Consider the following 57,101-nt stretch of genomic DNA (forward strand, 5'->3'; position numbering starts at 1 on the left):
CAACGACGCCACCCCGGATTTCGACCGCCTCCGTGTGGAGACCATCCGCACCGAGGTCGGCGGCGACGTCTACGTGGACTACTCCGACCCGTGCGCGGTCGGCACCGCGCACCCCAAGCCGGAGGAGAACACCACTCGCTGCTTCCCCGTCCACTGGTCGCCCGACACCGAGTTGGAGACGCCCCCGCTGGCCTGGTTCAACAAGTACGTCGTCGAGCGCGTGGTCGAGAAGGACCGGGTGGCCCGCCAGCCCGACGTGGTCACCAGCTACACCTACGAGGGCGCCCCGGCCTGGGCCAAGGACACCGACGAGTTCACCAAGCCCGAACTGCGCACGTACGGACAGTGGCGCGGCTACGCGTCGGTGCTCACCAAGGGCGGCGTGACGGCCAACACGGGCAAGAGCGACGCGACGGTCCAGTCCCAGACCCGAACCCGCTTCTTCCGCGGCATGTCCGGCGACGCGGGACGTCCGAAGATCACGGTCCAGGACTCCACCGGCAAGGAGACGCTCGGCGAGGACCTGCCGCAGTACCAGGGCAGCGCCGCGGAGGCCATCACCTACACCCAGGCCGGCGGCAGCGTCGACAAGCGCGTCCTGACCTGGCCCTGGAGCCAGAAGACCGCCACCCGGCCCCGGGACGGCACCACCCCGCTTGAGGCGTACCGGAGCAACGTGTCCCGTACGGACACCATCCAGTCCGTCAGCGGTGGCGCCTTCCGCGTGGCCAGGTCCCTGAACACCTTCGAGGCCGCTTACGGTCTCCTCCAGTCGGCCCAGACCGAGACCCGGGCCGAGGACGGCGCCGGCGGTTCGGTCGTCGCCGACCAGAGCTGCACGGTCACGACCTACGTGCACAATGCGGCCAAGCACCTGATCGGCCTTCCCCAGCGGGTACGGGCCACCGCGGGTGACTGCGCCCAGGCGGGCACCGCCGCGACGCTCTCCGACCTGCGCACCTCGTACGACGTGCTCAACGCGTTCGGGACCGCCCCGGTGAAGGGCCTGCCCGTCCAGGTCGAGAGCAATGACGCGGCCGGTACCGGCTGGACGCCCACCGCGCGCTCCGAGTACGACGCGCTCGGCCGGAACGTCAAGGTGTACGACCCGGCCGGCAACCCGACCAGCACCGTGTTCACCCCGGCCACGGGCGTCCCGTTCAGCACGAAGACGACCAACCCCGCCGGGCACACGAACACCGTCAGGGCCGATCCGGGCCGCGGCACCGTTCTGGAGACCACGGACACCAACAGCCGCAAGACCACTCTGGCTTACGACGGCCTGGGCAGGACCACGGCCGTCTGGACGTCCTCGCAGAAGGTCACCGACCCCGCCTCGCAGACGTTCGACTACCAGATCGCGGAGCAGCAGACCCCGGTCGTCACCAGCCGGACCCTGCGGGACAACGGCACCTACGCCACCTCGGTGACCATCTACGACGGCCGCCTGCGACCGCGCCAGACCCAGGCGGACGCCCTGGGCGGTGGACGTCTGATCACCGACTCCCTCTACAACCAGAACGGCACGGTCAGCCAGACCAACAACGGCTACTACGCGGAGGGCAAGCCGGACAACAAGATCTTCGTCCCCGAGACCGTCTTCCACGTTCCGAACTCCACGAAGACGGCCTACGACGGTGTCGGCCGCCCGGTCCGTGTGACGACCCTTTACGCCGACGTGGCGCAGTACTCCAACACGAGCCGGTACGAGGGCGACTGGACGCTCACCCGTACCGGCATGTCGGCCGACGGCACCGCGCCGCTGCCGGGCAGCCGTGCGGTCAAGACCTGGACCGACGCGTCCGGCCGGCCCTCGCTGGTCCAGGACTACACGGCCACCGACCTGACGACCTGGAAGGACACTGCCTACGGCTACGACCAGCGCGGCAAGCTGACGAAGGTCACCGATCCGGCCGGGAACAAGTGGGCCTACGCCTACGACGCCCGCGGCCGGACGACTGCGGTCGACGACCCCGACACGGGAAGGTCGACCTACACGTACAACAACCTCGACCAGAAGGTCTCCGTCACCGATTCCGCCGGGCGTGCGCAGTTCACGACGTACGACGCGCTGGGCCGCACGACCGAGCTGCGCGACAACGCGGCGGACGGCCCCCTGGTGGCCTCCTGGACGTTCGACTCCCTGACCGGCGCCAAGGGACTGCCCGTGGCGTCCACCCGCTACGAGGGTGCGGTGGAGTACAAGAGCGAGGTCACCGGCTACGACGCCGAGTACCGTCCCACCGGTAGCAAGATCACCATTCCCGACGTGCCCGCCACGAAGGGGCTGGCCGGTACCTACGCCTACAGCACGACCTACACCCCGCGGGGCAAGGTCCAGTCGACGACGGTTCCCGCAACGCCGGGCGGTCTGGCAGCCGAGAAGCTGATCACGCGCTACGACGCGGACGGCATGCCCAAGACCTTCTCGGGCCTCTCCTGGTACACGGCCGACATCGTCTACAGCCCGTACGGCGAGGTACTGCGGACGGCCTCCGGCAACGCACCGAACCGGGTGTGGACCACCAATCTGTACGACCGCAACTCGGGCCGTGTCCAGCAGTCGATCAGCGACCGCCAGACCGCCAACCCGAACCGGATCTCGGCCCTCTCCTACACCTACGACACGGTCGGCAACCCGACCTCCATCACGGACACCCAGACCGGCGGCCGGGTCGACCGCCAGTGCTTCGCGTACGACGCGGTCGGGCAGCTGAGCAAGGCCTGGACGGGCAAGAGCGCGAACTGCCCCGCTCCGAGCCTGACCGAGGTCACCCCCGGCCCGGACGGTGACGGCTACTGGCAGGAATACCAGTTCGACCTGATCGGCAACCGCACCAAGCTCGTCGACCACGACCTCACCAACGCGGCCCTGGACGACGAGACCAAGTACACCTACGGCGTCAAGGTCGCGGCCAACGGCACCCAGCCGCCCACGACCATCCAGCCCCACGCGCTCTCCAAGGCCGAGAAGACCCTCAAGACGGCAAACTCGACGGTCAACTCGCTCGCGACCTACGAGTACGACGCCTCCGGCAACACCAAGAGCCGCAAGATCGACGGTGACATCCAGAACCTGACCTGGAACCGACGCAACCAGCTCACCACGGCGAGCAGCCCCGGTATCGGCGCGGTCTCGGTCAGCGGCATGGCGGGCAAGTGCCTGGACGTCCAGTCGGGTTCCACCGCCGACGGCACGCCCGTCCAGCTGCACCCGTGCAACGAGACCAAGGCGCAGCAGTGGAAGCTGAGCGGTGACACGGTACGGGCCCTGGGCAAGTGCCTGACGGCCGACGGCCTGTACGCCCGCCTCGCGACGTGTGACGGGAGCGCCAAGCAGGCGTTCACGTACCGTCCCGCCGACAAGACGCTGTACAACGCGGCGGCGAACGCCTGCGTCACCGTTCCCAACGACAACCCCGCGGACGGCAACGACCTCCACGTCTACGCCTGCGCCGCGGGCGGCGCCCCGGCCCAGCAGTGGAGCTTCGACAACACCACCACCTCCCTCTACGACGCGGCCGGCAACCGCCTGATCGAGGAAACCGGAAGCTCCCGGACCCTGTACCTCGGTGAAGCCGAGATCACCGTCGACAAGTCCGGCCGGGCCATCGACGCGGTCCGCCACTACGGCGGCCCCGGAGCCACCACCGTCCGGACCACGTACGGCAAGCCGACCGGCCACAAGCTCAACGTCCTGCTGGCCGACCACCACAACACGGCCACCGCCTCCGTCGAGCAGTCCGCCGGACAACAGGTCACCCGGCGCAAGACCGACCCGTACGGCAACACCCGGGGCGCCGTGGTGAACGGCTGGCCCGGCAGCCGGGGCTTCCTCGGCACGGGCGTCGACGACTCCTCGACCGGCCTGACCCACATCGGGGCCCGTGAGTACGACCCCGTCACGGGTCGCTTCCTGTCGGTGGACCCGCTCATCGACCTCACCGACCCGCTCCAGATGAACGGCTACACGTACGCCAACGGCAATCCCGTCACCAACTGGGACCCGACGGGCATGGCACTCGAAGAGTGCATGAGCGGCATGTACGTGTGCACCAACCGGGGTACCCAGCCCGTCAGCAAGGGCAGGCGGTACGACGAGATCGTCTCGCAGGCCCTGGCCACCCAGCGGCAGCAGTCCATCAACCGCCAATACGCCCAGCACTACGGTTCCGGTGTGGTCGGGCAGGCGCAGCAGTCCTACGACCGCGCCGTGGACATGTTCACCGAGGGTCAGAAGTACGTCCGCAACACCAGCAACACTTCCAAGGAAGAGTTGCACAAGATGCAGGTCAAGTACGACCCGACCGCTCACAGCGTCCCCAAGCAGGTCGCGTACAAGATGTGGATGTACGGGGCTTCCGTCGAGGAAGTCGAGTACTTCAGCGAGCACTATTGCGACTTCGTGACGTGCAGCACCTGGGACGAGGCGGCGGTCTCCGGCAAGGGAATCGATAGCCCCCTCTACGAACCCAATGAATCCGAACTCGTGGGGGAGGAGATAGCCAAGGGGCTCGGGTACGCCGCAGGGCGCGCGGGGATAAAGCCCGGGGGCAAGGAAAGGCCGCAGTTCTGCGCGACGAACAGCTTCGTCGCCGGAACCGAAGTCCTCATGGCCGACGGTTCCACGAAGCCGATCGAGGAACTCGAACCCGAGGACCGCATCCTCGCGACGGATCCCGAATCGGGTGAGACCGCGGCGAAATCCGTCACCGCCACCATCCTCACCGAAGACGACAAGACGTACGTACACATCTCCGTCTCCACTCCTGACGGCATGCGCGGCATCACCACCACGGGCCACCACCCGTTCTGGTCGGAATCCGATCAGGCCTGGCTCGACGCCGACCAGCTGAAGCCGGGCACCGCGCTCCGCACGGACGAGGGCGCGGCCGTCACGGTCGCCGGCACGCACGTCTACCAGGCGACCGACAAGACGTACAACCTGACCGTCGCAGACCTCCACACGTACTATGTGCTGGCAGGTGCCACGCCGGTACTCGTGCACAATGCCGGTGGCGGCGAGGATGATTACAACCAGGCGATGAACAAGGCGCTGGCATGGCTTGAGGCGCGCGGGTTCAATGCCGAAAAGCCGACGATCGGCAAGTTCGGCACGATCAAGGGCCAGCCCATCGGAATGCAGACCAATGACGGCAAGACGGGCTTCCGGATTGAGTTCGACGAGCGCAGTGGCGCCCACATCAACGTATGGAGCGGGAAAGAAAAGGGTCCGCACTATGAGTTCAAAGCGACCGAGTCGACCGTGACGAGGATCCAGAGCCGGTTTGGATGCTGATGATGACTGACAATTACTGGGCGTCCTTGTACGGGGCCCCGCCGCTCGAAGGCCTGGAGCGCTGCGATGCTTCGGTCGTCTTCGACTGGCTGGAGCTTCGGTTTCCGGTCGCGGGATCGAAAATCGACTGGTCCCGCGCGCAAGGACGGCATGCGCACTGGAGTGTTCCCGATGACGTGCAGCTTGCCGAGATGACGGCGAGGGAAATCGCTCTGCGCACTCTCCCGGGCTCGACGGTCGAGCATGTCGGAGACGGACTCTCCCCCTACGGGGTGCGTTTTTCCGAGGCCGTCTGCGCCCCGGTCGTCGCCGAACTGCTCGACATCCCCGAGCACCACTATTTCCTCGCCGCGGACAGGTCGTGGATCGTGGTCGTCACCACCGAGGGGGACCTCGACGTGGTCGATCAGCTTCCGTTCGAGAAGGAGCAGCTCGAACCTGCTGATCGCTGACCCGCCGAGCGGTCGTTCGCGCACGACGTAAAAGACGGCCCGTACACCCCGGAAGGGGCGTACGGGCCGTCTTCGTGTCGCGGGTGCCGCGGGATCAGTCCTTGATCTCGCAGATGGCCGCGCCGGACGTCAGGGAAGCCCCGACCTCCGCCGACAGGCCCACGATCGTGCCCGAGCGGTGCGCGTTCAGCGGCTGTTCCATCTTCATCGCCTCGAGGACGACGATCAGGTCGCCCTCGTTGACCTGCTGGCCCTCCTCGACCGCGACCTTGACGATCGTGCCCTGCATGGGCGAGGCCAGCGTGTCGCCGGAGGCGGCCGGGCCGGACTTCTTCGCCGCGCGGCGCTTGGGCTTCGCGCCGCCGGCCGCGGCGGTGCGGGCCAGGGTCATGCCCAGCGAGGACGGGAGGGAGACCTCCAGGCGCTTGCCGCCGACCTCGACGACCACGGTCTCGCGGCCCGGCTCGTCCTCGGTGTCGTCCACGGCGGGAACCACGAACGCCGGGATCTCGTTGACGAACTCGGTCTCGATCCAGCGGGTGTGGATCGTGAACGGGTCGGAGGTGAAGGCCGGGTCGGCGACGACCGCGCGGTGGAAGGGGATGGCCGTGGCCATGCCCTCCACGTCGAACTCGGCGAGCGCGCGTGCCGCCCGCTGCAGGGCCTGCTCGCGCGTGGCACCCGTGACGATGAGCTTGGCGAGCAGGGAGTCCCACGCGGGGCCGATGACCGAGCCGGCCTCGACGCCCGCGTCGAGGCGGACGCCCGGGCCGGTCGGGGCGGCGAACTTGGTGACGGTGCCCGGAGCCGGCAGGAAGCCGCGGCCCGGGTCCTCGCCGTTGATGCGGAACTCGAAGGAGTGGCCGCGCAGGACCGGGTCCCCGTAGCCGAGCTCCTCGCCGTCGGCGATGCGGAACATCTCGCGCACCAGGTCGATGCCCGCGACCTCTTCGGTCACCGGGTGCTCGACCTGCAGGCGGGTGTTGACCTCCAGGAAGGAGATGAGGCCGTCGGCGGAGACGAGGAACTCGACGGTTCCCGCTCCGACGTAGCCGGCTTCCTTGAGGATCGCCTTGGAGGCGGCGTACAGCTCCGCGTTCTGAGCGTCGCTCAGGAACGGTGCGGGGGCCTCCTCCACCAGCTTCTGGTGGCGGCGCTGCAGCGAGCAGTCGCGGGTGGAGACGACGACCACGTTGCCGTGGGAGTCGGCCAGGCACTGGGTTTCCACGTGCCGCGGCTTGTCGAGGTACTGCTCGACGAAGCACTCGCCGCGGCCGAAGGCGGCGACGGCCTCGCGCACGGCGGAGTCGTACAGCTCCGGAACCTCTTCGAGGTTCCGGGCGACCTTCAGGCCGCGGCCGCCGCCGCCGAAGGCGGCCTTGATCGCGATCGGCAGGCCGTGCTCCTTGGCGAAGGCGACGACCTCGTCCGACCCGGAGACCGGGTCGGCCGTGCCGGCCACGAGCGGCGCGCCGGCGCGCAGCGCGATGTGGCGGGCGGCGACCTTGTCGCCGAGGTCGCGGATGGCCTGCGGCGGCGGGCCGATCCAGATCAGGCCCGCGTCGATGACGGCCTGCGCGAAGTCGGCGTTCTCGGAGAGGAAGCCGTATCCGGGATGGATGGCGTCCGCACCGGAATCGGCTGCGGCCTGCAGGATCTTGGAGATGTCCAAGTAGCTGGCGGCCGGGGTGTCACCGCCCAACGCGAAAGCTTCGTCGGCCGCGCGGACGTGCAGAGCGTCCCGGTCCGGATCGGCGTATACGGCTACGCTCCCGATCCCGGCATCCCGGCAGGCCCGAGCAACGCGGACTGCGATTTCGCCACGGTTGGCGATGAGCACCTTGCGCACGATGGCTCCCTCCTTGAAACAAGCTGAGTTTAGGGACAGCCCACACGGCCTTTCGACCCTTCCCCAGAGGTGACCTTGCCCACACACAGTGTGATTCGAGTCTGACTGGAGTCGAGAAAACCCATGCGGCGCCCCAAGTCAGGGGGATCCCCGACTGCACAGTAACCCTGCCGCGCGTCCCTGGTCTCTGTCCGCCAGGTCAGCGGGCCCGGGTGATTCTTTGTCGAGTCCCTACGAACGGCCCATTCATTCTTTGCGTGACCGCCGTGAGGACGCCGCGCCGATGCCGCGCCGACGCCTGAGGGGCGCCGGGCGGTCGCCGGGTGGGAGCCCCACCGTAACGAAGCGGTCCCGGCCCCTTGTCGGCAGGATTACCCGTTAGTAGCCTCCAGGCGTCGAACAGGCTTGTGCTTGTGGGGGATGGGGGCGTCGTGGCTGGTGTGGGTGGCGTGGTGCTGCGGAGATCCGTGGCCGGAGCGACCGCGGTCGTACTCGTCGCCGAGGGGGCGGTGCTCGCCTTCGTCCACCTCGTCCTCGGCCGGACCACCGCGAACCAGTCGATGTCCATCGCGGGCATGGATCCGGCTGTCATGTCCAAGGCAACCTACGCAATGGGTGCCGGCATGGGCGGCTTCCTGCTGCTCTGCGCCGTCCTCCTCGCCGTCGCCGCGGTCCGCGACCGGGCCCCGGGCGCCTTCGCCCGTGTGCTCCTCATCACGGCCGCCGTCACCCACGGACTGCTCGGCGCCCTCGTCGTCGGCCTGGTCGGCTGGGCCGCCTTCGCCGTGATGATGACGATCCTGTGCCTGCTGGTGGCGAGCCTGATGCTCTACGCGGCCAAGGGCGCGGGCGGGGCCGGGAGCGCGGACGGCGTCCGGCGGGCGGACGGCGCCGACGGCGGCCCCGAGGTCCAGGACGCGCCGCCGGGCCACCCGCTGCTCGGGGACTTCGGGGATTTCAAGCCCACAAGTCCGTGATCGACACGTCCAGTTCGGCCAGCAGGGAGCGCAGCAGCGGCAGGGAGATCCCGATCACATTGCCGTGATCCCCGTCGATGCCGTCGATGAACGGCGCCGACAGCCCGTCCAGGGTGAACGCCCCCGCCACGTGCAGCGGCTCCCCGCTCGCCACATACGCCGCGACCTCCGCGTCCGTCGGCTCGCCGAAGCGGACCGTGGTCGACGCCGTGGCGGAGACCTGGCGGCCGGTCGCCGTGTCGATCACGCAGTGGCCGGTCCGCAGCACCCCAGCGCGCCCGCGCATCGACTTCCAGCGGGCCGTGGCCTCCTCGGCGTCCGCCGGCTTGCCCAGCGCCTCGCCGTCCAGCTCCAGCACGGAGTCGCAGCCGATCACCAGGGCGCCGGCCGCCTCGTCGAGGGCCGCCACGACGGCCGCCTTCGCCTCGGCCAGCGCGAGCGCCAGCTCGGCGGGGGAGTCGGCGGTCAGGGCGTCCTCGTCGAAGCCGCTGACGATCACGTGCGGGGCGAGCCCGGCCTGGCGCAGCAGGTTCAGCCGGGCGGGCGAGGCGGAGGCCAGGACGAGCGCGTGGCGGGCGTCGGGGCGGTGTTCGGCAGTCATGCCCGCCATCGTAGGGCGGCCCGGACGACGGGCCGCCGCAGCCCGGGAGGTGCACAGCGGGCTGCCGTGACCCCAGGGCGCCCCCGGGTGTGCCGCAGCCGGTCGCCGCGACCCGGTGGACCTACCCGGTCACAGCACTAGAAGCCGCCCAGGCCGAGCACGTACACCACGACGATCATGGCGAGGACGACGACCAGCGTCATCCGACGCACCATCGCCTGGGCCTCGCGCATGTCCTTCGGCGGCTCGTCCTTCGGGTCTGACCAGAGCATGCCCTGATCCTGACCCCGGGAACGGCGGTGGCGCCTGAGTACGGGTACTCAGGCGCCACCGCCGGTTTGCGTCATCTTCGCCCGCGCCGGAAGCGGTCCGCTCGGCTAGGAGGGCCAGTACGTACGCCCCCACGCGCCCGGACCGGGCCGCGGCAGCGTCCGCCGGGCCACCCGGCCCGGCGCGGACCAGGCGTCCGCCACCCGCTGCGCGCCCGGCGGCACCGATGCCAGCGCCGCCGCGCGCGCTTGGACCACCGCCAGTGCGGCGGCCAGCTCCTCGGGGGTCGGGTTCCCCTTGACGACCTTGATCATCATTGTGAGCTCCTCGTGGTGCCGGCTAGAGCGGGATGTTGCCGTGCTTCTTCGGGGGCAGGGACTCGCGCTTGGTGCGCAGCTGCCGCAGCCCCTTCACCACGTGCGCCCGCGTCTCGGACGGCATCGTCACCGCGTCGATGTAACCGCGCTCGGCGGCCGTGTACGGGTTCAGGAGCGCGTCCTCGTACTCGGTGATGAGCCGCGCCCGGGTCTCGTCGGCGGTGCCGGCCTCCTCCGCTTCGGCGATGGCCCGGCGGTGCAGGATGTTCACCGCGCCCTGCGCGCCCATGACCGCGATCTGCGCGGTCGGCCAGGCGAGGTTCAGGTCGGCGCCCAGGTGCTTGGAGCCCATGACGTCGTAGGCGCCGCCGAAGGCCTTGCGGGTGATGACGGTGATCAGGGGGACGGTCGCCTCGGCGTACGCGTAGATCAGCTTCGCGCCGCGCCGGATGATTCCGTTGTACTCCTGGTCGGTGCCCGGCAGGAAGCCCGGCACGTCGACGAACGTCAGCACCGGGATGTTGAAGGCGTCGCAGGTCCGTACGAAGCGGGCCGCCTTCTCGGAGGCGTCGATGTCCAGGCAGCCGGCGAACTGCATCGGCTGGTTGGCGACGACCCCGACCGGGTGCCCCTCGACGCGGCCGAAGCCGGTGAGGATGTTCGGCGCGAAGAGCGACTGCGTCTCCAGGAACTCCGCGTCGTCGAGCACGTGCTCGATCACGGTGTGCATGTCGTACGGCTGGTTCGCGCTGTCCGGGATCAGTACGTCGAGCTCGCGGTCGGTCTCGGAGACCTCGGTGTCGGCTTCCTCGGGGAAGGCCGGGGCCTCGGAGAGGTTGTTCGACGGGAGGTAGGACAGCAGCGACTTCACGTACTCGATGGCGTCCTTCTCGTCACCCGCCATGTGGTGCGCGACGCCGGACGTGCTGTTGTGCGTCCGCGCCCCGCCCAGTTCCTCGAAGCCGACGTCCTCGCCGGTGACGGTCTTGATGACGTCCGGGCCGGTGATGAACATGTGCGAGGTCTGGTCGACCATGACCGTGAAGTCGGTGATGGCGGGGGAGTACACGGCCCCGCCGGCGCAGGGCCCCACGACCAGGCTGATCTGCGGGATCACTCCGGAGGCGTGCACGTTGCGGCGGAAGATCTCGCCGTACATGCCCAGCGCGCTGACGCCCTCCTGGATGCGGGCACCGCCCGAGTCGTTGATGCCGACCAGCGGGCAGCCGGTCTTCAGGGCGAAGTCCATCACCTTCATGATCTTCTGGCCGTAGACCTCGCCGAGGGCTCCGCCGAACACCGTGAAGTCCTGCGAGAACAGGGCGACGGGTCGCCCGTCGACGGTGCCGTAACCGGTGACGACGCCGTCCCCGTACGGGCGAGTCTTCTCCAGCCCGAAGTTCGTCGACCGGTGCCGGGCGAACTCGTCGAGCTCGACGAAGGACCCCTCGTCCAGCAGCAGGGCCACCCGCTCACGCGCCGTCAGCTTGCCCTTGGCGTGCTGCTTCTCCACCGCCCGCCCGGACCCGGCATGGGTGGCTTCCTCGATGCGGCGCTGCAGATCCGCGATCTTCCCCGCGGTGGTGTGCATGTCGATCGGCTCTGACGGTTGTGACATCGGGGTCGCGGCTCCCTGCGTGGTGTCAACGGCCTGGCAAATTACGTGACTACTACTAGCTACTGGTGCGTAGCGTATCGGCGGGCATGGCGCTCGGCAGTGCGGCGTTTGACACACCGCATCTGGCTTGCCTGGCCCCGCCGTCCCCCTTAGGGGACCGCTCGGGGGACCGCGCCGCGGACACGGGCGCGTCCACCTTTCGCACGCACCCGTACGGTCCGCGACGGCTCCGCGGTGATCGCGTCGGTAGGGTAAAACGCGGAACCCGAACGCCCGCTCCACCGGATGCCTCCCCCCAACCCTCAAGCTGGGAAGGGCCATGTCACGCACGCACGCCCGGGTCGAAGCGCCACACGGCGACACGCCGGATCGGCACGCCTCCGGCCCGATGGCGCGCCTCCTCCCCGGCCTGAAGGCCGGGGCTTCCACACGAGGGGAATCTTGATGCCGTCAGATGCTTCCGAAGGCCGCTGGTCGAACCTGGACCGGCCGCCGCTGAACGCCGCCGCGCTGCAGCGGGCCCTCGTGACCGGGGAGGGCCTGTGGACCTCGCTGGAGGTGGTGGGGTCCACCGGGTCGACCAACAGCGACCTCGCGGCGCGGTCCGCGCAGCTGGCCGAGGGGGCCGTGCTCATCGCCGAGGAGCAGACCGCGGGGCGGGGCCGGCTGGACCGGAGCTGGATCGCCCCCGCGCGGTCCGGGCTGTTCTTCTCCGTGCTGCTCAAGCCCGAGCCGCAGGTGCCGCCGGAGCGGTGGGGGTGGCTGACCCTGCTGGCCGGGGTGGCCACCGCGACCGGGCTGTCGCGGGCCGCCGGGGTGGACACCGCCCTCAAGTGGCCCAACGACCTGCTGGTCACCGTCGAGGGGGAGGAGCGCAAGACCGGCGGGATCCTCGCCGAACGCGTCGACGAGGGGGTCGTCATCGGGATCGGCCTCAACGTGACCATGACCGACGAGGAGCTGCCGGTGGAGACCGCCGGGTCGCTGCTCCTGGCCAAGGCTTCCGTCACCGACCGGAACCCGCTGCTCAAGGCCGTGCTCCGCTCGCTGGAGCAGTGGTACGGGGACTGGCGCGCGGCCGGGGGCGACCCGGCGGCCTGTGGTCTGCAGGAGACGTACGCGGCGGGCTGCGCGACCCTCGGCAAGCACGTGCGGGCCGAGCTGCCGGGCGGGCGCACCCTCACCGGGACGGCCGAAGCGGTCGACACGGACGGACGGCTCGTCGTGCGGACCGCGGACGGGGAGCGGGAGGCCGTGGGAGCAGGGGACGTGGTCCATCTGCGGTCGGTCCGGTAGCCCGCCGGGCGGCCGGTCCCGGGTGGCGGAGCGGGGGAGTGAGCTACGGCACACCTGCCGTATGGTTTAGGCGATCCCGGTCCTTGCGGTGATCAACCGGTTGGGCAGTGCGCACGGAATGGACAGGAGGCGGCCCTTGACCGTCGACGACCCGCAGTCCAGCGCGTCCGCCACCGGAGCGGCGCCCTCCTCCGGGCCCGCCCCGACCTCCGGCGCGGGCGCGAGCCCGGCCACCCCGATCGGCCGGGACCAGCACACCCCCCACCACGAGGTCGACCACACGGCGCAGCCGACGGCCGACCCGCTCGCCATCCGCCTGGAGCAGCTGATCCTGGGCGCCGAGCGCCGGTACACCCCCTTCCAGGCGGCCCGCAGCGCCGGGGTCTCGATGGAGCTCGCCTCCCGCTTCTGGCGGGCCATGGGCTTCGCGGACATCGGCCAGGCCAAGGCGCTGACGGAGGCGGACGTACTGGCGCTGCGCCGGCTCGCCGGCCTCGTCGAGGCCGGGCTGCTGAGCGAGCCGATGGCGGTGCAGGTGGCACGGTCCACCGGGCAGACCACGGCGCGGCTCGCGGAGTGGCAGATCGACTCCTTCCTGGAGGGGCTGACGGAGCCGCCGGAGCCGGGAATGACCCGTACGGAGGTCACGTACCCGCTGGTCGAGCTGCTGCTGCCGGAGCTGGAGGAGTTCCTCGTCTACGTGTGGCGCCGCCAGCTGGCGGCCGCGACCGGGCGGGTCGTGCAGGTGGCGGACGACGAGGAGATGGTCGACCGGCGGCTCGCGGTGGGCTTCGCGGACCTGGTGGGCTTCACCCGCCTCACGCGGCGGCTGGAGGAGGAGGAGCTCGGCGAGCTGGTCGAGGCCTTCGAGACCACGGCGGCGGACCTGGTGGCGGCGCACGGCGGCCGGCTGATCAAGACGCTGGGCGACGAGGTGCTGTACTGCGCCGACGACGCGGGCACGGCGGCGGAGATCGCCCTGCGGCTGATCGAGACGATGGGCGCCGATCCGCAGATGCCGGAACTGCGGGTGGGCATCGCCTTCGGGACCGTGACGACCCGGATGGGCGACGTCTTCGGGACCACGGTGAACCTGGCCTCGCGGCTCACGTCCATAGCGCCGAAGGACGCGGTGCTGGTCGACGGCGCCATGGCCGAGGAACTCGGGCGGACGGGCGCGGCGCCGGTGTCCGAGAAGGAGGCGGAGGCGGAGGAGGGCGGCGGCCTGTACCGCTTCGCGCTCCAGCCGATGTGGCAGCGCCCGGTGCGCGGGCTCGGTCTCGTGGAGCCCTGGTCGCTGACGCGGCGGAACCCTAAGATCCCCGGGTAACGTTCGTTAACCGGGAGGGTCGCCCTGTGTCTGAGCCTGTCTCCGCATCACCCGAATCGTCCGCGTCGCACGCGTCGGACGTACCGCCCGCATCGGAATTCGTGGCCGTGCGCCGGCACGACGGCGGCGTCGCGGAGCTCGTCCTGGACCGGCCCAAGGCGATGAACGCGGTGTCCACGGAGATGGCGCGGGCGATCGGTTCCGCGTGCGCCGCGCTCGCGGCGGACGCGTCGGTACGGGTGGTCGTGCTCTCCTCGACCGCCGAGAGGGCGTTCTGCGTGGGCGCGGACCTCAAGGAGCGCAACTCCCTGTCGGACTCCGAGCTGGTCCGGCAGCGGCCGACCACCCGGGGTGCCTACGGGGGAGTGCTGGAGCTGCCGATGCCCACGATCGCGGCGGTGCACGGGTTCGCACTGGGCGGCGGCTTCGAGCTGGCCCTCGCGTGCGACGTCATCGTGGCCGACGAGACCGCGGTCGTGGGACTGCCCGAGGTGTCCGTCGGCGTGATCCCGGGAGGCGGCGGGACCCAGCTGCTGCCCCGGCGGGTGGGAGCGGCGCGGGCCGCGGAGCTGATCTTCACCGCACGGCGCGTGGACGCCGGCGAGGCGCTGACCCTCGGGCTGGTGGACTCGGTGGTCCCGGCGGGGTCGGACCGTGAGGAGGCCCTCGCCCTGGCCGCGCGGATGGCGGCGAACTCCCCGGTCGGGCTGCGGGCGGCGAAGCGGGCGCTGCGGCTCGGGCACGGCATGGACCTGACGGCCGGGCTGGAGATCGAGGACGCGGCGTGGCGTTCGGCCGCCTTCTCGGGTGACCGGGCCGAGGGCGTGGCCGCGTTCAACGAGAAGCGCAAGCCGGAGTGGCCCGGGGTGTGACGTCCCGCCCTGCCGCTCGGTGGGCGGGGGCGCCGGGCGCGCGGGGTGCGGTCCGGGGTCCGGGCCGTGCCCCTTCGTCACCAGACGTGATCGTGAGGCCGTCGAATGTCGCGTCCATTGTCACTAAATCGGACAAAACCCCTAACCTGGGGTGATGGGTGTTGACGGGCGGCTGCGAGCCGTCGTGGGCCTCGCGCAGGCCATGGCGGCCGCGTGCGCGCCGCGGGACAGTGTCCGGGCCGCCGCGCGGGGGGCGAGGCTGGCGATGGACGGGTCGTTCGCCGCCATTTCCGCGTGGGAGCGCGAGCGCGGGTGCCTGCGGGTGCTCGTGAACGAGGGGGAGCGCCGGGCCGGGGAGGAGGAGTTCCCCGAGGGCGAGTCCTACCCGGTCCATGACTTCCCGGAGATCACGGAGTTCCTGCACGAGCGCTGGGCGGGCGGCGGCGGCCCCCACGCCTGGGTGGAGAGCGCGGTCGGCGACCGGCCGGGCCGCAGGGGCGAGGCGCTGCGCGGGCGCGGGCGCGGGACGTGCGTGGTCGCGCCGATCGTGCTCAGCGGGCGGGCGTGGGGCGAGCTGTACGTGGCCAGGGACGAAGGGCTGCCGGACTTCGACGAGGACGACGCGGAGTTCGCGACCGTCCTCGCCGCGGTCATCGCGGCCGGGCTCGCGCAGAGCGACCGGCTGGAGGAGGCCCGGCGGCTCGCCTTCACCGACCCGCTGACCGGGCTGGCCAATCGGCGGGCCGTGGACATGCGGCTCGACGAGGCGCTGGAGGAGCACCGCAGGAGCACGGCGGATGCGCCGGCCGGGGGCGCGGGGACCGCGACGGTGGTCAGCCTGGTCGTCTGTGACCTGAACGGCCTCAAGAAGGTCAACGACACCCTCGGCCACGCCATGGGCGACCGGTTGCTGGAACGTTTCGGCTCCGTGCTCAGCCTCTGCGGGGCAATGCTCCCGGGATCCCTGGTCGCGCGGCTGGGCGGGGACGAGTTCTGCCTGGTCAGCGTCGGGCCGTCGGCGGACGAGGTGGTGCGGGTCACCGAGGAGGTGTGCCTGCGCGCCGCCGAACTGGAGCTGGGGGAGGGCGTCGCCTGCGGCGTCGCGTCCACCGGGGACCCGATCGGCCCGGTGAAGTCCTCGCGGCGGCTGTTCCGGCTGGCCGACGCGGCCCAGTACAAGGCGAAGGCCGCGCGCTCGTCGAAGCCGGTGGTGGCGGGGCGGGACACGGCGGTCGTCCGGCTGGCCGACGCGGCGCAGCGGGAGGCGGGGGAGCGGCGGCGGTTCCGGGGGCGGGCCTAGGCCGTCTCTTCCGGATCTTGCCGGGCCCGCGACGCACCTTCCCGGCCGCAACACTAGCCGTCGCCCGACGCGCCGTGCGGCAGCGTCCGACGGGCGGCCGGCGCAGCCGGGGAAGGGCGTCGGGGGCGTGGTGGAATCGAGGGGTGACATGAAGGGATTCAGTCCGTAGGGTGCTGAATATGGATATGCACACTGTCGTGGTGGGAACGTCCGGCACCACCGCCGAGGACGTGATCGCGGTCGCCCGCGGCAACGCCCGCGTCGAGCTCTCCGGTGAGGCGGTCGCCGCGCTGGGACGGGCTCGCGCGATCGTGGACGCGCTCGCCGCCAAGCCCGAGCCCGTCTACGGGGTGTCCACCGGGTTCGGGGCGCTCGCCTCCCGGCACATCAGCCCCGAGCTGCGCGCCCAGCTCCAGCGCAACATCGTCCGTTCGCACGCCGCCGGCATGGGCCCGCGCGTCGAGCGCGAGGTCGTGCGCGCACTGATGTTCCTGCGGCTCAAGACGGTGGCCTCCGGGCACACCGGCGTGCGTCCGTCCGTCGCGCAGACGATGGCCGACGTGCTCAACGCCGGGATCACCCCCGTCGTCCACGAGTACGGTTCGCTCGGCTGCTCCGGAGACCTCGCCCCGCTCTCGCACTGCGCGCTCGCCCTCATGGGCGAGGGGGACGCCGAAGGCCCGGACGGGACCGTGCGCCCCGCCGGGGAACTGCTCGCCGAGGCCGGCATCACCCCCGTCGAGCTCCGCGAGAAGGAGGGCCTCGCCCTCCTCAACGGCACCGACGGCATGCTCGGCATGCTGGTCATGGCCCTCGCCGACCTCGGCAAGCTGTACACCTCCGCCGACATCACCGCCGCCCTGACCCTGGAGGCGCTGCTCGGTACCGAGAAGGTCCTCCAGCCCGAGCTGCACGCCATCCGCCCGCACCCCGGCCAGGGCGCCTCCGCCGCGAACATGGCCGCCGTCCTCAAGGGTTCCGGGCTGACCGGGCACTTCCAGGAGGAGTCGGCCCCGCGCGTGCAGGACGCCTACTCCGTGCGCTGCGCCCCGCAGGTCGCCGGCGCGGGCCGCGACACCATGGCGCACGCCGCCCTGGTGGCCTCGCGCGAGCTGGCCGCCGCCGTCGACAACCCGGTGGTGCTGCCCGACGGGCGCGTGGAGTCCAACGGCAACTTCCACGGCGCCCCGGTCGCGTACGTCCTGGACTTCCTCGCCATCGCGGCCGCCGACCTCGGCTCCATCGCCGAGCGGCGCACCGACCGGCTGCTCGACAAGAACCGCAGCCACGGCCTGCCGCCCTTCCTCGCGGACGACGCCGGCGTGGACTCCGGTCTGATGATCGCCCAGTACACGCAGGCAGCCCTGGTCAGTGAGATGAAGCGGCTCGCGGTCCCCGCCTCCGCCGACTCGATCCCCTCCTCCGCCATGCAGGAGGACCACGTCTCCATGGGCTGGTCGGCCGCGCGCAAGCTCCGTACGGCCGTCGACAACCTGACCCGCATCGTGGCGATCGAGCTGTACGCCGCCACGCGCGCCATCGAGCTGCGCCACGGCCTCACCCCGGCTCCGGCCAGCCGGGCCGCCATCGCGGCGGCCCGCGCGGCGGGCGTGGAGGGTCCCGGGCCGGACCGGTTCCTCGCGCCCGACCTGGCCGCCGCGGACGCGTTCGTGCGGTCGGGTGCGCTCGTGGACGCGGTGGAGGCCGTGACGGGCCCCCTGGCCTGATCCCCCGCATGACGGGCGCGAGCCTGTGACGTGGAAGGGCCGCGGCCCGGGGGGCCACCCCGGACCGCGGCCCTTTTCCCGTACCGGGAACCCTTGCCGCGCGTACCCGCCGCTACGGCGTGCGCGATCCGCGTACCGAGAAGGCCACGAAGCCGGCGCCGAGGCCCAGGCAGAGCGTGCCGCCCAGCAGGTACGGGGTGGTGTCGATGCCGCCGCTGTCGGCGAGCTCGAGCGCGGCGCGGGCGCCCGGTACGGCCGAGGCGGCCTGGACCCGGACGCTTTCGGCAGCGGGCGCGCCGCCGGCGCTGTTCGCGTGCCCGGGGGCGGTGGCGTTGGCCGAGGGGACGAACCACAGAGCGGCGAGGAGGGTGGTCGCTCCGAGAGCGGTGACTGTCGATCGTCGTGCGGACACGGTGCGATCCCCCTTGTGGCAGCAGCGAATTGGCCGTGTCCGCAGATGGTACCTCCGCGACCCTCCGGGCTTCAGCCCGGTGGCGCGGAGTTCGCCGGGAGAGGTCGTCGAGCTCGTCTCGGGGGATATGGGCCATTTTTTGACATCGACAGCAAATGCCCCCTTTCGTCGGGCGTGTGGATGGCGGAAAGGGGCGGGTCGTGGGAAACCCGGGGAATGCACGGGATTACCCTCCGTCGTATGAACCCTTCTGAGACCTCACGATTCGTACGACTTCGAGTGGATCTGGTACTCGAAGTACCCGACGTAGACGCCCTCACCGGAGCCGCTCTCGCGCACATCAAGGCCGACGAGTTCATGCCGGACGAGGAGCGCGGTCACGCGGAGGCGGCGGTCCGGGAGGACGAATCGGAGGCTTTGGCCTACTTGGTGGACCCGACCGACCTGGTCGCGGACATCCCCGGAGTGGAGCTCGCGCAGGCTTCCTGGAGCAGCGAGCCCGTGGAATACGACCCCGAGTCCATGGAGTGGGACCTGGACGAGGAAGATGGGGACATCGACGAAGAGGCTGACAACGCCTGACGGTGGGGTTGACCACATCCCAATGGAATGTGGAAGCGACCCGGGGTGTTAACGCGTTGTCAGGACGAGGCAGGGGGGCCGTGCCCCCCTGCCCGGGGAACGGGGTTCCGGCAACGATGGAGTGGCGTGTGAGGACGGACAGCAAGCGACGGAGAAAGGCCCTGGTGGCCATATCCGCCGTGCTCGGTGGCGTACTGGTGCTCGCGGGATGCAACGACGCGGGCGACGGCGGGACGGATGCGCCGAAGGCCAACGGGGAGGCGTCGGCCAAGGCCGATGTCGACGCGGCGGCGGCCAAGGACACCTCCAAGGCGCGAATAACCATCGCCCCCAAGGACGGCGCGGCCAACGTCGGCCTGAACGACGCGGCGAACGTGACCGTCGTCGACGGCACGCTCACCCAGGTCGAGCTGAAGAGCAACGAGGGCACCGCGGTGGCGGGCAAGATCGCCGCCGACGGCAAGAGCTGGAAGCCGGACGGCGCGCTGAAGCGCTCGACCAAGTACGCGCTGTCGGCGACCGCGAAGGACGAGGCGGGCCGCGAGGCGCACGAGAACGCCTCCTTCACCACCGTCTCCCCGGAGAACAGCTTCGTCGGCTCGTTCATCCCGGACGAGGGCAAGACCGTCGGTGTGGGCATGCCGGTCTCGATCACCTTCAACAAGCCGATCAAGGACAAGAAGGCCGTCCAGGCGGGCATCACGGTCACCTCCACCAGCGGCCAGGAAGTCGTGGGCCACTGGTTCAGCGCGCAGCGCCTGGACTTCCGCCCGGAGAAGTACTGGCAGGCGAACTCCACCGTCACGCTGAAGCTGGCGCTGGACGGCGTCCAGGGCGGCCCCGGCATCCAGGGCGTCCAGAACAAGACCGTCACCTTCAAGATCGGCCGCAGCCAGGTCTCCACGGTCGACGCGAAGTCGAAGAAGATGACGGTCACCCGGGACGGCGCGGTCCTCAAGACCATCCCGATCTCGGCGGGCTCCCCGGAGAACCCGACGTACAACGGCCAGATGGTGATCTCCGAGAAGTTCAAGGAGACCCGGATGAACGGTGCCACCGTCGGCTTCACCGACGACGACGGCAAGGGCGAGTACGACATCAAGGACGTTCCGCACGCGATGCGGCTGTCGAACTCCGGCACCTTCGTCCACGGCAACTACTGGGGATCGGACTCGATCTTCGGCAGCGTCAACACCAGCCACGGCTGTGTCGGCCTGAACGACGCCAAGGGTGCGAACGACCCGAACCAGCCCGCGGCCTGGTTCTACGACAACTCCCTCATCGGGGACGTCGTCACGGTCGTCAACTCCCCGGACAAGACCATCAAGCCGGACAACGGCCTCAACGGCTGGAACATGAGCTGGGCGGACTGGAAGGCGGGCGCGGCCCTCTGACGCGCCGGTAGGACGGAACCCCGCGACGGACGGCGGGGAGCCCCCGGGAGGAAACCCGGGCGGGCTCCCCGCCGTCCGTCTTTTCCGCGTCCGCCCCCGTCCCCTCCCGGTCGCCTTCTCATCCGACTCTTACCCGCGGCTTATCCGGCGATCAGAGGTGCTGCCTAGGTTCGGCCGCATGTTCTTCACCTACCTCCGGCGCGAGTTGCGCCGCCGCAGGAAGGCGGCGCTCGTCGTCGCCTCCGGACTCGCCCTCGGTATCGCCCTCGTCATCGTCGTCACCTCGGTCTCGGCCGGGATGGCGCAGGCGCAGGGCCAGGTCCTCCAGTCGCTCTACGGCCTCGGGACGGACATGACCGTCACCAAGGCCCAGACCCCGCCGGCCGAGGGCGACACCGCCGCCCGGCCCCGGTTCCGGTTCGACGCGAAGGGCGAGGGCGAGGGCGAGACGGACGCCGGGGCCGAGCAGAGCAGCGACCTCGTCATGCCGCAGGGATTCCAGACGCTCGACGCCGCGACCGTGGCCGAGGTGTCCGGCCAGGAAGGCGTCGCCCAGGCCGTCGGCGGGCTCAGCCTCCAGGTGATGAAGGTCAACGGCCAGTTCAAACGCGGTGAGTTCAAGCGGACGGAGGGCGCCGCGAACGGCGGCGCCGCCTCCAAGCCCGGAGCCACGGGCGGCGCAGCCGGGGGTACGGGCGGCAGGGTCGAGGGCGGTGGCGCCGACTTCGACGTCAACTCCTTCTCCGTGTACGGCGCGGACGTCACACGGCCCGAACTCGGCCCGCTCACCACCTCCAAGATCACCTCCGGTCGCGGCTTCCAGGCCGGCGAGTCCGACGCGGCCGTCGCCGTCGTCGACAGCGCCTACGCCACGAAGAACAAGCTCGCCGTCGACTCCGAAGTGACCGTCAAGAACGCCAAGTTCAAGGTCATCGGCATCGCCACCGCCGACAGCGGGGACGCGGCCGCCAACGTCTACGTCCCGCTCAAGCAGGCCCAGACCCTCGCCGGGACCCCCGACAAGATCACCACCGTCTACGTCCAGGCCGAGGACTCCCAGGCGATCGGCTCGGTGAAGCAGGCCATCCAGAAGAACGTCCCCGACACCACCGTCACCACCTCGGCCGACCTGGCCGACACGGTCTCCGGTTCGCTCTCCACCGCCGCGTCCCTGGCCTCCACCGTCGGCACGTGGCTCTCGTACGCGGTCCTCCTGGCCGCCTTCCTCGTCGCCGGCCTGCTGACCTCCTCCGCCGTCTCCCGGCGGGTCCGCGAATTCGGCACGCTCAAGGCGCTCGGCTGGAAGAGCGGCCGCGTCACCCGCCAGGTCGCCGGAGAAGCCCTGGTCAACGGCCTGATCGGCGGGGTGCTCGGCATCGGCCTCGGGCTCGGCGCCGCCTACGCCATCACGGTGATCAGCCCGAAGCTGACCGCGCAGCTCGGGGCCGGGGGCGGCGCCGCCGGCGGCGGAAGTGGCGGCGGAATGATGCGCTCCGCCCGGCAGAGCGCGGGCAAGGCCTTCGACATCGCGCTCACCGCACCCGTCTCGCTCTCCACGATCGGCCTGGCCGTCGCCCTCGCCGTCGCGGGCGGACTGGTCGCGGGCGGCTTCGGCGGCTGGCGCGCCTCCCGGCTGCGGCCGGCGGACGCCCTGCGCCGCGTCGAATGACCCGGCCGCCCCGAGGGCTCCCGGCCGACGGGCCCGGCCCGCTGGTCCGGCCCGCGGGTCCGGCCGCCCGCGCGGCCGACCGTACGTACTTCTGAGCGAGCGAAGGAACGACATGTACCAACTCACGGGTGTCACCAAGCGCTACCGGCGCGGCAAGGAATCCATCGACGCGCTGGCCGGCGTGGACCTGACCATCGAGGACGGCGGCCGGCTCGTCATCCAGGGCCCCACCGGCGGCGGCAAGTCCACCCTGCTCCAGATGCTCGGCGCCCTGGACCGGCCGACGGAGGGAGCCGTCGTCCTCGACGGGCTCGACCTCGCCACCGTCTCCGAGGCCCGCCTCACCCGCATCCGGGCGCAGAGCATCGGCTTCGTCTTCCAGTCCTTCAACCTGATCCCGACCCTCACCGCGCGGGAGAACGTCGAGACGGCGCTCGTCCCGCTCGGCCTCGCAGCGCGCGACCGGCGCCGACAGGCCGCCGAGGCGCTGGACTCCGTGGGCCTCGGCGAGCGGATGGGCCACCTGCCCGGGGAGATGTCCGGCGGCCAGCAGCAGCGCGTCGCCATCGCCCGTGCGCTGGTGAAGCGGCCGAAGGTGCTGCTCGCCGACGAGCCGACCGGCAACCTCGACGAATCGATGCGCGACGAGATCATGGACCTGCTGGAAGGCCTGTGGAAGGAGCACGGCCTGACCTTCGTCATGGTCACGCACGACAGCGCGCTGGCGAAGCGGGCCCCGCGCCTCGCGACGATCCGGCGCGGCCGGGTGACGGTCACCGAAAACGCCTGAGCGTCCCGGCGCCGTCCGGTTTAGGGTCCGGAGCATGACGATCATGCCGCTCTCCGTGCCCCCGACCGACATCGAGGTCGACCACTGGTGGGCCGTCCTGGCCTCCGCCCGGACGGCCGACCTGCCGCAAGTGCCGCCGCCCTCCAGGACGGAGGTGGCCGGAGCGCTGCGGGTGCCTTCGGCGCGCGGGCGCTCGGTGTACTGGGCCGCGGAGGACGGCGTGGCCTCCCTGGTCCTGTTCACGGACGGCGTCAACGACCACACCGCGTTCCTCGACGAGCTGACGGTACGGCCGGACGCGCGGCGGCGCGGTGTCGGAACGGCCCTCTGGGAGCGGGTCCGGGACGAACTGCTCGCCGAGGGCCGGACCTCGGTCGCGACCGAGGTGGATCTGGGTGGCCCGGGTCAGGTGTTCGCCGAGTCCGTGGGCTTCGAGAACGTCCTGTCGATGGCCTGGTACGTACAGGACGTGCGGGCGGCGCGGGAGGAGTCCGCACCGCCCGCACCCGGCTACGAGCTGTTCTGCTGGCCCGGACTGGTCCCCGACGCGTGGGCGCCGGCGGTGGCCGTCGCCCACGGGGCGATGGAGGACGCGCCGATGGGTGACCTGGACCAGCAGATCCAGACCTGGACGGCGGAGCGCCTGCACGCGGCCCACCGCAAGATCCTCGACCGGGGAGGCGCGCTGACCACGGTCGCCGCCGTCACCCCGGACGGCGAGGTGGCGGCCTACACGGAACTGGTCCTCCCCGACCCGTCGGGCCCGCGCGCGCTCCAGTACGACACCGTGGTGGTCCCCGCCCACCGGGGCCACGGCCTCGGCCGCGCGGTCAAACTCCGCATGCTCGCGGAGGCGGCGGTCCGCCACCCGGATCTGCGCACCGTCGCCACCTCGGTGGCGGACGACAACACCCCGATGCTCACGGTCAACGCGGCCCTGGGCTACCGGCGCGAACGCGCGGTCGGCTACTTCCAGCTGCAGCTCAAGGACTGAGTCCGGGGACCCGGCCCCTCACTGGCCGGACGCGGGGGCGTGCGGCGCGGACGCCGGGGCGGCCGGGGCCGGCGCCGTCGCCGACCAGGAGGAGAGCAGGCGCAGGGCGTCGGCGGAGGGCGAGCCCGGCGGCGCGTGGTAGGTGACCAGGAACTGCGCCGGATCGTCCGGCAGGGCCAGGGTCTCGAAGGAGAGCAGGAGCTCACCGACCAGGGGATGGCGCAGGCGCTTGAGGCCGTGCGTCTTGTCGTCCGCCACCGTGTGGGCCGCCCACAGCCGGCGGAACTCCTCGTTCTTCACGGACAGCTCGCCGACCAGGGCCGTCAGGCGTTCGTCGTCGGGGTACCGGCCGGCGTACAGGCGCAGATTGCTCACCACCTCGCACGCCCGGCACTCCCAATCCGCGTACAGCTCGGACGTCGCCGGGTCCAGGAACACCAGCCGGACCAGATTGCGCTCCTGTACCGGGAGGGCCCCGAAATCGCCGAAGACCGCGGCCGCCAGCGGGTTCCAGCCGATGACGTCCTGGCGCCGCCCCACCAGGTACGCCGGCACGCCCTCCATGGCGTCCAGCAGCGTCCGAAGCTCCGGCCGGACCTGCTGCGGGCGCGCCGCCTGCCGCCGCCTGCGGGGCTTCGGGGCGGCCAGCCGGCTCAGGTGCGCGTGCTCCGTGCCGTCCAGGCGCAGCGCCCGCGCGATGGCGTCGAGGATCTCCGCCGACACGTTCTGCCCGTGGCCCTGCTCCAGCCGCGTGTAGTACGCCACCGAGACGCCCGCCAGCTGCGCCAGCTCCTCGCGGCGCAGGCCGGGGACCCGGCGGTGGCGGCCGTAGTCGGGCAGGCCCACGTCCTCGGGGCGCAGCCGGGCGCGCCGGGATCGCAGGAACTCGCCGAGCTCGGCTCGCTGATCAAGCTGGTCCATTACCCCAGTATCGCCTCGTGCGCGCGCGGGCCGCAGGGCTGTGCCTGACCCCGCCAAGGGTAGGTTCACCAGTCCTAGGCAGGACAGGGGGATGGGTGTCCCGGGCCCGGGCGGGCAAGCTGGCGGCCAAGGACGAGCGGCGCGACGCGGTGCGCCACCTCGCCGGACCGTGGGGCGCGATGCACGATGGCGCAGCCCAGCACGGGCTCGGCGCCGCACCGCGCAGTTCCACGGTCCTTCGACGCAGTCCCGCACAGCAGTCTTCCGAGGAGCCCCACCGTGTCCGTCACCCAGGTCGCCGCCTACGCCGCTCCCGCCCCCAAGGCGCCGCTGGAGCGCACCACCGTCCCGCGCCGCCCGGTCGGCGCGCACGACGTCCTCATCGACATCAAGTTCGCCGGCATCTGCCATTCCGACATCCACCAGGTCACGGACGGCTGGGGCGAGGGCATCTACCCGATGGTCCCGGGCCACGAGATCGCCGGCGTGGTCGCCGAAGTCGGCCCGGGCGTCACCAAGTTCGCGGTCGGCGACCGCGTGGGCGTCGGCTGCTTCGTCGACTCCTGCCGCACGTGCGAGCAGTGCCTCGCGGGCCAGGAGCAGTTCTGCGCCAAGGGCATGACCGGCACCTACAACGCCCTCGACAAGAACGGCGAGCCCACGTACGGCGGTTACTCCACGCACGTGGTCGTCGACGAGAACTACACCCTCCGCATCCCCGAGGGCCTCGCCCTCGACGTCGCCGCCCCGCTGCTGTGCGCCGGAATCACCCTCTACTCCCCGCTGAAGCACTGGCAGGCCGGCCCCGGCAAGCAGGTCGCGGTCGTCGGCCTCGGCGGCCTCGGCCACATGGGCGTCAAGATCGCCCACGCGCTCGGCGCCGAGGTCACGGTGCTCTCCCAGACCCTGCGCAAGAAGGAGGACGGGCTGAAGCTGGGCGCCGACCACTTCTACGCCACGAACGACGAGGCCACCTTCGACGAACTGGCCGGCCGCTTCGACCTGATCGTGTCCACCGTCTCCGCGCCGCTCGGCCTCGACGCCTACCTGGGGCTGCTGAAGGTCGACGGCGCACTGGTGAACGTCGGCGCCCCGGAGGAGCCGGTCTCGCTGAACCTGTTCTCCGTCATCGGCGGCCGCAAGACGCTGGCCGGATCGATGATCGGCGGGATCGCCGAGACGCAGGAGATGCTCGACTTCTGCGCGGAGCACGGCCTCGGCGCGGACATCGAGGTGATCCGGGCCGACGAGGTCAACGAGGCCTACGAGCGCGTCCAGGCGGGCGACGTCCGCTACCGCTTCGTCATCGACACCTCGACGATCTGATGACCTGACGGCCCCGGCCGTCGGGCCCCCTCCCACCGACAGCCCCCGGGCGCGCCACGAGCGCGCACCGGGGGCGTCGCACGTCTTGCGCAGGACACCCACGCGACCCGAGCCCCGGTCCTACGCCCGCGCCGGGCCAGTGTGATGATGACCGGAGATCCTGGGTTCGCGCGCCCGACCGTCGCCAGGGGGAAACGGTCGTGCGACGTCGTGAGGCGCCGCGCCCCAGTCGCATCCCCACCGCTTCTCCGCCGAAGGAACTCCGCTGGTGCGTCCTACTCGTGCGACGGTCCTGCTGACCGCAGGCCTCGTCACCCTTCTCGGCATACCGGCCACCGCGGCCGCCGCCGAGACCCCGACCGACCTTTATGTGAACAGTGCTTCGGGCTCCTGCTCCGACGCCGGAGCCGGTTCGCGGTCCGCCCCGTACTGCTCGATCTCGGCGGCGGCCAAGGTGGTCGGGCCGGGCCAGACCGTGCGGATCGCCCCGCAGACGCGCTACCCCGATGCGGTCACGATCGACCGCTCGGGAGAGCCGGGCAAGCCGATCACCTTCGCCTTCGGCGAGGAAGGGGTCGTCGGCTACCAGGCCTTCCTGGAAAAGGGCCTGACCATCAGCGGGGCCTCCCACGTGGTGGTCCGCGGACTCCAGGTCGAGGGAGGGGTGCGCATCGGCGCCTCCCACGATGTCGTGCTGGAGAAGCTCGGGGTCTCCGGCCCCCAACCCGCCGCCCTCGTGGTGGGCGGGGCGAGCACGGACGTACGCGTCATCCGCAGCACGCTCGACGCCGTCCGGATCGAGGGAGGCGCCCAGCGCACCGTCCTCAGCCGCAACGTGATCGAGGACGACCGCCGGGCGGCTGCGACGGTGCTGGACGCGCCCGGCACCGTCCTCACCAACAACACCATCCGCGGCGGATGCGGGGCGGCCGTGTCGGTCGGCGGGACCTCGACCGGCTCGGCACTGTTCAACAACGTGGTCCACACCCGGAGCACCCCCGCAACGTGCGCGGCCGCCGAGCCGCGGGTCGGCATCGCGGTGGCGAAGAGCGCGACGGCCGGCACCCGTGTCGACTACAACCTCATCGCGGGCCAGCCCGGCACCGTCGCTTCCCCCTACAACTGGGCCGGCACCAACTACCAGACGGTGGCGGCGTTCCTGGCCGCCGGCGGCCAGGGTGCGCACGACCTCCTGAGCCCGTCCCTCGACGGCATCGGCCCGTGGGACGGATCGCCCACCGTCGACTCGGGCGACCCCACGGCCCCGGGGGTGATTCCCCTGGACTGGGTCGGGGACCCGATCGCGGACGACCCGCGGGTTCCCAACACGGGCAAGGGCGGCGGGTACATCGACCGCGGTGCCGATGAGGCCCAGGACGACCTGCGCGGCGTTACCCTCTCGCTGAGCGAGAGCTGGGCGCCGGTCGGTACGCGGGTGAAGGCGACGGCCGTCGCGGACAGCCCCTGGTCGGCCGGCATCACCTACCACTTCGACTTCGGGGACGGCACGGACCCGGTCGTCACCAAGCAGCCCAGCATCGAGCACGTCTACAGCGCGCCGGGCGGTTACGCGGCTCAGGTGACGGCCGTCAACGGTGTGGGAGAGCGGGTCTGGTCCACCTACGCCCCGGCCAAGGTGACCCCGGCCGGTCCGCTGAGCGCGGCCTTCGCCGTCGATCAACCCCTGCCCACCGGGTCGGACCCGAACGCCATGGGGATCTCCCCGCTGACCGTTGTCGTCGACCCCACGGAGCTCACCGCGGCACCCTGGCCGGTGCTGAGCGCGGACGTGGAATTCGGCGACGGCAACACGGCCCGCGGCAGCGAGCTGCGTTCCTTCGAGCACACCTATGCATCTCCCGGCGACTACAAGGTGACGCTGACGCTGCAGGACTCCAAGGGTGCGAAGTCCACGGTCAGCAAGACCGTGAAGGTCGACTACGCCCCGTCCGGGTACGTCGCCACGGAGCCGTTCCGCATAAAAGACTCGCGCATCGACGGCACCCCCGTCCTGAGCGGCCGGCCGGTGGACGTGACCTTGCCGACGGCCTCGCGCATACCGGACCACCCCCTGTCGGCCAGCCTGGCTTCGGCGGTCGTCAACGTGACGGTCACCGGCGCCACGGAGGACACCCACCTCACCGTGTGGCCGGCCGGCCAGCCGCGTCCGGCGACCTCGAACGTGAACGTCCGCGCGGGCGGCACCTCGTCGAACACGGTCACGGTCCCGGCCGGTGTGCTGGGGACGGTCCAGGCGCAGTTGGGCTCCGGCAAGGCCGAGCTGATCGTGGACTTCGTCGGCTACTACCAGCCCAACATCGGGCAGCGGTTCTCCCCGCTCGCGCCGACGCGCGTCATGGACACCCGCGCCACTGGTGGTGCGCTGGGCGGCGGCCAGACCCGTACGGTCAAGGTCGCGGGCGTCAACGGCATCCCGGCGGACGCGACGGCGGTCGCCCTGAACCTGACGGGCACCGGGGCGTCGGAGCAGGCGCACGTGATCGCCTACCCGGACCCGGCGAAGCGTCCGTCGACCTCGAACCTGAACGTGGAGCCGGGCAAGGACAAGTCCAACCAGGCCATCGTCCCGGTCGGCCCCAACGGCACCATCACGCTCTACACGAACTCCGGCTCCACGCACGTGATCCTGGACGCGGTGGGCTACTACGGCAAGGACGGCAAGGCCCTCTTCACCCCGGTCGTCCCCAAGCGCCTCGCCGACACCCGCACCACCGGCAAGCTCGCACCGGGCGCGACCACGACCGTCTCCGGCCTCCCGGCGAACGCCCTCGGCGCGGTCCTGAACGTCACCGCCACGGACACCACGGCCCCCGGGTTCCTGACGGCGTACGGCTACGGCGGCACGCTCCCCGGGGCCAGCAGCCTCAACACGCTCCCCGGCGCCACCGTCCCCAACCACGTCACCACCCAGGTGGCCTCGGGCAAGGTCAGCATCTTCAACAGCTACGGCGGCGGCAACCACGTGATCACCGACCTCCTCGGCTACTTCACCCAGGGCTGACCCCGGCCCGAGAACGCCGAAGCCCCGGCTCCCGCGACGCGCGGGGGCCGGGGCTTTGCCGTCGCGGCTCAGCCGTCGGCGCGGGCCACGCCGATCGGGCAGGAGACGCCCGTGCCGCCGATGCCGCAGTAGCCGCCGGGGTTCTTGTCGAGGTACTGCTGGTGGTGTGCCTCAGCGGGCCAGAAGGGGCGCTCCGACGCCGGGAGGACGGCCGTGGTGATCTCGCCGTAGCCGGAGGAGGCCAGGACCCGCTGGTAGGCCTCGCGGGAGGCTTCGGCGGCGGCCTGGTCGGCGGGGGAGTGGGTGTAGAGAGCCGAGCGGTACTGGGTGCCGACGTCGTTGCCCTGGCGGAAGCCCTGGGTGGGGTCGTGGGACTCCCAGAACAGCTTCAGCAGGGCCTCGTAGGAGACCAGGGAGGGGTCGAAGACGACCCGGACGACCTCGGTGTGGCCGGTGCCGCCCGAGCAGACCTCCTCGTAGGTCGGATTCTCGGTGAAGCCGCCCTGGTAGCCGGCGAGGGTGGTCCACACCCCCGGGGTCTGCCAGAACTTGCGCTCGGCGCCCCAGAAACAGCCGAGGCCGAAGTCCGCGACCCGCAGGTGGGCGGGGTACGGGCCCGCGAGGGGGTTGCCGAGCACGGTGTGGACGGCGGGCAGGGCGAAGAGCGGCTCCGCGCGGCCGGTCAGGGCTTCCTCGCGGGTGGGGAGCTCGGGCGTGCGGCGGTACGAGAACATGGATTCCCTCCTTGTGGTCTACGGATAACGGGGAACGGCGGGCCGGGATTCCCCCGCCCGCCGCTCCCTGCCCGGGTCCCGCTTCCCCGGTCAGGCGTTCTGCGTCGCCTGCCGCACGCTGTAGTCGCGTGCCCGCACGTACCGCGCCTTGCTGTCCGCGGCGTAGGACCACGGCGTCGCGTCGATGTAGCCGTCGACGGCCCGGAACTGCTCGACCGCCTCGGTGTACCGGTCCTGCCAGTACAGGTTCCAGGCCAGCATGTGCCGGACGCCGGTCACCCGCCGGTCGGCCGGGTCGGCGGCCGCCACGTCGGCGAGCGCCGCGTCGGTGGCGGCGACGATCTCCGGCCGCTTGTAGTACTCGTTCGGGTCGAGCTCCGACTCGGACATCTCGTATTCGAGGTACGCGTACAGGGGGAGCACCGACAACAGCTCGCCGGGAGCGCCCGCGGCCGCCGATTCCTTCGCGAAGGCCTCGGCCTCCTCGTGCGAGCCGCGCCACTTGCGGCACCAGTACTGCAGGGCGCCGGTGTGCGCCGCCAGCACCTTCGGATCACGTGCGACGATCTGCGCCCACAGCTCGCGGTACCGCTCGTGCGAATACCCGAGGGCCATGGCGATGGGCTGTTCCAGCATGTACGGCACCGGGTCCGCGGGGTCGGCGATCCGCTGGGCCTCGTGCATGGCCTCCTGCGCGCCGGCGATCAGCTGGTGGAAGACCCGGAACTGCTCCTGCGTGGTGTGCTTCGCGCTCAGCGACCCGCGCACGTTCCACGCGACGAGCACGGAGGAGTCCGCGTGCACCAGCGCGGCCGCCGGGTCCTGCGGCCGCGCGGCGCGCCAGGCCAGGAGCCAGGCGTCGTCGGCGGCGGCCAGGTCGGACAGGTTCCGTACGCGGCGCACGCGCTCGTCCCAGTTCCGCCCGGCGGCCTCCAGCCAGGCCGCGCCGGCCTGCCAGCCGCCCGCCCGTACGGCGTCCAGCGCGGCCGTGTCGGCGGGCGCCGGCGGCGCCCCGTGCTCGGTGTCCAGCCGGTCGGCCGGTACGAAGCCCAGCGCGACGGCGGCTTCGGCGTCCGCGGCCCGGTGGGAGCCGGCCTTGGCCGTCAGCTTGCGGGCCTTGCGGATGTAGTAGACGCCGCGCAGGACTTTGAAGGCGCCGGCGGCCAGGAGGCAGCCGAGGATGATCAGGCCGATCACGGGGCAAGTACCAGCTTTCGCAGGGGTTCGGTGTCGGGAAGGTCGGCGGCGGCCTGGTCGAGGGCGCTCTCCAGCTGCTCCTCGAAGCCGTCGGCCGGGTAGCGCAGGGTGGCCGATTCGCTCCAGGACAGCTGCCAGCGGGCGGCGCCGCGCGCGGTGAGCTCGGTGGTGACCAGCTGGTTCAGGGCGCGGCGCAGCGCCGGGCGGGCGAACTCGCGGGCCGCTCGGCCGGTGGCCGATGCCGCCTCCTCGGACTTCGGGAGGCGGTCGGTGATCCGCCAGCGCACCGCCGGGTCGGCGTCGACCGCGTCCAGCAGCGAGGTCAGGCCGGAGCCCGCGCCCTCGGCGGCGGCGGCGTCGCGGATCTCCTGCGCGCCCCGGCCGGCGTAGCGGGTCATGCTCTCGTGGACCAGGTCCGCCCAGTCCAGGCGTCGCATCGCGAAGGCCTCGGGGGTGAGGACCGCCCGCTCCAGCTCGATCAGCGAGGCCTCGGAGTCGGCGAGCAGCTCCAGCGAGGGGCGCGAGGCCTGGGCGGCCCGGCCGTCGTCGGGCAGGGCCTCGATGCGGGCCACGCGTTCGGCGAGCGCGGGGTGGGAGTCGTACGGGTCGGTCGGCTCCTCGGGCAGTTCCTCGCGCAGTCCGTCCAGTTCTGCGGCGCGGGCGTCGAGGAGGTGGCGCAGGCCGCCGAAGACCTGCCCCCGGGGCGGCAGCAGCTCGGCGCCGACGCCGAGGGTGGCGTAGGAGTCCATGTAGAACTCGTGTGCCGGGGCGATGGCGTTGAGCTCGCGCAGCGCGGAGCCGGCGGAGTCGCGGCCGGCGACGCGGACGGCGGCGAGGTCGGCGGCGAGCTCCTGGCGGCGGGCGTCCACGAGCGTCGCGCGCTGGTAGAACTTCCCGTACCCGGTGTAGATCTTTGCCATCGCGCGGTACAGGGCGCCGTTGCCGGTGGTGTCGATCGCCTTGGCCTTCTTGCCGGCGGCGATCCTCTTGTCGGCCTTCTGTTCCTGCTTCGCCCGCTCCTTGGCGATCTTGGCGTCCGAGCGGGCGTGGAAGGTGTCGACGGTGCGCAGCAGTTGGACGCGGCCGCGCCGGATCAGCGGGGTGAGGCGGGTGTCGAGGTTGGCGTAGTGGCCCATCTCGTGGGCGAGGACGGCGCGCAGCCGCATCTCGTCCATGCCCGTCATCAGCGGTAGGCCGATGTAGAGGCGGCGCGTGCCCGGTCGCAGCCCGAGGAGCTTGGCGTCCTCGGTGACGCCGGCGTTGACGTCGGCGATGAGCACGATCTCGTCGGGTGCCCGGGTCCCGACCTGCGCGGCGACGTCCCGCACGGTCTGCCACAGGACGGGTTCCTGCCGCTCGGTGACGGGGACGCCGGGAAGCGGTTCGGGCGCCGGGAGGCGGAGCATGAACATGCCGCGCACGATCGGGACGGCGAGGACGACGGCCGCTATGAGCAGTTTGATCAGGCCTGGGCCGTGCAGGCCGGCCGACTCGGCGCCGACGACCACGGCGACGAGGGCGCAGAGCAGGACGACGCCGAGCAAATAGAAGCCGGCGAGCAGGACGAGGGCGCGCAAGGCGCGCAGTGAAGCGCCCATCTGGACAGATCCCCCCACGGGACGAAGCGGTGCGGTGTTGCTTACGCGAACCATAGGGGCGGAGCGCGGCGCCGTGGGGGGCGGGGTGGTCGGGGCGGGAGGCGCGGCCGTCAGTGGGGCAGGGTTGCCGGGGAGCCGCCGTTCGCCTCGTAGCCGGCGACCGCCAGGGCCCGGTAGACCGCGTACGAGGCCGCGGGGTCCGGGTCGGCCGACCAGGGGAGGGCGCCCACGTAGCCGTCGACGTGGCGGACCTGTTCCATCGCCTCGGCCCAGCGCTCGCCGCCGACGAGGAACAGCAGCAGCAGGTGGCGCACGTGCGCCAGCATCGGGTCGTCGGGCCGGGCGCTGTGGACGGCGTACAGCGCGCCCTCCACCGCCCGGGTCACGGTCGCGCTCTGGTGGAAGCTGCGGATCAGGACGACGTCGGGGACGTGCTCGTACAGCGCGAACAGGGGCAGCGCCGCCAGCAGCGAGCCCTGCGGGGCGCGGGCCGCCGCGTGGTGGGTGAAGGCGTCGGCCTTGTCCCGGGACCCGTGCCACTTCTCGCACCAGTAGTTCAGGGCGGCCAGGTGCGCGCCCATGTGCTGCGGAGCCCGGTCCATGACCTCGGCCCACAGCGCGTCGTACTCGGCCTCCGAGTAGTGCAGCATCCGGGCGACGGCCAGCTCGATGACGTACGGAACCGGGTCGCCGGGGGCCAGCAGCGCGGCCGTGCGGCAGGACTCCCGGGCCTCCTCCGCGATGATCCGCACATCGGCGTCGCTGACGCCCTCCGGGCGCCGCCACATCTGCTGCGCCAGCAGCTCGGCGTGCACCTGCGCGCCGCCGGCGTCCTTCGGCGCCTCCAGCCGCCACGCCTTCAGCCAGCGGGCGCCCGCCCCGGGCTCCCGGGAGAGTTCCAGCGCCGCCGAGCCGGCGAAGGCCTGGACGCGCTGCCAGCGCACCTCGCCCTCCTTGGGGGTGCCGGCCAGCAGCTGGGAGGCGGCCTGCCACTGCCCGGTGCGCTGCACGTTGGTGAGGGCGTCCATCAGGTCCTGGTCGGGGCCCGGGATCCGGATGTCGAGGTCCTCCTGGCGGGCGAATCCGTAGTCCGAGGGGTCGGCGGCGTCCGGGCTGCCGGGCGAGACCAGGCGCAGGCCGCCGCGCCTGCGCCGTACGTACGGTCCGACGACGGCCATGAGCAGGCCGATCGCGAGCAGGAACCACAAAATCTCCATGCCCCCAGCGAACCAGACGTACCCGAGCGAAGGCCAATAGGGGCCCCGGCGGACCCCGGGACCAGGGCCGCGCGGGGGCCGGACGGGGCATAGCATCGGGCCATGAGCGACAGCCACGAGCACCAGAGCTTCGAGACCCGTGCCATCCACGCGGGCAATACGGCGGACCCGCTGACCGGCGCGGTCGTGCCCCCGATCTACCAGGTGTCCACCTACAAGCAGGACGGCGTCGGCGGACTGCGCGGCGGCTACGAGTACAGCCGCAGCGGCAACCCGACCCGCACCGCCCTCGAGGAGAACCTCGCGGCGCTGGAGGGCGGCCGGCGCGGCCTCGCCTTCGCGTCCGGGCTCGCCGCCGAGGACTGCCTGCTGCGTACGCTGCTCTCCCCGGGCGACCACGTGGTCATCCCGAACGACGCCTACGGCGGCACCTTCCGCCTCTTCGCGAAGGTCGTCTCCCGCTGGGGCGTCGAGTGGTCGGTGGCCGACACCTCCGACGCGGACTCCGTGCGGGCCGCCCTCACCCCGAAGACCAAGGTCATCTGGGTCGAGACCCCCTCCAACCCGCTGCTCGGCATCACCGACATCGCCGTCGTCGCCGACATCGCGCGCACGGCCGGCGCCAAGCTGGTCGTCGACAACACCTTCGCGTCCCCCTACCTCCAGCAGCCCCTCGCGCTCGGCGCGGACGTGGTCGTGCACTCGCTGACCAAGTACATGGGCGGCCACTCGGACGTCGTCGGCGGCGCGCTCGTCACCGCCGACGCGGCGCTGGGCGAGGAACTGGCCTACCACCAGAACGCGATGGGCGCCGTGGCCGGGCCCTTCGACTCGTGGATCGTGCTGCGCGGCATCAAGACGCTGGCCGTCCGGATGGACCGGCACGCGGAGAACGCGACGAAGGTCGCGGAGCTCCTGACCCGGCACCCCAAGGTGCACACGGTCCTCTACCCGGGCCTGCCCGAGCACCCGGGCCACGAGATCGCCGCCAAGCAGATGCGCAACTTCGGCGGCATGATCTCCTTCCAGGTCACCGGCGGCGAGGACGCGGCCGTCGCGGTCTGCAACCGCACCAAGCTCTTCACCCTGGGCGAGTCCCTCGGCGGCGTCGAGTCCCTCATCGAGCACCCGGGCCGCATGACCCACGCCTCGGTGGCCGGTTCGGCCCTGGAGGTCCCCGGAGACCTGGTCCGCCTGTCGGTCGGCATCGAGAACGTCGACGACCTGCTGGCGGACCTGACGCAGGCGCTGGGCTAGTGCTCTGACCGGGAAGGTCTAGGTCCCGTACCGGCTCCGGGCCGCTGCCCCCGCGGGGAGCGGCCCGGCGCCGGCCGGGTTTCGCCGGGGCGCCTCACCAGTCCTGCCAGGGCGGGGAGACCTCGCTCGACGGCGTCGTCCACGCGTGGGTCAGCGAGGCCCACACCAGGAAGGCCACCACCGCCGCGCCCAGCAGGGTCCAGCCGATCTTGCGCACCACCGCGCGGCGCCGCAGCAGCTGGTCGCCGCGCGCCGCCGCGCCCGCCGCGAATCCGGTCGGCAGCGTCGGGTACGGGCCCTCCAGGAGCTGCCTGACCTGGACTTCCTTGGGGTCCGGGCGGCTCATGCGGCCTCCTGCCGCTGGGGATCGGGCCGGGCGTCGGAGCCGGAGCCGGTGACGCCGGCGTGCCGGGGGCGCAGCCCGGCCACCGCCCGGTTGCACAGCGCCCGCACCCGCTCGGGCGCAAGCCCCAGCTGCGCCGCGGTGACTTCCTCCGCGACCCCTTCGTAGATCCGCAGGACCAGCACGAGCCGTTCCAGCGGGCCCAGCGGCGCCAGGACCCCGCTGCCGCCGTGGTGGCGGCGGCCGGTCCGGGCGAAGGCGGCGCACAGTTCCTGGCGGGTGTAGTCGTACGGATCGTCCCCGCGCAGCCTGCGCCAGTTCGCGTACGTACGGGCCAGCGCCCCGCCGAGGAGCCCGCGCGCGGCGGGCGCGTCCTGCTCCGGCTCGGCCGTGAGCAGGATCGCGACGCGCAGGAGCCGCCCCGCCGCACCCGCGACGAAGGCTTCGAACTCGGCGTAGGGGCCCGGCCCTTGGTCCACAGTGCACATAGTGCGGCCTGCGGGACCGCCCCGGTCAAGAGGTCGGTCGCACCCGGATCAGGAAGCGGGTCCGGCCTCGGAGCCCGCCGACATCAGCTCGGACAGCGAGATGTTGAAACGGGTCAGCAGACCGGTGAACGACTCGCGCTCGTCCTGGCTCCAGCCCTCCGTCACCCGGGCCATCAGCTCGCGCCGCGAGGAGCGGACCTCCTCCAGCCGGGCGAGCCCGCGCGCGGAGAGCGCGAGCACCACGGCCCGGCCGTCCTCCGGGTGCGAGGTCCGCTTGACGAGGCCGCTGTCGACGAGCGGCGCGACCTGCCGGGTGACGGTGGAGGAGTCGATTCCCATGCCGCCGGCGAGCGCCTTGACGCCCATCGGGCCTTCCAGGTCGAGCCTGTTCAGCAGCAGGTACGCGGCCCGGTCCATGGAGTTGCGGGCCTGGCCGACCCCGCCCAGGCGGGTCTGCTCCGCGCGCCGGGCGAAGACCGCCACCTGGTGCTGGAGCGCGTCGAGGAGACCGGCTTCGGCGGGCGCGCCGGCCGGCGCGGGCAGGTCGGAACTGGCCGAGGTGGAGGGCATGGCCGTGAGCTCTCTTCGCATGGGGCCGACAAGGATGGGGGACAGAGTACGCGGCCGTGCGGCGGCCCGTACTCCTCGTACGAGAACTGGTACGGCCCGTACGGGAGCCCGGACGCGGGCCGTCCCGGATGGCCGGATATCGACCGTCGGGGCCCGCCTGCCGGGACTTTCGCCCTGCGCCGCGCTCCGCGGGGGCTGCGAGACTGGCCGCATGAACTACCGAGTGCCGCAGCCCGTCCCGCAGGTCATCCTCGACGACGTCAGGGGAGCCCAGAAGATGCTCTCCGGCGTCTCCCGGGTGACCGCGATGGAAGGCAGCCGGTACCTCTCCTCGCTCACCGGCTCACCGGTGCACCTCAAGTGCGAGAACCTCCAGCGCACCGGCTCCTTCAAGCTGCGCGGGGCGTACGTGCGCATCGCGGGCCTGCGCCCCGAGCAGCGCGCCGCCGGCGTCGTCGCCGCCAGCGCGGGCAACCACGCGCAGGGCGTGGCGCTCGCCTCCTCGCTCCTCGGGGTCCGCTCGACGGTGTTCATGCCGATGGGGGCGCCGCTGCCGAAGGTGGCCGCGACCCAGGAGTACGGCGCCGAGGTACGGATGCACGGGCAGGTCGTCGACGAGACGCTGGCCGCCGCCCAGGAGTACGCGGACCGCACCGGGGCGGTCTTCATCCACCCCTTCGACCACCGCGACATCATCGCGGGCCAGGGCACCGTCGGCCTGGAGATCCTGGAGCAGTGCCCGGAGGTCCGCACGATCCTGGTGGGCATCGGCGGCGGCGGGCTCGCGGCCGGGGTGGCGGTCGCGGTGAAGTCGCTGCGCCCCGACGTCCGGGTGATCGGCGTGCAGGCGGCGGGCGCGGCCGCCTATCCGCCCTCGCTCAAGGTCGGGCACCCGGTGTCGGTCGACAACCCGGTCACGATGGCGGACGGCATCAGGGTCGGGCGGCCCGGGGACATCCCCTTCAAGATCATCGGGGAATTGCTCGACGACGTCCGCACGGTGTCGGAGGACGCGCTGTCCAGTGCCCTGCTCCTCTGCCTGGAGCGGGCGAAGATGGTCGTCGAACCGGCCGGCTGCAGCCCGGTGGCCGCGCTGCTGAGCGAGCCCGAACTGTACGGCGGCGGCCCGGTGGTGGCCGTCCTGTCCGGCGGCAACGTCGACCCGCTGCTCCTCCAGCGGATCCTGCGGCACGGCATGGCGGCGGCCGGGCGCTACCTGTCGCTGCGGCTGCGCGTGACCGACCGGCCGGGGGCGCTGGCCGGTCTGCTGGCGGTGCTGTCGGTGGTGGACGCGAACGTTCTGGACGTGAGCCACGTGCGGACCGACCCGCGGCTCGGGCTCACGGAGGTGGAGGTGGAACTGCACCTGGAGACGAAGGGGCCGAAGCACTGCGCGGAGGTCGCCCGGTCGCTGCACGGCGCGGGGTACAAGGTGATGAGCTGAGCCGTCCCTCCCGGATCTCGCGGCGCGCCGCCGGGCCGCCGGGGCGGCGTGAGGTCGGCGGGCGACCCGTACGTCCGCGCGACCCGGCAAATTCCGTGGCGGCACGCGATATAGCGCGTTACGGTGGCGCCCGGACCGCGGGTCCAGACCCGCGCCCATAAGATTTCGCGTAGGAACGCACCGATTCTGGTGGCCCGATCCACACTGGGAGAATCCATATGCCAGGCGCCATCTACGCCGAAGGCCTGGTCAAGACCTTCGGCGATGTACGGGCACTGGACGGCGTGGACCTAGACGTCCCCGAAGGCACCGTCCTGGGCCTGCTCGGCCCCAACGGCGCGGGCAAGACAACGGCCGTGCGCGTGTTGACCACCCTCCTCCAGCCCGACAGCGGCAAGGCCGTCGTGGCGGGCATAGACGTCCTCAAGCACCCCAACGAAGTCCGCCGCGCGATAGGCCTCTCCGGCCAGTTCGCCGCCGTCGACGAATACCTGACCGGCCGTGAGAACCTCCAAATGGTCGGCCAGCTCTACCAGATGAGCGCCAAGGCGGCGAAGGTCCGTGCCGCCGAACTCCTGGAGCGCTTCAACCTCGGCGACGCCGCGGACCGCACGGCCAAGACGTACTCCGGCGGCATGCGCCGGCGCCTCGACCTCGCGGCGGCCCTCGTGGTCAGCCCGCCCGTGATGTTCATGGACGAGCCCACCACCGGCCTCGACCCGCGCAACCGCCAGGCACTGTGGGCGATCATCCAGGAGCTCGTCGCGGGCGGTACCACCCTGCTGCTCACCACGCAGTACCTGGAGGAGGCCGACCACCTCGCGCACGACATCTGCGTGGTCGACCACGGCAAGGTCATCGCGCGCGGCACCTCCGACGAGCTCAAGGCCCGGACGGGCGGCGAACGCGTCGAGGTCGTCGTGCACGAGCGCGCGCACATGGCCGGCGCACGCGAGGTCCTCGCCGGATTCGGCAAGGGCGAGACCGCCGTCGAGGAACACACCCGCAAGCTGACCGTCCCGGTCTCCGGCGGCGCCAAGCTGCTCGCCGAGGTCATCCGCGAGCTGGACGGACGCGGCATCGAGATCGACGACATCGGGCTGCGCCGCCCCACCCTGGACGACGTGTTCATCTCCCTGACCGGCCACGCGGCGGAGCTGGCGGCCGAGGAGAACGGCGAGGGGCCCGCCGACACCAAGGGCGGCCGCAAGGCCCGCAAGGAGGCGACGAAATGACCCTCACCCCCACGACGCCCGAGCTGGCGGCGCCCCGGCCGAGCGGCGGGATCGTCCAAGGGGTCAAGGACTCCCTGGTCATGGCCAAGCGGAACCTGATCCGCATGTCCCGCATCCCCGAGATGATCATCTTCGGCGTGATCCAGCCGGTGATGTTCGTCGTCCTGTTCAGCTACGTCTTCGGCGGTTCCATATCCGTCGGCGGCAACACCTCGCCCGCCGCCTACCGCGAGTTCCTGATGGCGGGCATCTTCGCCCAGACCGTCACCTTCGCCACGGCCGGCGCGGGCGCGGGCATCGCGGACGACATGCACAAGGGCCTCATCGACCGCTTCCGCTCCCTGCCCATGGCCCGCGGCGCGGTCCTGACCGGCCGCACCCTGGCCGACCTCGTCCAGACCACCCTCACGCTCGTCGTCCTGGCCATCGTGGCGCTGCTCGTCGGCTGGCGCACCCACACGAACATCGGCGAGGTGCTCGGCGGCTTCGCCCTGCTGCTCCTGCTCGGCTACGCCTTCTCCTGGATCGGCGCGCTGATCGGCCTGTCGGTGCGCACCCCGGAGGCGGCCACCTCCGGCGGACTCATCTGGCTCTTCCCGCTGACGTTCATCTCGATCGCCTTCGTCCCCTCCGACAACATGCCGACGTTCCTGCGGCACATCGCGGAGTGGAACCCCTTCAGCGCCACCGTCCAGGGGGCGCGCGAGCTCTTCGGCAACCTGCCGCCGGGCTACCCGACCCCCGATGCCTGGCCGATGCAGCACCCGGTCGCGGCGTCCGTCCTCTGGTCGATCCTGATCATCGTGGTCTTCCGGACCCTGGCGGTGCGCAAGTACCGCTCGGCGACGGCCTGACCGCACGATCCGCCGCGGGGCCCCAGGGGCCCCGGCCGCAGCGGAAAAGACCTCGCCCCGCCGGGCAGCTGTCCGGCGGGGCGAAATCTTTGCGGAGGGGGGTGATCAGCCGGTGAAGGGCTTGACGTCAAGGATCTTGACCGAGGCCTTCTTGCCGTTCGGCAGCTCGTACTCGGCGTCCTCGCCGATCTTCTTGCCCATCACGCCGGTGCCCAGCGGGGACTGCGGCGAGTAGGTCTCGAAGTCCGAGGAGGCGTACTCGCGCGACGCCAGCAGGAACTCCATGGTGTCGTCGACATCGCCGTCGAAGGCGATCTTGACGAGCGTGCCGGGGGCGACCTCGCCCTCGGACGCGGGCGCGGTGCCGACCTTGGCCTTCTCCAGGAGCTGCGTCAGCTGGCGGACGCGGAGCTCCATCTTGCCCTGCTCCTCCTTGGCCGCGTGGTAACCGCCGTTCTCACGCAGGTCGCCCTCCTCACGGGCGGCCGCGATCTTGACAGCGATCTCCGTGCGGGCGGGACCAGAGAGGTAGTCCAGCTCCGCCTTCAGCTGGTCGTACGCCGCCTGGGTCAGCCAGGTGACGCTTTCGCTCGTCTGGGTCACGGGGTGCTCCTCGTCGGTACAGGGACTACAAAAGCCGCCAGCGGCGGACGAAACCACGAGCCTAACAATTCAGGAAGGGAAGGGGGAGGACACGAAGTGTGTGAAGTGCGCCGGGACGCGGCGGCGGAAGCCTGAAAACGGCCTTCCGCCGGAAGGAACCACTCCGCCGTCCGGCGTGTTGCCCCTCAGTTCGCGGAGCCGGCCGCCCGGCAGCCGATCAGTTCGATCATCGTGGCCCGGCCCGTGGTCTTCAACGTGACGAGTTCGTCCACGCGCTCGCCCTCCTGCGCGAAGGTGAAGTCCGCGCGGCCCACCTCGCCGTGCCCCTCGTCCTGCGAGCTCAGCGTGCACACGCCGGTGACCGAGGCGTCCTTGCGGACCTCCAGGTGCACCTCGACCGCGTTGTCGGAGACCACCTGGAACTTGATGACCTCGGCACTGACGCTCTGCCCGGCGACGTAGTCCCAGCCGATCCACCCGACCACACCGAGCAGCCCGACGCCCAGCACCGAACCGATGATCTTGAGCTTTCGGTCGGCCCGCTCGTCCGCCGACCGGCCGTAGCGGCCCTCGGGCAGCCCTTCGCGCACCGCGCTCATCGATCGTTCCCTTCGAGACGGGTGAACACCGGAAATCCCGGGGCGACCCCCCGGAATTTTTCCACCCCCCGATTCGGTCACTATAAGAGGCGTACGCCCTGACGACTCAAAGAGGATCCTGTCTTGACCGAGCAGCTTCGACTGATGGCCGTCCATGCCCACCCCGACGACGAGTCGAGCAAGGGCGCGGCCACCATGGCCAAGTACGTGTCCGAGGGGGTGTCCGTGCTGGTGGTGACCTGCACGGGCGGTGAGCGCGGCTCCATCCTCAATCCCAAGCTCCAGGGCGACAAGTACATCGAGGAGCACATCCACGAGGTCCGCGCCAAGGAGATGGACGAGGCCCGCGAGATCCTCGGTGTCGACCAGGAGTGGCTGGGATACGTCGACTCCGGCCTGCCCGAGGGCGACCCGCTGCCGCCGCTGCCCGAGGGCTGCTTCGCCCTGGCCGACCTCGACGAGGCCGCCGGCGGGCTGGTGCGCAAGATCCGCGCCTTCCGGCCGCAGGTGATCACCACCTACGACGAGAACGGCGGCTACCCGCACCCCGACCACATCATGACCCACAAGATCTCGATGGTCGCCTTCGAAGGCGCGGCCGACACCGAGAAGTACCCGGAGGCCGACTTCGGCCCGGCGTACCAGCCGCAGAAGCTGTACTACAACCAGGGCTTCAACAAGCCGCGGACCATCGCCCTGCACGAGGCGCTCCTCTCGCGCGGCCTGGAGTCCCCCTACGGGGAGTGGCTGGAGCGGTGGAAGGAGTTCCAGCGCGCCGAGCGGACCCTGACCACGCACGTGCCCTGCGCCGAGTTCTTCGAGATCCGCGACAAGGCCCTCATCGCGCACGCCACGCAGATCGACCCGGACGGCGGCTGGTTCACCGTGCCCATGGAGATCCAGAAGGAGGTCTGGCCGACCGAGGAGTACGAGCTGGCGAAGTCGCTCGTCGACACTTCCCTCCCCGAGTCCGACCTCTTCGCGGGCATCCGGGAGAATGCGTAGCTATGAGCGCTACGCAGGCAGCACTGAACGAGCTTCTCCCGCTGGCGGGTGACACCTTCGACAAGAACAAGGTGACCCCCGGACTCCTGGGCTTCCTCGTGTTCGCGGCCCTCGCCCTGGGCGTGTGGGGCCTGATGAAGTCGATGAGCCGGCACATGGGCCGCGTCGACTTCAAGGAAGCCCCGGAGCCCACCCCGGCGGACGGTACGCGCGCCCCGTAAGGGCCGCGACCCCCTGACGCCGCTTCGTGCGACCGCCGCCCAGCCGAGGAACGGCGGGCGGCGGGCTTTCGCACGCGGCCGGGCGCCCCGAGCCGCCCCGTCCGCCGGGACAGCGGGCCGTCGGGACGGCGGGCCGTCGGGACGGCGGGACAGCGCGACGGCGTCGGCCGCTAGTGCGGGGGAAGCGGCACCGAGACGCCCATGATCTCCCGCGACTGCGGATCGGGCACCAGCGACAGCCGCCACGCCTGCCAGCCCTCCGACGGGTCGACGCCGCGCGCCAGGATCACCGCGTAGGACTCCAGGCAGTCGTCCAGGCGCCCGTCCCGCATCGGGTGCGGGGCCGCCGCCAGCCGCGACAGCTCCGTCCGCGCCTCGTCCGCGGCTCCCGGCAGTGCGTACGGCAGGAGCGTGCAGCGCAGGAAGCGCGCCCAGTCCTCCCCGCGCCGGTCCCCGTAGGAGATGAACAGCCGCACCGCCTCCTCGCACAGGCCCACCGCCTGCGCGACGCGCGCGTTGCCCGCGTCCACCACCGCCAGCTCCAGGCACGTCCAGGCCTCGCCATGGGCCAGCCCGATCCTGCGGAAATCGGCCCGGGCGTCCACCAGGAGCTGGCGGGCGAAGCCGGAGTTGCGCAGGTTCCCCGTCTGCGCCGCCCGCTGGTCGCGCGTCACCCGCCCCGAGTGGTGGCGGGCGTGCGCGAGCCCGTACACGTCCCGCATCCGCGAGAACATCGTGCGGGCCCGCTCCAGCTCCCGCACCGCCCGGTCGCGCTCCCCGGCCTCCTCCAGAGCCTGCCCGAGGTAGTACAGGGTCCAGGCCTCCCCGCGCGCGTCCTCGGCCTCCCGGTGCCGGGCCAGCGCGTCGCGCAGCCGCTCCAGCGCCGGGCCCGGATCCCCGGCGACGACCCGGGCCCGGCCCAGCTGCGTCAGCGCCCAGGCCTGGCCGCGGTCGTCGCGCGTGCGCCCGTACAGCTCCAGGGCCAGGCGCAGCTCCGCCTCCGCGCGCCCCACCTCGCCCAGGCGCAGGTAGACCTGGCCGAGCTGGAGGTGCGCCCACGCCTCGCCGTGCACGCTCTCGCTCTCGCGGTGCAGGACGAGCGACTCGCGCAGCAGCCGCAGCGCCTCCGCGAGGTTCGCGCGGTCGCGCTCGACCGCCCCCAGCGCGTGCAGGGCCCACGCGCGGTCGCCCGCCAGCTCGGCCGACGTCTGGAGCGCGAGCGCCTCCCGGATACGGGCCGCGGCCTCGGGAAGGTTGCCCTGGTGGTGCAGGGTGATGCCCAGCGAGACCAGCACCATGCCCGCGCCGGCCTCCTGGTGGGCGTCCATGTACTGGTCGACGAGCGAGGTCAAGGTCGTGCGGGCCTTGTCCAGCTCGCCGAGCTGGCGGGCCGCGATGCCCGTACGCCACTGCACCGAGCGCGCCAGGCGCCCCGGCTGCCCCTGCTGCCCGGCCTCGCCCTGCTGGCCCGCCTCCACGGCCTGCGTCAGCTCGTTGATCTCGCCGAGGCGGTACAGGTCCCCGCGCAGCAGGCAGAAGTCACACAGCGCGCCCAGCAGGTCGAGCACCGCCTGCTGGTCCACGCCCTCCGAGTGCCGCAGCGCCGCCGTGATGAAACTCGACTCCTCGTCCAGCCAGCGCAGCGCCGCGTCGAGGGAGGTGAAGCCGTGGCTCCCGAAGTGGTTGGCGCGCGTCGACATCTTCCCGTCGACCATGCGGATCACGGAGTCGGCGAGCTGCGCGTACGTCCGGATCAGCCGCTCGTGCGCCGCCGCGGCCCCGGCCCGGTCCTCGTCGCGCGTCAGCCGGTCCGCCGCGTACGAGCGCACCGCGTCGTGCATCCGGAAGCGCTCCCCGCGCACGTGGTCCAGCAGACCGGCCGCGGCCAGCTCGCGCAGCAGCCGCCCGGCCTCCACCTGGTCCGCGTCGACCAGCGCCGCCGCCGCGGCCGCGCCGAGCGAGGCCCGGCCCGCCAGCGTGAGCCGGCGCAGCAGCCGGCGCCGCTCCTCGGTCAGCGAGGCGTAGGCCAGGTCGAGCGCGGCGTCCAAGGAGTCCGCGGGATCCCCGGGCGCCGCCAAGCCCTCGGGATGCCGCGCGGTCACCAGAGGAGCCAGTACGCGCAGGGCCAGCGGCAGGCCGGCGCCGAGCGCGAGCAGCCCCCGCGAGGTCTCCTCGCGGTACGCGGCGCCGTCGTCACCCGCCGGATCCGGCTCGGCGCCGGCCGCCGCCGAACCCCCCGCCGCCCGCGGCGGCCCCACGGCCACCGCACCCGCCCGGACCAGCTCGCCGCCGTACTCCTCCGCCAGCCGGGTCACCGGCAGCTGGTACACCCAGGCCGCAAGATCGGCGGGCAGGTCCAGCGGCTCCCGCGCCGTGACCAGGACCAGGCTTTCGGAGCGCTCGGGCACGAGCGTCCGTACCTGCGCGGCGTCGACGGCGTCGTCCAGGACCACCGTCACCGGGGTGCCCTGCAGGTGCTGGTGGTAGAGCTCGCCGAGCCTGCGCACCTGCTGCTCCGCCGAGGAGCCCTCCCGGAAGAGGAGCTGCTCGCGGGGGGCGCCCAGCCGGTTCATCAGGTGCAGGAGCGCCTCGCGGGTCGGCAGCGGCGTCTCGGCCGCGCCGCCGCGCAGGTCCACCACGCAGGCGCCCTTGAACTGGTCCCGCAACGCGTGCGCGGCGCGCAGCGCCAGCGTGGTGCGGCCCACCCCGGGCTCGCCGTGCAGGACCACGACCACCGGACGGGTCTCGGTGCTCGCCCGGGCGCTGCGCACCCACTGCGCGATACTGGTCAGCTCGGCCCGCCGGCCCACGAACACCCCGTCGAGCTCGGGCAGCTGCCCGAAGGACTGCTCCAGCATGCTCCGCCGGCGGGCCTCGGCGCTGCGGTTGGTGGTACGCGGGTGGAGCAGGACGCCGCCGCCGCTCCCGTTCGCGGTGGTGTGAGCGGGGTGCGTGGCGGAGGAGGTGCGGGCGGCCGCCGCCACCTTGCGCTGCTGCTCCAAGAACGGCCGTATCCCGCGCACCTCCAGTGCCGACAGCCACGTCAGCTTCAACTGCTCGGCTCCGCCCGGGCGGCCGAGCTCCCCGGCGCGCCGGTTCGCCGCCGGCAGGTGCAGGGCGGTCACCTTGGCCACGGTCGCCGTCGCCCCGGCCACGCCCGCGACGGCCCCGGCGGCCAGGGCCGTGCCGAGCTCCACGCCGAAGGCCAGGTCCGCCCCGACGGCGGCGGCCGCGGCCACGGCGGTGACCAGCAGCGCCGTCGAGGTGTTGGCGCGCCGGAAGGCCTCGCCCAGCGACTCGTCCCCCGCCGCGGCCTCGTCCAGGGCCCGCGCGTACGCCTCGTACTCGTCGGACGCGCCGGACGCGAGCGCGTCAAGGGCGTCCTTGCCGCGTGCGAGCAGCGCCGCCTTGGCCTCGGGGCTGCCGGCGGCACCGCCCGCTCCGCGCCGGGCCTCCTCGTCCACGGCCCGTTCCAGCATCCGCTCGGCCTCACCGCGATGGCTGTCCCGCATCGGCATCCCCCTCAGAGAGCTCCGGCACCGTGCCCCAAGTGTCCTTCGGTACGGTCGTGAGCGCGAGGGAATCTGAGCTAGTTCAGAGGGAGTTGACTCCCAACCGGTCGCATAGGGTGTCCCGGTGAGCAGAAGCCGGGGGGCCGCTGGACCGTGCGCGGTGGCGGCGCTGCTGCTCGCGACGGCCGGCTGCGGTTGGGCCGAAGAGCCGCCGCCCGAACGGGGTTTCGGGCTCCGCTACGAGCAACCCGTGGCGGCCGACAGGGCCGACCACCGCTTCCTGAGCGACAGGAAACTCCCCGAGCTCGTCCTCGCCGACCTCAACGCGTACGTCGACCTCCCCCACCCGGTCGCCGTCATCGCCCGGTCCTGCCACGGCGAGGGCACCGGCTACGACCCGGCGACCCGGCGCATCGAGCTCTGCTACGACGACCTGGCCGAGGAGCGCGAGCTGTTCGCCCGCGCCGGGTCCCACGGCGACGAGGACCTCTCCGAGGCCGTCTCCGAGGTCGTCCGGGAGACGCTCTACCACGAGGCGGGCCACGCCGTCATCGACGCGCTGGACCTTCCGGACGAGGGCGATCGCGCCGAGGAGGACGCCGCCGACGGCTTCGCCCGGGCGGTGCTGCTGCTCGCGGACCCCGAGGGCGACAAGACCCTCCTGACGGCGGCCCGGGCCTACGATCTGGCGGCCGCGGCCGACCCCGAGCCCGATCCCGAGGACGAACACGCCCCGGACGCGGCCCGCGCCGAGTCCCACCGCTGCGCCGTCTACGGCCACTCCCCGGACCGCCACGAGGACCTCGCGACCCCGTCCCGCTCGGACTGCGCCACCACCTGGACCCGCACCCGCGACACATGGACCCGCCACCTGGCTCCGCTGCGACGGCACTGAGGTGCGGCAGGATGGCCCCATGCCGAACCGCCTCGCGAACGAGACCTCGCCGTACCTCCTCCAGCACGCCGACAACCCCGTCGACTGGTGGCCCTGGTCCCCGGAGGCCTTCGCTGAGGCGAGGGAGCGCGGCGTGCCTGTTCTTTTGAGTGTGGGGTACAGCAGTTGTCATTGGTGTCATGTACTCGCTAGCGAGAGCTTCGAGGACGAGCTGACGGCCGCCTACATGAACGAGCACTTCGTCAACGTCAAGGTGGACCGCGAGGAGCGCCCCGACGTCGACGCCGTCTACATGGAGGCCGTGCAGGCGGCCACCGGGCAGGGCGGCTGGCCGATGACCGTGTTCATGACCCCCGACGCCGAGCCCTTCTACTTCGGCACCTACTTCCCGCCCGAGCCCAAGCACGGCATGCCCTCCTTCATGCAGGTCCTCGAAGGCGTGCGGAGCGCGTGGGTGGGGCGGCGCGAGGAGGTCGCCGAGGTCGCGCAGCGGATCGTCCAAGACCTCGCGGGACGCAAGCTCGACTACGGCAAGGCGGGCGCGCCCGGACCCGAGGAGCTCGCGCAGGCGCTGCTCGGTCTGACGCGCGACTTCGACGCCGTGCGCGGCGGGTTCGGCGGTGCGCCGAAGTTCCCGCCGTCCATGGTGCTGGAGTTCCTGCTGCGCCACCACGCCCGGACGGGGGCCGAGGGGGCGCTGCAGATGGCTGTGGAAACGTGTGAGGCCATGGCCCGGGGCGGCATGTACGACCAGCTCGGCGGCGGGTTCGCCCGGTACTCCGTGGACCGCGAGTGGATCGTCCCGCACTTCGAGAAGATGCTCTACGACAACGCGCTGCTGTGCCGTGTCTACGCCCACCTGTGGCGGTCGACCGGGTCGGAACTCGCCCGGCGCGTGGCGCTGGAGACCGCCGACTTCATGGTCCGTGAACTGCGCACCGGCGAGGGAGGGTTCGCCTCGGCCCTCGACGCCGACAGCGAGGATCCGGCCACCGGCAAGCACGTGGAGGGGGCCTACTACGCCTGGACGCCCGCGCAGCTGCGCGAGGTGCTGGGCGAGGAGGACGGGGCGCTCGCCGCCGCCTGCTTCGGGGTGACCGAGGAGGGGACCTTCGAGCACGGCATGTCCGTACTGCAACTCCCCGCGGACGGTCCGGACATCGCCCCGGAGCGCCTCGCCGGCATCAGGGAGCGACTGCTCGCCGCCCGTGCGGCGCGGCCCGCGCCCGGACGGGACGACAAGGTCGTCGCCGCCTGGAACGGGCTGGCCGTCGCCGCCCTCGCCGAGTGCGGGGCCTTCTTCGACCGGCCCGATCTGGTCGAGCGGGCGACCGAGGCCGCCGACCTCCTCGTACGGGTCCACTTCGACGCGGCGGCCGGGCGGGCCCGCCTGGCGCGGACGAGCAAGGACGGGCACGTCGGGGCCAACGCCGGAGTGCTGGAGGACTACGGGGACGTCGCCGAGGGGTTCCTCGCGCTGGCCGCGGTCACCGGCGAAGGGGTCTGGCTGGAATTCGCCGGCTTCCTCCTCGACCTGGTCCTGGACCGGTTCACCGCCGAGGACGGCACGCTGTACGACACCGCGCACGACGCCGAGCCGCTGATCCGCCGGCCCCAGGACCCGACCGACACGGCTGCCCCCTCCGGCTGGACCGCCGCCGCGGGCGCGCTGCTCTCCTATGCCGCGCACACCGGCTCGGAGCCGCACCGCACGGCGGCGGAGCGGGCGCTCGCGGTGGTGCACGCGCTCGGTCCGCGCGTGCCGCGGTTCATCGGGCACGGGCTGGCGGTGGCCGAGGCGCTCGTCGACGGTCCGCGCGAGGTCGCCGTCGTGGGACACCCGGACGATCCGGCGACGGCGGGGCTGCACCGCACCGCCTTGCTGGGGACGGCTCCGGGGGCGGTGGTGGCGGCCGGTCTGCCGAGCGCGGCGGACGGCAGCGGCGGGGAGTTCCCGCTGCTGGTCGGCCGCGGGCTCGTGGAGGGCCTCCCGGCGGCGTACGTGTGCCGGCACTTCGTGTGCGCACGCCCCACGACGGACCCGGCCGAGCTGGCCGGGCAACTGGGCCCGGCGCGCCCCTGAACCGTCCGGGGCGGCGGCACGTCACGGGGTCGGCCGGATCGTGGCGGCCGGCGCGGCCGCGGCGGCCGCCGCGATCCGTCTCAGTGCGAGTAGGCGGCCAGCGAGATGCCGACGTAGTGCGCCACGAAGGCGGCCAGCGTCAGCGAGTGGAAGACCTCGTGGAAGCCGAAGAAACGCGGCGAGGGGTTGGGCCGCTTCATGCCGTAGATGACGCCTCCCGCGCTGTAGAGGAGGCCGCCGACGATGACGAGCACCAGGACGGCGATCCCGCCGGTCCGCATGAAATCGGGGAGGAAGAAGACCGCGGCCCAGCCCATCGCGATGTAGCAGGGTGTGTAGAGCCAGCGCGGGGCGCCGACCCAGAAGACGCGGAAGGCGATGCCGGCCGCGGCCGCGATCCAGACCGCCCACAGCAGGGTCCGTCCGCTGGAGTCCGGCAGGAGCAGCACCGTCAGCGGTGTGTAGGTGCCCGCGATGATCAGGAAGATGTTGGCGTGGTCGAGCCGCCGCAGGACGGCCTCGCCGCGCGGGCCCCACGTACCGCGGTGGTACACGGCGCTGACGCCGAAGAGGAGGCACGCCGTGAGGATGTACACCCCGCACGCCACCCGGGCCCGGGTCGAGTCGGTGAAGGCCATGAGGACGAGGCCGGCGATCACCACGGCCGGGAACATGCCGGTGTGCAGCCAGCCGCGCATGAGCGGCTTGGCCTCCGGATCTGCCGGTTCGACCACCGGAGCGGCCATGGCAGCGGCGTCAGAAGTCATGGCGACCATGCTACCTACGGTTGCGTAGGTTTCTGTTGATGCGCTTTACGGAAGATTGACCGGAGTGGCGATGCTCACGTGAGAGGCCCTCTGGACATATGCGCACATGCACCGGATGATCAGATGAGTGCGGTCGGCACCGGATGAGCGGAGCGCGAAGCGTCCGGGTCGCAGCCCCCACGGGGCACAAACCAAACAAACCCTCAACAAGGAGCAATCGTGGCGCGCGACAACGCGGCTCCCACCACTTCCGACGTCCCGACGAATCACCAGGAGCTCGTCTCCTGGGTCGGCGAGATCGCGGCTCTCACCCAGCCGGACCGCATCGTCTGGTGTGACGGCTCGGAGGCCGAGTACGAGGCCTTGTGCGAGGAGCTCGTATCCAAGGGCACCTTCAAGAAGCTGGACCCGGCCAAGCGCCCGAACTCCTACTACGCCGCCTCCGACCCCTCCGACGTCGCGCGCGTCGAGGACCGGACCTTCATCTGCTCCGAGAAGGAGGAGGACGCGGGCCCGACCAACCACTGGAAGGCCCCTTCCGAGATGAAGGAGCTCTTCGCGGGCAAGGGCGAAGAGGGCGGCATCTTCCGCGGCTCCATGAAGGGCCGCACCATGTACGTGGTCCCCTTCTGCATGGGCCCGCTCGGCTCCGAACTCTCCGCGATCGGCGTCGAGATCACCGACTCCGCCTACGTCGCCGTCGCCATGCGCACCATGACCCGCATGGGCAAGCCCGTCCTGGACGAGCTCGGCACCGACGGGTTCTTCGTCAAGGCCGTCCACACCCTCGGCGCTCCGCTCGCCGAGGGCGAGGCCGACGTGCCGTGGCCCTGCAACACCACCAAGTACATCTCGCACTTCCCCGAGACCCGCGAGATCTGGTCCTACGGATCGGGCTACGGCGGCAACGCCCTGCTCGGCAAGAAGTGCTACGCGCTGCGCATCGCCTCCGTCATGGCGCGCGACGAGGGCTGGCTCGCCGAGCACATGCTGATCCTCAAGCTCACCCCGCCGCAGGGGGAGTCCAAGTACATCGCGGCCGCGTTCCCCTCCGCCTGCGGCAAGACGAACCTCGCCATGCTGGAGCCCACGATCCCCGGCTGGACCGTCGAGACCGTCGGTGACGACATCGCCTGGATGCGCTTCGGCGAGGACGGCCGCCTCTACGCGATCAACCCCGAGGCCGGCTTCTTCGGCGTCGCCCCCGGCACCGGCGCGCACACCAACGCCAACGCCATGAAGACGATGTACGCCAACACCGTCTTCACCAACGTCGCGCTCACCCCGGACGGCTCCGACGTCTGGTGGGAGGGCATGACCGAAGAGGCGCCCGCGCACCTCATCGACTGGAAGGGCAACGCCTGGACCCCGGAGTCCGAGACCCCGGCGGCCCACCCCAACGCCCGCTTCGCCGTCCCGGCCTCGCAGTGCCCGACGATCGCCCCCGAGTGGGAGGACCCCAAGGGCGTCCCGATCTCCGCGATCCTCTTCGGCGGCCGCCGCGCCTCCGCCGTGCCGCTGGTCACCGAGTCCTTCGACTGGAACCACGGCGTCTTCATCGGCTCGAACATCGCGTCCGAGAAGACCGCCGCCGCCGAGGGCAAGGTCGGCGAGCTGCGCCGCGACCCCTTCGCCATGCTGCCGTTCTGCGGCTACAACATGGGCGACTACATGGGCCACTGGGTCGATGTGGCCAAGGGCAAGGACCAGGCCAAGCTCCCGAAGATCTACTACGTGAACTGGTTCCGCAAGAACGACGCGGGCAAGTTCGTGTGGCCCGGCTTCGGCGAGAACAGCCGCGTCCTGAAGTGGATCGTCGAGCGCCTCGACGGCTCCGCCGAGGGTGTGGAGACCCCGATCGGCATCCTGCCGACCGTCGCGTCCCTGGACACCGACGGCCTGGACCTGGCGGCCGCCGACCTGGAGTTCCTGCTCACGGTCGACAAGGAGGTCTGGCGCGACGAGGCCTCCCTGGTCCCCGCTCACCTGAACACCTACGGCGACCACACGCCGAAGGAACTGTGGGACCAGTACGACGCGCTCGTCGAGCGCCTGGGCTGATCCCAGCCCCCCAAGAACCGGCGGCCGGCTGTCCCCGGCCGTAGGAACGACGCGGGATGTCCCGACCTAGGCTTCCCTACGACCTTCCAAATAGGTCGTGTGCGTCTGCTGACGGCGGACCTCCGTTTCACGGAGGTCCGCCGTCGTGCGTTCCGCCTCCTCGCGCAGGAGCGAGAGCTGCCGCTCCAGGTGGCGTTCGGGCGACGGCCCGCCCGCCGTCAGCCGGGTCCACCAACGGGTCCGGTTGTAGGTGTCCACGCACTCCGGGACGTCCGTGCGGATCGCCCGCGTCAGCGCGTGCACCGCCTGCGGGTCGGCGGCCAGTACGCCGGCCACCCAGCCCGGCTCCAGCATCGCCGCGTACAGCTCCAGCAGCCCGGCGAGGACCCCGGCCGGCTCCGACGGCAGGTCCACTTCGCCGACGTACTCCCGCAGCCGCAGGAAGTCCTCCCGTACGAACGCCAGTTGCTCGGCGGGTTCCGGAACCACGGGCGGCGGCGGCACGTCCGGCGGGGCGATGAGCGCGCCCGCCGCGTACAGCCCGGCGATCACGACGGGCCAGTACGCGCCGGCCACCCCGGCCAGGGTCAGGCCCAGCCCGACGATGCCGCAGGCGCTGCCCGCCAGGTTCTTGCCCGACTCCAGGTAGGCGAGCGCCGCCGCGCCGAACGCCTTCCCGGCCGTCCTACTGGTAGCCACGGATCTCCTCGAAGGCGCCGTCCAGGGAACCGCCGCCGGTGGCGTCGAAGAGCCGGCCGCCGGTCAGTTCGGTGATGTGGGTGAGCTCCCCGCGGTCCGAGTCGCCGAAGAGCACCGCGAAGACGGGTGTGCGCTTCTGCGCCTGCGGCAGCCCCGCGTAGAAGGCGTCGAAGTCCTCCGCCCGGTCACCGCTCTTCCCGTCGGTCATCAGCACGATCGAGGTGAAGGCGTCCGCGTCGCCCTGCCCCAGGTGCTGGTAGGCCGCCTTCAGGCTGCCGTACACGGCCGTACCGCCTTCCGGCCGCAGCGACGTCACGTCACCCCGGATCGCGTCCAGGGCCGGTCCCGGACGGCCCGGCTCGACCACGTGCGTCAGTACCTTCTTCACCTTGTCGCCGAAGGGCAGCAGCGTCACCTCCTCCCGGTCCCGGAACCGGTGCCCGGTCCCGGAGGTCCCGCTGCCCGTCAGGTCCGTGAGCGCCGCCTTCAGCCGGCCGATGCGGTCCTCCTCGGCCATCGAGCCCGAGGTGTCCAGGACGTACACGGTGCGGGAGGGCCGGCGCAGCTCGTTCTCGTAGCCGGCCAGCAGCCCGTCCGCGACGGACCGGGTGCCCGGGAAGGGCAGCTCGCGCCGCTTGTCCGCGTCCAGCCCGGCCGCCGGGGTCACCCCGGCGGCGACGGGCCGCCGGAAGGTCTTGTCGGTGATCGCCTTCTGCGCCCCGGCGCCGCGCAGGTAGTCGGTCAGCACCCGCCCCGACTCGCGGGCCCCGGCCGGGGCCGAGGTCAGCAGGGTCAGCGGGTAGTGGGCGGTGACCACGCCGTCGACCGGCCGGATCACCGTCAGGTCCGTCTTCGCGTCCCGGTTCATGGACAGGAGGACCGACTCGTAGTTCACCAGCGCGTCGACGTCCCCGCGCGTGGTGTACGAGGTCGCCAGCCAGCCCGAGGAACCCGAGGTCAGCTTCTGCCCGGTGAAGAACTCCTTCAGCTTCGGCTGCGCCTTCGCCACGTCCGCGTCGGTCAGCGCCGCCTGCGCGCCCGAGAGCCCCGAAGCGACGGATATCAGCGCCGAGAAACCGGAGTTGGAGCGCACCGGATCGGTCATCCCGTACGTCAGCTTCCCTGCGGCCACCGCCTCGTGCACCGCCGGCCAGGTGACCTCCCCGGGCTTCCAGCCGAGCCGGGCCAGTGCCTGCGGCTTCACGCCGACGGCGACGGGCGAGGACATCACCGGGGTCTCGCTCGCGAGCTTCCCCGCCGCCTCGGGCCGCAGCCGCAGGTAGTCGTTGGAGGAGAGCCAGACGGCGTCGTACGTGCCGTCCGCCTCGCCGGAGACGATCTGCTCGACCGCGTCGAGCGTGCCCGACAAGGTCAGCTCCACCTCGACCCCGGTGGCGGTCCTCGCCGCCTTCAGGACCTCTTCCATGTCGGACAGTTCGCTGGAGGCCAGCACGCGCAGCCTGCCCTCCCGGTACACGGACCGCTCCGGCCCGTCGGCGGAGCCCTCGGAGGTGCAGGCACCCACCCCGAGCAGCATGGCGGCCAGTGCCACGGCGGTCGTCCCCCTGCGCGTCACAGCGCTGCGGATGCTCACCGGTCGCCGCCTTCCAGGACGCCCGCGGTGCGGGTGCGCGCCAGGTACGCGGAGGCGTTGCGGAGCTCGCCGGTCAGGGATTCCACGGTGACCGCCATGTTCTCGGTGGCCTGCGCCTTGAAGGTGTCGATCGCGTCCAGGGTCTTGTAGATCTGGGCGAACGCCGTCCGCAGCGTCTCCGCGCCGACCGCGGGGTCGGCGGCGATCCGCTGGATCTCCCCGCTCTGCGTGGACAGCATCTGCGCGTTGCCCCGGATGAGGCTCTCCGTGGTGTCGCGCAGGGTGCCGATCTGCTCGATCACCTTCTTCTGGCTGTCGAGCGCCGAGGCCAGCATCACGGCGATCCGCAGCGCGGACACGGTCGTGGTCGCGGCCCGGTCGACGCCCTTGACCAGCTCGTCGTTGTTGCGCCGGACCACGTCCATCGCCAGGTAGCCCTGCGCGCAGACGGCCAGCTGGGTCAGCAGGTCCTGGTGCTTCTGCCGCACGGGGAACAGCACGTCGACGCGCAGCGCTTCCGCCTGTCGCGGGTCGCCCTGCCCGGCGATCCGCTCCTCGAGGGCCGCGTCCAGGGCCTCGGTGAGCACCGCGTACTCCTGGAGCTTGCCCATGGTCTCCCACAGGCGGGCGCGCTCGGTGTGCAGGGCGGCGTTGTCGCGGCGCAGTTCGTCCTGGCCGCCGCGCAGCGCGCCGACGATCCGGTTGAGGGTGGTCTGCGAGGAGGCGTACTTGGCCACGTGGTCGCGCAGCTTCTTGCCGCCGGGCAGCTTCGCGAGCAGCTTGCGGGCCCCCTTGGCGGGGCTGTCGCGGGGATCCAAGTCCTCGACGGTGCGCCGAAGTTCGACGAGGGAGGTCGCGACGCGGGCCTGGGCGTCGCCGCCGCCGTCCGAGCCGAGGGAGCGCACGGCCCGCTCCAGCATGCGGTTGGACTGCTGGGCGGCGCCGCGTATGTCGGCGGATCCGAGGCCCGCGATCTCCCCGATCCGGGTCGCGAACTCGGGGGAGCGGCTGTCGATGCCGGCGAGCGAGGCGACGTACTCCCCGGCCCGCCGGTCCATCTCCTCGCGCACCCCGTCCCGCAGCGGCACGAGGCCGGCGGCCTGCTCCCGCTCGACGGGGGCGACGGGCTCGGGAGCGGTGAGGACGAGCGGGCCGTCCGCGCCGGCGCCGGGTGGTGTCAGTGTCATGGTGTGCCTCCTATCCCTTGGCGCGCGCGGCCAGCGCCATCAGGATCTTGACGGTCGGCGCGCCGACCTGGCGGATGCCGGTCAGCCCCGGGTTGAGGTACGCGGCGTGCGGCGCGGTGGCGGCGGTGAACTCGGCCACGCCCTCCCGCGGCCGGAACCCGTGGCGGATCGCGAGCTCGCGCAGCTTCGGGTCGGCGGCCAGCAGGCCGCCGAGTTCCTTGGCCTTCTCGCTGATGGGCACGAAGGTGTGCGGGGAGTTGACGGTGGTGTCCGGGTAGAGGACCACCATGTCGCCAGGCGGCTGGTTCTGCAGGAGCAGGCTGGCCACCTGGGACTCGTAGGCGAGGATGAGCGGTTCGCCGCTGCCGCTGAGGAAGGCCCGGAAGGGGTCGTCGGTGCTCGGTTCGAGGGCGCCCTGTACGGAGATCAGCTTGCGCATCAGGGACGCGGTCCGCTCGATGCCGGCGTCATCGGAGACGACGGTCGAGTCGTTGGCCACGTTCGAGGCGGTGGCGAGGAAGAGCGCGCCCGAGTTGGAGCTGGCGGGGTCGGTGGTCTTGATGAACACCGTGCCGGTCAGCTCCGGATGGGCGGTGGCGCCGCCCTGGAGCCCCTGCCACGTCCTGTCCTCGCCGGCGGCCTTCAGGTAGGGGCCGAGGAGGAGCGTGCCGGAGTGCTTGCCGTTCATCTTCACGAGGCCGTGGTCGCTGAGGACGCCGGCGGCGTCGGAGCGGGCGATGACGACGAGCGGGGAGAAGAAGGGCCTGGTGTTCTGGGCGCCCTTCACCCCGGCCGCGGCCTCGATCTCCTTGGCGGGTTCACTGCTGCTGGGGAAGGCGAAGTCGTACTCCTTGAGGGCGAGTTGGTCCATTGCCCAGGAGCCCGAAGTCTCGGCCTTCACGGTGTAGCCCTTGTCCGCAAGGGCCTTGACGACGTCGGGGTCGCGGAAGAAGTCGGACTTCTCCGAACCGATGACGCCACGCACGGTCTTCGTTGCCGTGCCCTCCGGCTTCTTGCCCCCCGTGAGGATGACGGCTGTGACGCCGCCGACCAGGAGGAGCGCCAGGGTGATGCCCAGGATGCGTCTCACGGGTGCAGCGTGCTCGCGGAAACCCACATTCCGCGCCGAGCCGAGTGAACGGCAGGTGACCAGACGGTCCCACTTCGAAATGCTGTGTGGGCCCGTGGGTGCTGGTGAGCGGGGCGGGCGGCCGGGAGGATCGTGCCATGGGCGTGAGTGCGTTGAAATGGCAGGGCTGGCTGGTCGCCCTGGTGGTCGTGGCGGGACTGCTGGTCTTCGCCCCGCTGGGGCTGTACGTGTGGGCAGGCGGCGCGCCGGTCGCGCGTGCGGCCGGGGCCGCGCGGGACGACGTACGGATCACGGACTGCCGAATCGATCCGGCAAGCCGGCGGGTGACGGCCTCGGTCGAGGCGGTGAACCGCTTTCCGGGCGAGGGGGCCTATGTCGTCACCGTGGAGTTCCGCGAGCAGCCGGACGCGGGGCCGACTCCGTCCGGCGCGGGCCCGGCCCCGGGCGCGGTCCCGAGTCCGGGTCCGGCGGTCCCGGACGCGCGGGGCCCCCAGGCCCTGGTGAAGATCCCCGGCGTTTCCCCGGCCGCGGTGGAGCGCGCCGACGCGCTCGGGCCGATCTGGCCGCCGGCCACGGTCCCCTGGTGCGGTATCGCCGCCGCCGACTTCACCCCGGCCCCCTAGGGGCGGCCCGCGGTGCGGGTTCGCCCGCCCGGCGAGGCGCGGGCGCGGCGCGGGGGTGAGACGGAGCGCGGCGCGGGAGTTCGGCCCCGTACGAGGGTGCGGCCCGCGCGGAGTCGCGGGCTCGGCCCCGCGGGGCAAGGGCGCCCGGTCCGGAGCCTCCGCGGCCCCGGACCGGGGCCGTCAGTGGGCGCCGACGAGGTCGAGCGC

Annotated in this window: 48 protein-coding genes (2 of these 48 running past the window's edge); 25 read left to right on the forward strand and 23 right to left on the reverse strand. The window is 72.0% G+C overall.

Features of this window, described 5'->3' with window-relative positions:
• Both ACFWBY_RS09295 and ACFWBY_RS09300 read left to right on the forward strand, forming a co-directional pair.
• On the forward strand, positions 1-5,299 hold the 3' portion of the coding sequence (locus ACFWBY_RS09295; RefSeq protein ID WP_385340859.1) for a polymorphic toxin-type HINT domain-containing protein. It extends 1,982 nt beyond the left edge of the window; 5,299 of the gene's 7,281 nt are visible here — the last part of the coding sequence; its start codon lies off the left edge, out of view; it ends in the stop codon at positions 5,297-5,299.
• Entirely contained in the window at positions 5,293-5,751 is a 459-nt protein-coding gene (locus tag ACFWBY_RS09300; RefSeq protein ID WP_385340857.1) for a hypothetical protein, read from the forward strand. Before ACFWBY_RS09295 ends, ACFWBY_RS09300 begins: the two co-directional genes overlap by 7 nt.
• Positions 5,752-5,845: 94 nt before the next feature.
• Here the strand turns inward: ACFWBY_RS09300 and ACFWBY_RS09305 are convergent, their stop codons facing one another.
• Positions 5,846-7,600: an acetyl/propionyl/methylcrotonyl-CoA carboxylase subunit alpha gene (locus ACFWBY_RS09305; RefSeq protein ID WP_385340855.1), complete on the reverse strand. Its 1,755-nt coding sequence runs from the start codon at positions 7,598-7,600 to the stop codon at positions 5,846-5,848.
• 467 nt (positions 7,601-8,067) lie between these two features.
• Between ACFWBY_RS09305 and ACFWBY_RS09310 the strand changes: the two genes are divergently transcribed.
• Positions 8,068-8,577 carry a hypothetical protein gene (locus ACFWBY_RS09310; protein WP_385340854.1) on the forward strand — a complete coding sequence of 170 codons (510 nt, stop codon included), beginning with the start codon at positions 8,068-8,070 and terminating at the stop codon, positions 8,575-8,577.
• Here ACFWBY_RS09310 and ACFWBY_RS09315 read toward each other — a convergent pair.
• The 4 genes from ACFWBY_RS09315 to ACFWBY_RS09330 form a co-directional block, all read right to left on the reverse strand.
• Positions 8,558-9,187 carry a Maf family protein gene (locus tag ACFWBY_RS09315; protein ID WP_385340853.1) on the reverse strand — a complete coding sequence of 210 codons (630 nt, stop codon included), beginning with the start codon at positions 9,185-9,187 and terminating at the stop codon, positions 8,558-8,560. The genes ACFWBY_RS09310 and ACFWBY_RS09315 overlap by 20 nt on opposite strands.
• 128 nt (positions 9,188-9,315) lie before the next feature.
• Positions 9,316-9,450 carry a morphogenic membrane protein MmpB gene (gene mmpB / locus ACFWBY_RS09320; protein ID WP_385340851.1) on the reverse strand — a complete coding sequence of 45 codons (135 nt, stop codon included), beginning with the start codon at positions 9,448-9,450 and terminating at the stop codon, positions 9,316-9,318.
• 105 nt (positions 9,451-9,555) lie between these two features.
• A complete protein-coding gene (locus tag ACFWBY_RS09325; protein ID WP_385336869.1) occupies positions 9,556-9,765 on the reverse strand; it encodes an acyl-CoA carboxylase epsilon subunit in 210 nt (69 codons plus the stop codon).
• Between the two features lie 22 nt (positions 9,766-9,787).
• Entirely contained in the window at positions 9,788-11,383 is a 1,596-nt protein-coding gene (locus ACFWBY_RS09330) for an acyl-CoA carboxylase subunit beta (RefSeq protein WP_385336872.1), read from the reverse strand.
• A gap of 441 nt (positions 11,384-11,824) precedes the next feature.
• On the opposite strand from ACFWBY_RS09330, the gene ACFWBY_RS09335 reads away from it, so the two are divergent.
• The 5 genes from ACFWBY_RS09335 (at position 11,825) to hutH (ending at position 17,908) form a co-directional block, all read left to right on the forward strand.
• Positions 11,825-12,679, forward strand: a complete 855-nt coding sequence (locus ACFWBY_RS09335; RefSeq protein WP_385336875.1) for a biotin--[acetyl-CoA-carboxylase] ligase — start codon at positions 11,825-11,827, stop codon at positions 12,677-12,679.
• Positions 12,680-12,815: 136 nt separating this feature from the next.
• Complete coding sequence (locus ACFWBY_RS09340; protein ID WP_385336878.1) at positions 12,816-14,009, forward strand: adenylate/guanylate cyclase domain-containing protein; 1,194 nt, start codon at positions 12,816-12,818, stop codon at positions 14,007-14,009.
• Positions 14,010-14,110: 101 nt separating this feature from the next.
• Positions 14,111-14,881, forward strand: coding sequence for an enoyl-CoA hydratase/isomerase family protein (locus ACFWBY_RS09345; RefSeq protein ID WP_385337069.1), 771 nt, complete (start codon positions 14,111-14,113; stop codon positions 14,879-14,881).
• Between the two features lie 154 nt (positions 14,882-15,035).
• Entirely contained in the window at positions 15,036-16,181 is a 1,146-nt protein-coding gene (locus ACFWBY_RS09350; RefSeq protein ID WP_385336881.1) for a diguanylate cyclase domain-containing protein, read from the forward strand.
• Between the two features lie 185 nt (positions 16,182-16,366).
• Positions 16,367-17,908: a histidine ammonia-lyase gene (gene hutH / locus ACFWBY_RS09355; RefSeq protein WP_385337072.1), complete on the forward strand. Its 1,542-nt coding sequence runs from the start codon at positions 16,367-16,369 to the stop codon at positions 17,906-17,908.
• 112 nt (positions 17,909-18,020) lie between these two features.
• On the opposite strand, the gene ACFWBY_RS09360 is transcribed toward hutH, so the two are convergent.
• Entirely contained in the window at positions 18,021-18,320 is a 300-nt protein-coding gene (locus ACFWBY_RS09360) for a hypothetical protein (RefSeq protein ID WP_385336884.1), read from the reverse strand.
• Between the two features lie 240 nt (positions 18,321-18,560).
• On the opposite strand from ACFWBY_RS09360, the gene ACFWBY_RS09365 reads away from it, so the two are divergent.
• The 5 genes from ACFWBY_RS09365 (at position 18,561) to ACFWBY_RS09385 (ending at position 23,749) form a co-directional block, all read left to right on the forward strand.
• Entirely contained in the window at positions 18,561-18,902 is a 342-nt protein-coding gene (locus ACFWBY_RS09365) for a hypothetical protein (RefSeq protein ID WP_385336887.1), read from the forward strand.
• 116 nt (positions 18,903-19,018) lie between these two features.
• Positions 19,019-20,296: an Ig-like domain-containing protein gene (locus tag ACFWBY_RS09370; RefSeq protein WP_385336890.1), complete on the forward strand. Its 1,278-nt coding sequence runs from the start codon at positions 19,019-19,021 to the stop codon at positions 20,294-20,296.
• A 178-nt stretch (positions 20,297-20,474) separates the two neighbouring features.
• Complete coding sequence (locus tag ACFWBY_RS09375) at positions 20,475-21,965, forward strand: ABC transporter permease (protein ID WP_385336893.1); 1,491 nt, start codon at positions 20,475-20,477, stop codon at positions 21,963-21,965.
• Between the two features lie 112 nt (positions 21,966-22,077).
• Positions 22,078-22,755, forward strand: a complete 678-nt coding sequence (locus ACFWBY_RS09380) for an ABC transporter ATP-binding protein (RefSeq protein WP_385336896.1) — start codon at positions 22,078-22,080, stop codon at positions 22,753-22,755.
• Between the two features lie 34 nt (positions 22,756-22,789).
• Positions 22,790-23,749: a GNAT family N-acetyltransferase gene (locus ACFWBY_RS09385; protein WP_385336899.1), complete on the forward strand. Its 960-nt coding sequence runs from the start codon at positions 22,790-22,792 to the stop codon at positions 23,747-23,749.
• An 18-nt stretch (positions 23,750-23,767) separates the two neighbouring features.
• Here ACFWBY_RS09385 and ACFWBY_RS09390 read toward each other — a convergent pair whose 3' ends face one another.
• The gene (locus tag ACFWBY_RS09390) at positions 23,768-24,670 is read right to left on the reverse strand and encodes a helix-turn-helix domain-containing protein (RefSeq protein WP_385336902.1); all 903 of its coding nucleotides are present in this window, start codon (positions 24,668-24,670) and stop codon (positions 23,768-23,770) included.
• Positions 24,671-24,949: 279 nt separating this feature from the next.
• Here ACFWBY_RS09390 and ACFWBY_RS09395 point away from each other — a divergent pair, with 279 nt between their 5' ends.
• The gene (locus tag ACFWBY_RS09395; RefSeq protein WP_385336905.1) at positions 24,950-25,996 is read left to right on the forward strand and encodes an NAD(P)-dependent alcohol dehydrogenase; all 1,047 of its coding nucleotides are present in this window, start codon (positions 24,950-24,952) and stop codon (positions 25,994-25,996) included.
• 268 nt (positions 25,997-26,264) lie between these two features.
• On the forward strand, positions 26,265-29,018 hold the full coding sequence (locus tag ACFWBY_RS09400; protein ID WP_385336908.1) for a PKD domain-containing protein: 2,754 nt from the start codon (positions 26,265-26,267) through the stop codon (positions 29,016-29,018).
• 68 nt (positions 29,019-29,086) lie between these two features.
• Here ACFWBY_RS09400 and msrA read toward each other — a convergent pair whose 3' ends face one another.
• From msrA to ACFWBY_RS09420, 4 genes are all read right to left on the reverse strand, one after another.
• Complete coding sequence (gene msrA, locus ACFWBY_RS09405) at positions 29,087-29,752, reverse strand: peptide-methionine (S)-S-oxide reductase MsrA (protein WP_385336911.1); 666 nt, start codon at positions 29,750-29,752, stop codon at positions 29,087-29,089.
• Positions 29,753-29,842: 90 nt separating this feature from the next.
• Positions 29,843-30,949 (reverse strand): hypothetical protein, encoded by a 1,107-nt coding sequence (locus ACFWBY_RS09410; protein ID WP_385336914.1) that lies wholly within the window; start codon positions 30,947-30,949, stop codon positions 29,843-29,845.
• A complete protein-coding gene (locus ACFWBY_RS09415; RefSeq protein ID WP_385336917.1) occupies positions 30,946-32,547 on the reverse strand; it encodes a M48 family metalloprotease in 1,602 nt (533 codons plus the stop codon). Before ACFWBY_RS09415 ends, ACFWBY_RS09410 begins: the two co-directional genes overlap by 4 nt.
• Positions 32,548-32,657: 110 nt before the next feature.
• Positions 32,658-33,764 (reverse strand): hypothetical protein, encoded by a 1,107-nt coding sequence (locus ACFWBY_RS09420; RefSeq protein WP_385336920.1) that lies wholly within the window; start codon positions 33,762-33,764, stop codon positions 32,658-32,660.
• A gap of 102 nt (positions 33,765-33,866) precedes the next feature.
• Here ACFWBY_RS09420 and ACFWBY_RS09425 point away from each other — a divergent pair, with 102 nt between their 5' ends.
• Positions 33,867-35,021 (forward strand): cystathionine gamma-synthase, encoded by a 1,155-nt coding sequence (locus ACFWBY_RS09425; protein ID WP_385336923.1) that lies wholly within the window; start codon positions 33,867-33,869, stop codon positions 35,019-35,021.
• 94 nt (positions 35,022-35,115) lie between these two features.
• Here the strand turns inward: ACFWBY_RS09425 and ACFWBY_RS09430 are convergent, their stop codons facing one another.
• From ACFWBY_RS09430 to ACFWBY_RS09440, 3 genes are read right to left on the reverse strand one after another with little or no spacing between them, the layout of a single operon-like run.
• Positions 35,116-35,367, reverse strand: a complete 252-nt coding sequence (locus ACFWBY_RS09430; protein WP_385336926.1) for a hypothetical protein — start codon at positions 35,365-35,367, stop codon at positions 35,116-35,118.
• Entirely contained in the window at positions 35,364-35,852 is a 489-nt protein-coding gene (locus ACFWBY_RS09435) for an RNA polymerase (protein ID WP_385336929.1), read from the reverse strand. The genes ACFWBY_RS09430 and ACFWBY_RS09435 overlap by 4 nt, the downstream gene beginning before the upstream one ends.
• Positions 35,853-35,900: 48 nt before the next feature.
• Positions 35,901-36,422, reverse strand: coding sequence for a MarR family winged helix-turn-helix transcriptional regulator (locus ACFWBY_RS09440; RefSeq protein ID WP_385337075.1), 522 nt, complete (start codon positions 36,420-36,422; stop codon positions 35,901-35,903).
• A 211-nt stretch (positions 36,423-36,633) separates the two neighbouring features.
• Between ACFWBY_RS09440 and ilvA the strand changes: the two genes are divergently transcribed.
• The 3 genes from ilvA (at position 36,634) to ACFWBY_RS09455 (ending at position 39,955) form a co-directional block, all read left to right on the forward strand.
• Positions 36,634-37,866, forward strand: coding sequence for a threonine ammonia-lyase (gene ilvA, locus ACFWBY_RS09445; protein WP_385336932.1), 1,233 nt, complete (start codon positions 36,634-36,636; stop codon positions 37,864-37,866).
• 218 nt (positions 37,867-38,084) lie between these two features.
• Positions 38,085-39,101, forward strand: coding sequence for an ATP-binding cassette domain-containing protein (locus tag ACFWBY_RS09450; RefSeq protein WP_385336935.1), 1,017 nt, complete (start codon positions 38,085-38,087; stop codon positions 39,099-39,101).
• Positions 39,098-39,955: an ABC transporter permease gene (locus ACFWBY_RS09455; RefSeq protein ID WP_385336937.1), complete on the forward strand. Its 858-nt coding sequence runs from the start codon at positions 39,098-39,100 to the stop codon at positions 39,953-39,955. Before ACFWBY_RS09450 ends, ACFWBY_RS09455 begins: the two co-directional genes overlap by 4 nt.
• Positions 39,956-40,060: 105 nt before the next feature.
• On the opposite strand, the gene greA is transcribed toward ACFWBY_RS09455, so the two are convergent.
• Positions 40,061-40,558, reverse strand: a complete 498-nt coding sequence (greA, locus tag ACFWBY_RS09460; RefSeq protein WP_385336940.1) for a transcription elongation factor GreA — start codon at positions 40,556-40,558, stop codon at positions 40,061-40,063.
• A 185-nt stretch (positions 40,559-40,743) separates the two neighbouring features.
• The gene (locus tag ACFWBY_RS09465; protein ID WP_385336943.1) at positions 40,744-41,157 is read right to left on the reverse strand and encodes a DUF4307 domain-containing protein; all 414 of its coding nucleotides are present in this window, start codon (positions 41,155-41,157) and stop codon (positions 40,744-40,746) included.
• A gap of 123 nt (positions 41,158-41,280) precedes the next feature.
• On the opposite strand from ACFWBY_RS09465, the gene mca reads away from it, so the two are divergent.
• Both mca and ACFWBY_RS09475 read left to right on the forward strand, forming a co-directional pair.
• Positions 41,281-42,162, forward strand: a complete 882-nt coding sequence (mca, locus tag ACFWBY_RS09470) for a mycothiol conjugate amidase Mca (RefSeq protein ID WP_385336946.1) — start codon at positions 41,281-41,283, stop codon at positions 42,160-42,162.
• A gap of 2 nt (positions 42,163-42,164) precedes the next feature.
• Positions 42,165-42,383: a hypothetical protein gene (locus tag ACFWBY_RS09475; RefSeq protein WP_385336949.1), complete on the forward strand. Its 219-nt coding sequence runs from the start codon at positions 42,165-42,167 to the stop codon at positions 42,381-42,383.
• Between the two features lie 170 nt (positions 42,384-42,553).
• Here the strand turns inward: ACFWBY_RS09475 and ACFWBY_RS09480 are convergent, their stop codons facing one another.
• A complete protein-coding gene (locus ACFWBY_RS09480; RefSeq protein ID WP_385336951.1) occupies positions 42,554-45,895 on the reverse strand; it encodes a tetratricopeptide repeat protein in 3,342 nt (1,113 codons plus the stop codon).
• A 124-nt stretch (positions 45,896-46,019) separates the two neighbouring features.
• Here ACFWBY_RS09480 and ACFWBY_RS09485 point away from each other — a divergent pair, with 124 nt between their 5' ends.
• A complete protein-coding gene (locus ACFWBY_RS09485) occupies positions 46,020-46,790 on the forward strand; it encodes a DUF4344 domain-containing metallopeptidase (RefSeq protein ID WP_385336953.1) in 771 nt (256 codons plus the stop codon).
• A gap of 19 nt (positions 46,791-46,809) precedes the next feature.
• Entirely contained in the window at positions 46,810-48,873 is a 2,064-nt protein-coding gene (locus ACFWBY_RS09490) for a thioredoxin domain-containing protein (RefSeq protein WP_385336956.1), read from the forward strand.
• 80 nt (positions 48,874-48,953) lie between these two features.
• On the opposite strand, the gene ACFWBY_RS09495 is transcribed toward ACFWBY_RS09490, so the two are convergent.
• A complete protein-coding gene (locus ACFWBY_RS09495) occupies positions 48,954-49,640 on the reverse strand; it encodes a hemolysin III family protein (RefSeq protein ID WP_385336958.1) in 687 nt (228 codons plus the stop codon).
• Positions 49,641-49,859: 219 nt separating this feature from the next.
• Between ACFWBY_RS09495 and ACFWBY_RS09500 the strand changes: the two genes are divergently transcribed.
• Positions 49,860-51,701 (forward strand): phosphoenolpyruvate carboxykinase (GTP), encoded by a 1,842-nt coding sequence (locus tag ACFWBY_RS09500; protein ID WP_385336961.1) that lies wholly within the window; start codon positions 49,860-49,862, stop codon positions 51,699-51,701.
• A 66-nt stretch (positions 51,702-51,767) separates the two neighbouring features.
• On the opposite strand, the gene ACFWBY_RS09505 is transcribed toward ACFWBY_RS09500, so the two are convergent.
• From ACFWBY_RS09505 to ACFWBY_RS09520, 4 genes are read right to left on the reverse strand one after another with little or no spacing between them, the layout of a single operon-like run.
• Entirely contained in the window at positions 51,768-52,400 is a 633-nt protein-coding gene (locus ACFWBY_RS09505) for a hypothetical protein (protein ID WP_385336964.1), read from the reverse strand.
• Entirely contained in the window at positions 52,387-53,937 is a 1,551-nt protein-coding gene (locus ACFWBY_RS09510; protein ID WP_385337078.1) for a substrate-binding domain-containing protein, read from the reverse strand. Before ACFWBY_RS09510 ends, ACFWBY_RS09505 begins: the two co-directional genes overlap by 14 nt.
• Before the next feature lie 53 nt (positions 53,938-53,990).
• Entirely contained in the window at positions 53,991-55,181 is a 1,191-nt protein-coding gene (locus tag ACFWBY_RS09515) for a toxic anion resistance protein (RefSeq protein ID WP_385336967.1), read from the reverse strand.
• Positions 55,182-55,191: 10 nt separating this feature from the next.
• Positions 55,192-56,271 (reverse strand): hypothetical protein, encoded by a 1,080-nt coding sequence (locus tag ACFWBY_RS09520; protein WP_385336970.1) that lies wholly within the window; start codon positions 56,269-56,271, stop codon positions 55,192-55,194.
• Between the two features lie 137 nt (positions 56,272-56,408).
• Between ACFWBY_RS09520 and ACFWBY_RS09525 the strand changes: the two genes are divergently transcribed.
• Positions 56,409-56,894: a hypothetical protein gene (locus ACFWBY_RS09525; protein WP_385336972.1), complete on the forward strand. Its 486-nt coding sequence runs from the start codon at positions 56,409-56,411 to the stop codon at positions 56,892-56,894.
• A 180-nt stretch (positions 56,895-57,074) separates the two neighbouring features.
• On the opposite strand, the gene ACFWBY_RS09530 is transcribed toward ACFWBY_RS09525, so the two are convergent.
• Positions 57,075-57,101: the end of a hypothetical protein gene (locus ACFWBY_RS09530; RefSeq protein ID WP_385336974.1), read on the reverse strand. 366 nt of this gene lie beyond the right edge of the window; the window shows 27 of its 393 coding nt (coding positions 367-393); the start codon falls outside the window, past its right edge; the stop codon is at positions 57,075-57,077.

The organism is Streptomyces sp. NPDC060049 (assembly GCF_042736715.1).
GTDB lineage: Bacteria > Actinomycetota > Actinomycetes > Streptomycetales > Streptomycetaceae > Streptomyces.

Coding starts and splice junctions, on each gene's coding strand:
- ACFWBY_RS09300 (WP_385340857.1), top strand. CDS start 5,293: ATGCTGATGATGACTGACAATTACTGGGCGTCCTTGTACGGGGCCCCG.
- ACFWBY_RS09330 (WP_385336872.1), bottom strand. CDS start 11,383: ATGTCACAACCGTCAGAGCCGATCGACATGCACACCACCGCGGGGAAG.
- ACFWBY_RS09430 (WP_385336926.1), bottom strand. CDS start 35,367: ATGAGCCGCCCGGACCCCAAGGAAGTCCAGGTCAGGCAGCTCCTGGAG.
- ACFWBY_RS09435 (WP_385336929.1), bottom strand. CDS start 35,852: ATGTGCACTGTGGACCAAGGGCCGGGCCCCTACGCCGAGTTCGAAGCC.
- ACFWBY_RS09480 (WP_385336951.1), bottom strand. CDS start 45,895: ATGCGGGACAGCCATCGCGGTGAGGCCGAGCGGATGCTGGAACGGGCC.
- ACFWBY_RS09365 (WP_385336887.1), top strand. CDS start 18,561: ATGAACCCTTCTGAGACCTCACGATTCGTACGACTTCGAGTGGATCTG.
- msrA (WP_385336911.1), bottom strand. CDS start 29,752: ATGTTCTCGTACCGCCGCACGCCCGAGCTCCCCACCCGCGAGGAAGCC.
- ACFWBY_RS09420 (WP_385336920.1), bottom strand. CDS start 33,764: ATGGAGATTTTGTGGTTCCTGCTCGCGATCGGCCTGCTCATGGCCGTC.
- ACFWBY_RS09315 (WP_385340853.1), bottom strand. CDS start 9,187: ATGGCGGGCATGACTGCCGAACACCGCCCCGACGCCCGCCACGCGCTC.
- ACFWBY_RS09510 (WP_385337078.1), bottom strand. CDS start 53,937: ATGCTGCTCGGGGTGGGTGCCTGCACCTCCGAGGGCTCCGCCGACGGG.
- ACFWBY_RS09370 (WP_385336890.1), top strand. CDS start 19,019: ATGGAGTGGCGTGTGAGGACGGACAGCAAGCGACGGAGAAAGGCCCTG.
- ACFWBY_RS09325 (WP_385336869.1), bottom strand. CDS start 9,765: ATGATGATCAAGGTCGTCAAGGGGAACCCGACCCCCGAGGAGCTGGCC.
- ilvA (WP_385336932.1), top strand. CDS start 36,634: ATGAACTACCGAGTGCCGCAGCCCGTCCCGCAGGTCATCCTCGACGAC.
- ACFWBY_RS09515 (WP_385336967.1), bottom strand. CDS start 55,181: ATGACACTGACACCACCCGGCGCCGGCGCGGACGGCCCGCTCGTCCTC.
- ACFWBY_RS09525 (WP_385336972.1), top strand. CDS start 56,409: ATGGGCGTGAGTGCGTTGAAATGGCAGGGCTGGCTGGTCGCCCTGGTG.
- ACFWBY_RS09455 (WP_385336937.1), top strand. CDS start 39,098: ATGACCCTCACCCCCACGACGCCCGAGCTGGCGGCGCCCCGGCCGAGC.
- ACFWBY_RS09495 (WP_385336958.1), bottom strand. CDS start 49,640: ATGACTTCTGACGCCGCTGCCATGGCCGCTCCGGTGGTCGAACCGGCA.
- ACFWBY_RS09425 (WP_385336923.1), top strand. CDS start 33,867: ATGAGCGACAGCCACGAGCACCAGAGCTTCGAGACCCGTGCCATCCAC.
- ACFWBY_RS09440 (WP_385337075.1), bottom strand. CDS start 36,422: ATGCCCTCCACCTCGGCCAGTTCCGACCTGCCCGCGCCGGCCGGCGCG.
- ACFWBY_RS09375 (WP_385336893.1), top strand. CDS start 20,475: ATGTTCTTCACCTACCTCCGGCGCGAGTTGCGCCGCCGCAGGAAGGCG.
- ACFWBY_RS09490 (WP_385336956.1), top strand. CDS start 46,810: ATGCCGAACCGCCTCGCGAACGAGACCTCGCCGTACCTCCTCCAGCAC.
- mmpB (WP_385340851.1), bottom strand. CDS start 9,450: ATGCTCTGGTCAGACCCGAAGGACGAGCCGCCGAAGGACATGCGCGAG.
- ACFWBY_RS09465 (WP_385336943.1), bottom strand. CDS start 41,157: ATGAGCGCGGTGCGCGAAGGGCTGCCCGAGGGCCGCTACGGCCGGTCG.
- ACFWBY_RS09475 (WP_385336949.1), top strand. CDS start 42,165: ATGAGCGCTACGCAGGCAGCACTGAACGAGCTTCTCCCGCTGGCGGGT.
- ACFWBY_RS09450 (WP_385336935.1), top strand. CDS start 38,085: ATGCCAGGCGCCATCTACGCCGAAGGCCTGGTCAAGACCTTCGGCGAT.
- ACFWBY_RS09390 (WP_385336902.1), bottom strand. CDS start 24,670: ATGGACCAGCTTGATCAGCGAGCCGAGCTCGGCGAGTTCCTGCGATCC.
- ACFWBY_RS09415 (WP_385336917.1), bottom strand. CDS start 32,547: ATGGGCGCTTCACTGCGCGCCTTGCGCGCCCTCGTCCTGCTCGCCGGC.
- hutH (WP_385337072.1), top strand. CDS start 16,367: ATGCACACTGTCGTGGTGGGAACGTCCGGCACCACCGCCGAGGACGTG.
- ACFWBY_RS09380 (WP_385336896.1), top strand. CDS start 22,078: ATGTACCAACTCACGGGTGTCACCAAGCGCTACCGGCGCGGCAAGGAA.
- ACFWBY_RS09350 (WP_385336881.1), top strand. CDS start 15,036: ATGGGTGTTGACGGGCGGCTGCGAGCCGTCGTGGGCCTCGCGCAGGCC.
- ACFWBY_RS09385 (WP_385336899.1), top strand. CDS start 22,790: ATGACGATCATGCCGCTCTCCGTGCCCCCGACCGACATCGAGGTCGAC.